The sequence below is a fragment of the Glaciibacter sp. 2TAF33 genome (assembly GCF_052114945.1).
Taxonomy (GTDB): domain Bacteria; phylum Actinomycetota; class Actinomycetes; order Actinomycetales; family Microbacteriaceae; genus Cryobacterium.
In genome coordinates, this window is the sequence record NZ_JBFRFS010000011.1 from 1 (window position 1) to 55,432 (window position 55,432).

Annotated in this window: 56 protein-coding genes, 1 tRNA gene and 1 other RNA gene (1 of these 58 cut by a window edge); 33 read left to right on the forward strand and 25 right to left on the reverse strand. The window is 67.7% G+C overall.

The window, feature by feature from the left end; translation table 11 throughout:
- Positions 1–941 (forward strand): GlxA family transcriptional regulator (locus AB4Y94_RS12595; protein ID WP_441728177.1); only part of this gene is annotated, 941 nt, incomplete at its 5' end.
- Here the strand turns inward: AB4Y94_RS12595 and AB4Y94_RS12600 are convergent.
- On the reverse strand, positions 938–1,348 hold the full coding sequence (locus AB4Y94_RS12600; RefSeq protein ID WP_441728178.1) for a VOC family protein: 411 nt from the start codon (positions 1,346–1,348) through the stop codon (positions 938–940). The two genes, AB4Y94_RS12595 and AB4Y94_RS12600, sit on opposite strands and share 4 nt — an antisense overlap.
- Positions 1,349–1,457: 109 nt before the next feature.
- Here AB4Y94_RS12600 and AB4Y94_RS12605 point away from each other — a divergent pair, with 109 nt between their 5' ends.
- Positions 1,458–1,688 carry a hypothetical protein gene (locus AB4Y94_RS12605; protein ID WP_441728179.1) on the forward strand — a complete coding sequence of 77 codons (231 nt, stop codon included), beginning with the start codon at positions 1,458–1,460 and terminating at the stop codon, positions 1,686–1,688.
- A gap of 216 nt (positions 1,689–1,904) precedes the next feature.
- Here AB4Y94_RS12605 and AB4Y94_RS12610 read toward each other — a convergent pair whose 3' ends face one another.
- On the reverse strand, positions 1,905–3,086 hold the full coding sequence (locus AB4Y94_RS12610) for an amidohydrolase (protein ID WP_441728180.1): 1,182 nt from the start codon (positions 3,084–3,086) through the stop codon (positions 1,905–1,907).
- Positions 3,087–3,249: 163 nt separating this feature from the next.
- Here AB4Y94_RS12610 and AB4Y94_RS12615 point away from each other — a divergent pair, with 163 nt between their 5' ends.
- Positions 3,250–4,185, forward strand: a complete 936-nt coding sequence (locus AB4Y94_RS12615) for a multidrug DMT transporter permease (protein WP_441728181.1) — start codon at positions 3,250–3,252, stop codon at positions 4,183–4,185.
- Positions 4,186–4,274: 89 nt separating this feature from the next.
- The gene (locus tag AB4Y94_RS12620; protein WP_441728182.1) at positions 4,275–5,351 is read left to right on the forward strand and encodes a sodium:calcium antiporter; all 1,077 of its coding nucleotides are present in this window, start codon (positions 4,275–4,277) and stop codon (positions 5,349–5,351) included.
- 57 nt (positions 5,352–5,408) lie between these two features.
- On the opposite strand, the gene AB4Y94_RS12625 is transcribed toward AB4Y94_RS12620, so the two are convergent.
- The gene (locus AB4Y94_RS12625; protein WP_441728183.1) at positions 5,409–6,128 is read right to left on the reverse strand and encodes a hypothetical protein; all 720 of its coding nucleotides are present in this window, start codon (positions 6,126–6,128) and stop codon (positions 5,409–5,411) included.
- A 137-nt stretch (positions 6,129–6,265) separates the two neighbouring features.
- Between AB4Y94_RS12625 and AB4Y94_RS12630 the strand changes: the two genes are divergently transcribed.
- The 3 genes from AB4Y94_RS12630 to AB4Y94_RS12640 are packed head-to-tail and all read left to right on the forward strand — an operon-like array spanning position 6,266 to position 7,255.
- Complete coding sequence (locus AB4Y94_RS12630) at positions 6,266–6,424, forward strand: hypothetical protein (protein WP_441728184.1); 159 nt, start codon at positions 6,266–6,268, stop codon at positions 6,422–6,424.
- Positions 6,425–6,452: 28 nt separating this feature from the next.
- A complete protein-coding gene (locus AB4Y94_RS12635) occupies positions 6,453–6,977 on the forward strand; it encodes an RNA polymerase sigma factor (RefSeq protein WP_441728185.1) in 525 nt (174 codons plus the stop codon).
- The gene (locus tag AB4Y94_RS12640) at positions 6,974–7,255 is read left to right on the forward strand and encodes a hypothetical protein (protein WP_441728186.1); all 282 of its coding nucleotides are present in this window, start codon (positions 6,974–6,976) and stop codon (positions 7,253–7,255) included. Before AB4Y94_RS12635 ends, AB4Y94_RS12640 begins: the two co-directional genes overlap by 4 nt.
- Positions 7,256–7,293: 38 nt before the next feature.
- Here AB4Y94_RS12640 and AB4Y94_RS12645 read toward each other — a convergent pair whose 3' ends face one another.
- The gene (locus AB4Y94_RS12645) at positions 7,294–7,611 is read right to left on the reverse strand and encodes a DUF7882 family protein (protein ID WP_441728187.1); all 318 of its coding nucleotides are present in this window, start codon (positions 7,609–7,611) and stop codon (positions 7,294–7,296) included.
- 199 nt (positions 7,612–7,810) lie between these two features.
- Here AB4Y94_RS12645 and AB4Y94_RS12650 point away from each other — a divergent pair, with 199 nt between their 5' ends.
- From AB4Y94_RS12650 to AB4Y94_RS12665, 4 genes are all read left to right on the forward strand, one after another.
- Positions 7,811–7,990: a hypothetical protein gene (locus AB4Y94_RS12650; RefSeq protein WP_441728188.1), complete on the forward strand. Its 180-nt coding sequence runs from the start codon at positions 7,811–7,813 to the stop codon at positions 7,988–7,990.
- 80 nt (positions 7,991–8,070) lie between these two features.
- The gene (gene msrA, locus AB4Y94_RS12655; RefSeq protein ID WP_441728344.1) at positions 8,071–8,592 is read left to right on the forward strand and encodes a peptide-methionine (S)-S-oxide reductase MsrA; all 522 of its coding nucleotides are present in this window, start codon (positions 8,071–8,073) and stop codon (positions 8,590–8,592) included.
- A 72-nt stretch (positions 8,593–8,664) separates the two neighbouring features.
- Positions 8,665–9,114, forward strand: coding sequence for a YbhB/YbcL family Raf kinase inhibitor-like protein (locus AB4Y94_RS12660; RefSeq protein ID WP_441728189.1), 450 nt, complete (start codon positions 8,665–8,667; stop codon positions 9,112–9,114).
- A 104-nt stretch (positions 9,115–9,218) separates the two neighbouring features.
- Positions 9,219–9,752, forward strand: a complete 534-nt coding sequence (locus tag AB4Y94_RS12665) for a COG4315 family predicted lipoprotein (RefSeq protein WP_441728190.1) — start codon at positions 9,219–9,221, stop codon at positions 9,750–9,752.
- A 7-nt stretch (positions 9,753–9,759) separates the two neighbouring features.
- On the opposite strand, the gene AB4Y94_RS12670 is transcribed toward AB4Y94_RS12665, so the two are convergent.
- Together AB4Y94_RS12670 and AB4Y94_RS12675 are read right to left on the reverse strand one after the other, a co-directional pair.
- Positions 9,760–10,125, reverse strand: coding sequence for an A1S_2505 family phage non-structural protein (locus AB4Y94_RS12670; protein ID WP_441728191.1), 366 nt, complete (start codon positions 10,123–10,125; stop codon positions 9,760–9,762).
- 8 nt (positions 10,126–10,133) lie between these two features.
- Entirely contained in the window at positions 10,134–10,277 is a 144-nt protein-coding gene (locus AB4Y94_RS12675) for a hypothetical protein (RefSeq protein ID WP_441728192.1), read from the reverse strand.
- A gap of 188 nt (positions 10,278–10,465) precedes the next feature.
- Here AB4Y94_RS12675 and AB4Y94_RS12680 point away from each other — a divergent pair, with 188 nt between their 5' ends.
- From AB4Y94_RS12680 to AB4Y94_RS12690, 3 genes are read left to right on the forward strand one after another with little or no spacing between them, the layout of a single operon-like run.
- Positions 10,466–12,430, forward strand: a complete 1,965-nt coding sequence (locus AB4Y94_RS12680; RefSeq protein WP_441728193.1) for a PKD domain-containing protein — start codon at positions 10,466–10,468, stop codon at positions 12,428–12,430.
- A gap of 9 nt (positions 12,431–12,439) precedes the next feature.
- Positions 12,440–13,084: a phosphoribosyltransferase gene (locus AB4Y94_RS12685; protein ID WP_441728194.1), complete on the forward strand. Its 645-nt coding sequence runs from the start codon at positions 12,440–12,442 to the stop codon at positions 13,082–13,084.
- 46 nt (positions 13,085–13,130) lie between these two features.
- Positions 13,131–14,987, forward strand: a complete 1,857-nt coding sequence (locus AB4Y94_RS12690) for a bifunctional 3'-5' exonuclease/DNA polymerase (protein WP_441728195.1) — start codon at positions 13,131–13,133, stop codon at positions 14,985–14,987.
- A 221-nt stretch (positions 14,988–15,208) separates the two neighbouring features.
- Here the strand turns inward: AB4Y94_RS12690 and AB4Y94_RS12695 are convergent, their stop codons facing one another.
- Positions 15,209–15,784: a PadR family transcriptional regulator gene (locus tag AB4Y94_RS12695; protein ID WP_441728196.1), complete on the reverse strand. Its 576-nt coding sequence runs from the start codon at positions 15,782–15,784 to the stop codon at positions 15,209–15,211.
- Positions 15,785–16,004: 220 nt separating this feature from the next.
- On the opposite strand from AB4Y94_RS12695, the gene AB4Y94_RS12700 reads away from it, so the two are divergent.
- Positions 16,005–16,541, forward strand: coding sequence for a DUF3145 domain-containing protein (locus AB4Y94_RS12700; RefSeq protein WP_441728197.1), 537 nt, complete (start codon positions 16,005–16,007; stop codon positions 16,539–16,541).
- A gap of 289 nt (positions 16,542–16,830) precedes the next feature.
- Here the strand turns inward: AB4Y94_RS12700 and AB4Y94_RS12705 are convergent, their stop codons facing one another.
- From AB4Y94_RS12705 to aceE, 6 genes are all read right to left on the reverse strand, one after another.
- A complete protein-coding gene (locus tag AB4Y94_RS12705; RefSeq protein ID WP_441728198.1) occupies positions 16,831–18,066 on the reverse strand; it encodes a beta-ketoacyl-[acyl-carrier-protein] synthase family protein in 1,236 nt (411 codons plus the stop codon).
- A 95-nt stretch (positions 18,067–18,161) separates the two neighbouring features.
- Positions 18,162–18,410, reverse strand: a complete 249-nt coding sequence (locus AB4Y94_RS12710) for an acyl carrier protein (protein ID WP_441728199.1) — start codon at positions 18,408–18,410, stop codon at positions 18,162–18,164.
- Positions 18,411–18,472: 62 nt separating this feature from the next.
- Positions 18,473–19,477: a beta-ketoacyl-ACP synthase III gene (locus tag AB4Y94_RS12715; RefSeq protein ID WP_441728200.1), complete on the reverse strand. Its 1,005-nt coding sequence runs from the start codon at positions 19,475–19,477 to the stop codon at positions 18,473–18,475.
- 13 nt (positions 19,478–19,490) lie between these two features.
- Positions 19,491–20,429 (reverse strand): ACP S-malonyltransferase, encoded by a 939-nt coding sequence (locus tag AB4Y94_RS12720; protein ID WP_441728201.1) that lies wholly within the window; start codon positions 20,427–20,429, stop codon positions 19,491–19,493.
- Between the two features lie 313 nt (positions 20,430–20,742).
- Positions 20,743–21,870, reverse strand: coding sequence for a PucR family transcriptional regulator (locus AB4Y94_RS12725; RefSeq protein ID WP_441728202.1), 1,128 nt, complete (start codon positions 21,868–21,870; stop codon positions 20,743–20,745).
- A gap of 102 nt (positions 21,871–21,972) precedes the next feature.
- Positions 21,973–24,699: a pyruvate dehydrogenase (acetyl-transferring), homodimeric type gene (gene aceE, locus AB4Y94_RS12730; protein ID WP_441728203.1), complete on the reverse strand. Its 2,727-nt coding sequence runs from the start codon at positions 24,697–24,699 to the stop codon at positions 21,973–21,975.
- 278 nt (positions 24,700–24,977) lie between these two features.
- Here aceE and AB4Y94_RS12735 point away from each other — a divergent pair, with 278 nt between their 5' ends.
- The 8 genes from AB4Y94_RS12735 (at position 24,978) to rnpB (ending at position 30,333) form a co-directional block, all read left to right on the forward strand.
- Positions 24,978–25,445, forward strand: a complete 468-nt coding sequence (locus AB4Y94_RS12735) for a peroxiredoxin (RefSeq protein WP_441728204.1) — start codon at positions 24,978–24,980, stop codon at positions 25,443–25,445.
- Positions 25,446–25,520: 75 nt separating this feature from the next.
- A tRNA-Val gene (locus AB4Y94_RS12740) sits at positions 25,521–25,596 on the forward strand.
- Between the two features lie 64 nt (positions 25,597–25,660).
- Positions 25,661–26,368, forward strand: coding sequence for a trimeric intracellular cation channel family protein (locus tag AB4Y94_RS12745; RefSeq protein WP_441728205.1), 708 nt, complete (start codon positions 25,661–25,663; stop codon positions 26,366–26,368).
- Between the two features lie 46 nt (positions 26,369–26,414).
- Positions 26,415–27,356 carry an acyltransferase family protein gene (locus AB4Y94_RS12750; RefSeq protein WP_441728206.1) on the forward strand — a complete coding sequence of 314 codons (942 nt, stop codon included), beginning with the start codon at positions 26,415–26,417 and terminating at the stop codon, positions 27,354–27,356.
- 55 nt (positions 27,357–27,411) lie between these two features.
- Entirely contained in the window at positions 27,412–28,299 is an 888-nt protein-coding gene (locus AB4Y94_RS12755) for a DMT family transporter (protein WP_441728207.1), read from the forward strand.
- Between the two features lie 9 nt (positions 28,300–28,308).
- Positions 28,309–29,127 (forward strand): Nif3-like dinuclear metal center hexameric protein, encoded by an 819-nt coding sequence (locus tag AB4Y94_RS12760; RefSeq protein WP_441728208.1) that lies wholly within the window; start codon positions 28,309–28,311, stop codon positions 29,125–29,127.
- 55 nt (positions 29,128–29,182) lie between these two features.
- Entirely contained in the window at positions 29,183–29,920 is a 738-nt protein-coding gene (locus tag AB4Y94_RS12765) for a zinc ribbon domain-containing protein (RefSeq protein ID WP_441728209.1), read from the forward strand.
- Between the two features lie 22 nt (positions 29,921–29,942).
- An RNA gene (rnpB, locus tag AB4Y94_RS12770) (RNase P RNA component class A) lies at positions 29,943–30,333 on the forward strand.
- 38 nt (positions 30,334–30,371) lie between these two features.
- Here rnpB and AB4Y94_RS12775 read toward each other — a convergent pair.
- A complete protein-coding gene (locus AB4Y94_RS12775; RefSeq protein ID WP_441728210.1) occupies positions 30,372–30,506 on the reverse strand; it encodes a hypothetical protein in 135 nt (44 codons plus the stop codon).
- Positions 30,507–30,628: 122 nt separating this feature from the next.
- On the opposite strand from AB4Y94_RS12775, the gene AB4Y94_RS12780 reads away from it, so the two are divergent.
- On the forward strand, positions 30,629–31,648 hold the full coding sequence (locus tag AB4Y94_RS12780) for a PHP domain-containing protein (RefSeq protein WP_441728211.1): 1,020 nt from the start codon (positions 30,629–30,631) through the stop codon (positions 31,646–31,648).
- A complete protein-coding gene (locus AB4Y94_RS12785) occupies positions 31,635–32,186 on the forward strand; it encodes a hypothetical protein (protein WP_441728212.1) in 552 nt (183 codons plus the stop codon). Before AB4Y94_RS12780 ends, AB4Y94_RS12785 begins: the two co-directional genes overlap by 14 nt.
- A gap of 57 nt (positions 32,187–32,243) precedes the next feature.
- On the opposite strand, the gene AB4Y94_RS12790 is transcribed toward AB4Y94_RS12785, so the two are convergent.
- The 3 genes from AB4Y94_RS12790 to map are packed head-to-tail and all read right to left on the reverse strand — an operon-like array spanning position 32,244 to position 35,453.
- Positions 32,244–33,782, reverse strand: coding sequence for a serine hydrolase domain-containing protein (locus AB4Y94_RS12790; protein WP_441728213.1), 1,539 nt, complete (start codon positions 33,780–33,782; stop codon positions 32,244–32,246).
- Between the two features lies 1 nt (position 33,783).
- On the reverse strand, positions 33,784–34,542 hold the full coding sequence (gene ppgK / locus AB4Y94_RS12795) for a polyphosphate--glucose phosphotransferase (RefSeq protein ID WP_441728214.1): 759 nt from the start codon (positions 34,540–34,542) through the stop codon (positions 33,784–33,786).
- A 44-nt stretch (positions 34,543–34,586) separates the two neighbouring features.
- Complete coding sequence (gene map / locus AB4Y94_RS12800) at positions 34,587–35,453, reverse strand: type I methionyl aminopeptidase (protein ID WP_441728215.1); 867 nt, start codon at positions 35,451–35,453, stop codon at positions 34,587–34,589.
- A gap of 12 nt (positions 35,454–35,465) precedes the next feature.
- Here map and AB4Y94_RS12805 point away from each other — a divergent pair, with 12 nt between their 5' ends.
- Positions 35,466–35,654, forward strand: a complete 189-nt coding sequence (locus tag AB4Y94_RS12805) for an SPOR domain-containing protein (protein ID WP_441728216.1) — start codon at positions 35,466–35,468, stop codon at positions 35,652–35,654.
- A 39-nt stretch (positions 35,655–35,693) separates the two neighbouring features.
- Here the strand turns inward: AB4Y94_RS12805 and panB are convergent, their stop codons facing one another.
- Positions 35,694–36,566, reverse strand: coding sequence for a 3-methyl-2-oxobutanoate hydroxymethyltransferase (gene panB / locus AB4Y94_RS12810; protein ID WP_441728217.1), 873 nt, complete (start codon positions 36,564–36,566; stop codon positions 35,694–35,696).
- Between the two features lie 101 nt (positions 36,567–36,667).
- Between panB and AB4Y94_RS12815 the strand changes: the two genes are divergently transcribed.
- The 5 genes from AB4Y94_RS12815 (at position 36,668) to AB4Y94_RS12835 (ending at position 46,038) form a co-directional block, all read left to right on the forward strand.
- Positions 36,668–38,005: a glutamine synthetase family protein gene (locus AB4Y94_RS12815; protein ID WP_441728218.1), complete on the forward strand. Its 1,338-nt coding sequence runs from the start codon at positions 36,668–36,670 to the stop codon at positions 38,003–38,005.
- Between the two features lie 61 nt (positions 38,006–38,066).
- Entirely contained in the window at positions 38,067–41,132 is a 3,066-nt protein-coding gene (locus AB4Y94_RS12820; protein WP_441728219.1) for a bifunctional [glutamine synthetase] adenylyltransferase/[glutamine synthetase]-adenylyl-L-tyrosine phosphorylase, read from the forward strand.
- Between the two features lie 448 nt (positions 41,133–41,580).
- Positions 41,581–43,158, forward strand: coding sequence for a glycosyltransferase family 2 protein (locus tag AB4Y94_RS12825; RefSeq protein ID WP_441728220.1), 1,578 nt, complete (start codon positions 41,581–41,583; stop codon positions 43,156–43,158).
- On the forward strand, positions 43,151–44,620 hold the full coding sequence (locus AB4Y94_RS12830; RefSeq protein ID WP_441728221.1) for a glycoside hydrolase family 26 protein: 1,470 nt from the start codon (positions 43,151–43,153) through the stop codon (positions 44,618–44,620). The genes AB4Y94_RS12825 and AB4Y94_RS12830 overlap by 8 nt, the downstream gene beginning before the upstream one ends.
- A 26-nt stretch (positions 44,621–44,646) precedes the next feature.
- Complete coding sequence (locus tag AB4Y94_RS12835) at positions 44,647–46,038, forward strand: UDP-glucose dehydrogenase family protein (RefSeq protein ID WP_441728222.1); 1,392 nt, start codon at positions 44,647–44,649, stop codon at positions 46,036–46,038.
- Positions 46,039–46,115: 77 nt separating this feature from the next.
- Here the strand turns inward: AB4Y94_RS12835 and glnA are convergent, their stop codons facing one another.
- Positions 46,116–47,540: a type I glutamate--ammonia ligase gene (gene glnA / locus AB4Y94_RS12840; RefSeq protein ID WP_441728223.1), complete on the reverse strand. Its 1,425-nt coding sequence runs from the start codon at positions 47,538–47,540 to the stop codon at positions 46,116–46,118.
- A 151-nt stretch (positions 47,541–47,691) separates the two neighbouring features.
- Between glnA and AB4Y94_RS12845 the strand changes: the two genes are divergently transcribed.
- On the forward strand, positions 47,692–48,120 hold the full coding sequence (locus AB4Y94_RS12845; protein WP_441728224.1) for an RDD family protein: 429 nt from the start codon (positions 47,692–47,694) through the stop codon (positions 48,118–48,120).
- A gap of 22 nt (positions 48,121–48,142) precedes the next feature.
- Here AB4Y94_RS12845 and AB4Y94_RS12850 read toward each other — a convergent pair whose 3' ends face one another.
- The 3 genes from AB4Y94_RS12850 to lipB all read right to left on the reverse strand — a co-directional run bounded on the left by AB4Y94_RS12850 (position 48,143) and on the right by lipB (position 50,545).
- Positions 48,143–48,853, reverse strand: a complete 711-nt coding sequence (locus AB4Y94_RS12850; RefSeq protein ID WP_441728225.1) for a DUF4191 domain-containing protein — start codon at positions 48,851–48,853, stop codon at positions 48,143–48,145.
- Positions 48,854–48,923: 70 nt separating this feature from the next.
- A complete protein-coding gene (gene lipA / locus AB4Y94_RS12855; RefSeq protein ID WP_441728226.1) occupies positions 48,924–49,913 on the reverse strand; it encodes a lipoyl synthase in 990 nt (329 codons plus the stop codon).
- Positions 49,910–50,545, reverse strand: coding sequence for a lipoyl(octanoyl) transferase LipB (gene lipB / locus AB4Y94_RS12860; protein ID WP_441728227.1), 636 nt, complete (start codon positions 50,543–50,545; stop codon positions 49,910–49,912). The genes lipA and lipB overlap by 4 nt, the downstream gene beginning before the upstream one ends.
- Positions 50,546–50,658: 113 nt before the next feature.
- Here lipB and AB4Y94_RS12865 point away from each other — a divergent pair, with 113 nt between their 5' ends.
- On the forward strand, positions 50,659–52,392 hold the full coding sequence (locus AB4Y94_RS12865; protein ID WP_441728228.1) for a protein kinase: 1,734 nt from the start codon (positions 50,659–50,661) through the stop codon (positions 52,390–52,392).
- Positions 52,393–52,415: 23 nt separating this feature from the next.
- Here the strand turns inward: AB4Y94_RS12865 and sucB are convergent, their stop codons facing one another.
- From sucB to AB4Y94_RS12880, 3 genes are all read right to left on the reverse strand, one after another.
- A complete protein-coding gene (gene sucB / locus AB4Y94_RS12870) occupies positions 52,416–53,834 on the reverse strand; it encodes a 2-oxoglutarate dehydrogenase, E2 component, dihydrolipoamide succinyltransferase (RefSeq protein WP_441728229.1) in 1,419 nt (472 codons plus the stop codon).
- Positions 53,835–53,902: 68 nt separating this feature from the next.
- Positions 53,903–55,276, reverse strand: a complete 1,374-nt coding sequence (gene lpdA / locus AB4Y94_RS12875) for a dihydrolipoyl dehydrogenase (RefSeq protein WP_441728230.1) — start codon at positions 55,274–55,276, stop codon at positions 53,903–53,905.
- Between the two features lie 131 nt (positions 55,277–55,407).
- Positions 55,408–55,432: the 3' end of a leucyl aminopeptidase gene (locus AB4Y94_RS12880; RefSeq protein WP_441728231.1), read on the reverse strand. The gene runs 1,463 nt beyond the window's last position; only the last 25 of its 1,488 coding nucleotides appear in the window; the start codon falls outside the window, past its right edge — the gene reads right to left on this strand; it ends in the stop codon at positions 55,408–55,410.

Here is a 55,432-nt window from a genome sequence, read left to right on the forward strand (position 1 = left end):
TCATCGTCGGATTTCCGTCCGCTCAGATCCTCGACATCACCGGGCCGCTCGAGGTCTTCTCGAGCGCCTCGCGCTTCCTGCCGATACCGCGATACGCGACCGAGGTCGTCAGCACCGACGGCGGTCCAGTGCTCTCGACCAGCGGACTCGAGTTCGCCTCCACGCCGATCGATGAGGTTGTCGGTCACGTCGACACGCTCGTGGTCTCCGGCGGCCGGGACATGGAATTGGCAGCCATGGACACGAAGCTCGTCGACAATATCCGTCGGCTGGCGGGCCAGTCACGACGTGTCACGTCGGTCTGCTCTGGGGCCTTCCTGCTGGCGGCCGCGGGACTCCTGGACGGCAGGCGGGCGACCACCCACTGGGCCGAGTGCGCCCTCTTGGAGCAGAGCTACCCGAATGTGACGGTCGAGCCCGACGCCATCTACGTCAACGACGGAAACGTCTGGACATCCGCCGGCGTCACAGCCGGAATCGACCTCGCCCTGGCGCTCGTCGCCGACGATCACGGCAGGACCGCGGCAGCGACAGTCGCGCGGCGCCTCGTGGTGTACCTGCGCCGCTCAGGGGGCCAGAACCAGTTCTCCGCGCTCCTGGCCGCGCAGTCGGCCAACCACGAACCGATCCGTGATCTTCTCGAGTGGCTGCCGGAGCACCTGACAGACGACCTTTCCATTCCTGTCATGGCGGCGCACACCCACCTGTCCGAGCGTCAATTCAGCCGTCTGTTCAAGACCGAAGTGGGTACAACCCCCGCCGAATATGTGGAGGCGGTGCGGATGGAGAATGCCTGCCGCCTGCTGGAGACGACGTCGAGTTCGATGGAGCAGATCTCTCGCGGCAGTGGGTTCGGCACCCCCGAAACAATGGACCGGGCCTTCCGACGTCGCCTCAACACCACTCCGACCGACCACCGCTACCATTTCGGCCCTGGCTAAACGGTTCCCTGCTGCACGAAGCGGATGGGGTTGCCGAACGGGTCTCGGATGCCCATGTCAGTACCGTAGAAGTGCTCCGTGGGTTCCTGCGTGAAATCGGTGACGCCGCGCTCGCGGAGCGTGTCGTACAACGCGCGCGCATCGTCGGTGATGAAGACCAGGCCGTTCAGGGCACCCTTGGTGATCAGCTCGCGGATTCGCTCTGCAGTCGCTTCATCGTGCAGCGGCGGACCGGGCTGTTCCAGTGAGATCTCGGTGGCTCCGCCAGGGACCCGGACGGTGAGCCAGCGATACTCGCCCTGCCGCACATCATTGCCCTTTTCAAGACCGAGCTTGTTGACGTAGAAGTCGAGAGCTTCATCCTTGTCCAGGACGTAGATGGAAGCGACATTCAGTCTGGTTATCATCGTGTTCTCCGGTTCCGTTCTCGCGATATTCCCGATCATCATATGCAGCCGTCCGTCATGCTCACAGTGTCCCAGCGTCACCGCCAGGCGGAATGGGTAAAATCGGAGTGTGAGCCCATCGCTTCCCCTGCTGTTGCCGCTCTTGGTCGGGCTGGTTCTCGTTGCGGTGGTCGTGTGGGTGTTGCAGGATGCGCGTTCACGTGAAAGGGAACACCGACCGGTCTCGGTGACGGTCGCCGGAGTCATGATTGAGCAGCCACAGGTCTGGGCCGCGTTATGCGTGCTGCTCTTCGCCGTGGTTTTCCCGCTCTACCTCGCTGCTCGCCGTGCTACCGGCTGAGTAATGAGACACGACGTACTGCATCGCGACGGCGAGCCTGCTTTCCGCGTACGCACGCCTCAACGGGACACGCATTCGCCGCCGCCGTCAACTGGTGGATAGTGGCTACTCGCCGTGCTGGTCGCGCATTGCCTGCCGTAGTCGGTCTGCGCCCGCATTGTCATACCGGCGCCGCGGGGAATAACCCGTGGCGTCGCCGCGCGGGTGGGGCCAGCCCTACCGTCGCAGCCACTCGCGCGACGCGGTGACCAGCGCCGCGACCCCGCGATCGAGCGTCGGCTGGATCTCCGGCGCGAAACGTGGCGAATGGTTTGACGGAATGTCGCGGTCGACGGTCCCCGCGTTCGCGGCCCTGAGGTACGTTTCCGGGTGGGCGCCGCCGAGTATCCAGTAGACCAGGGGAGCGTCAACGGCCGTCGCGAGAAGGCCGACGTCTTCGCTGCCGGAGACGGGTCCCGGGTCGATAACCGCCTCCGCGCCGAACGCCGAGCGGAATGCGCCCATCGTGCGCTCGGTGGCGACCCGATCGTTGACGGTCACTGGGAAGGACTCGGCGAATTCGATCATCGGCTCTGGCGCTCCCGACGCCGCGGACTCGGCGCGGGTGATCCGCTCGATCGCCGCGAGCATGCGCAACCGCACCTCGTCGCTGTAGGCGCGCATGCTGAGTCCGATCTCCGCATTCTCCGGGATGATGTTGTTTTTCGTGCCGGCAGCGAGTCGCCCGACGGTGACAACGGAGGTCTCCTGAGGTGCGATCTCGCGGGCGACGATCGTCTGCAACCGCCCCACGATGGCCGCCGCGATTACGATCGGATCGATCGTGGTCTCGGGGCGCGATCCGTGGCCACCGCGTCCATGCACCGTGATGTCGATGCTGTCGGCCGACGCGAAGGCCGCGCCGGAGTGGGCGCCGATCAGTCCGGCAGGGGCGGGCCCGACGTGCTGGCCGAGCACCACATCCGGCACCGGCACCTTCTCGAACAACCCGTCGTCAAGCATTGCCTGCGCTCCCCGGCCGACCTCCTCGGCCGGCTGGAACACGGCGACGACCGTGCCGCTCCAGTCTGCTCGAGTGGCGGCCAACTCCCGCGCCGCGCCGACCAGGCACGCGACGTGTACGTCGTGCCCGCACGCGTGCATGACACCGGGTGCGCTGCTCGCATACTCGAGGCCGGTGTCCTCCGTCACGGGCAGCGCGTCCATGTCAGCTCGCAGCAGCACCGTCGGCCCGTCGCCGTTGCGCAGCACCCCCGCAACCCCGGTGACCCCAATGCCCTCGATGACGTCAAAGCCCGCCGTGCGGAGTCCGACGGCGGCGATCCCGGCCGTGCGGGTCTCCTCGAAGGAGAGCTCCGGATTGGTGTGCAGGTCGCGATACAGGTCGTCGACGGTCATGGTCCCATCCTCCCGCGTTCACACCCCAACGCGATAGATCATCGGAAGACAGATCCATCACCCGGAGCGAGCCAAGATCTGGTCGGCCGCCTGGACGGCAGCAGCGCTCGTCGCTCTGAAAGCCCGAATGGCATTGGTATTCGCTCGCGAGTAGGTTGGCGACATGGTGAGCGGTTTCGTCACGTTGTCGCCGCTTCAGGCGCTTGGCATCCCCGTTGCGCTCCTGGGCTCTGTGTTCCTGGCGTTCGGCGCAGAGTTCCAGCATCGCGGCGTGAACAAAGTCGACGCCGCCAGCCGCAATAGCGCGAAAACCGGACTCGGTTTCGGGCAGTTGCTGGCCCTGGTCCGCCGTCCATCCTGGTTGGTCGGCACCCTGATGCTGGGTGTTGCAATTGTTCTGCAGCTCATCAGTTTGTTTCTTGCTCCATTGACTGTGGTGCAGCCGCTGGGCGCGCTGGCCCTCGTCATCACCGCCTTCCTCAACGCCCGGTCGACCGGCACGCGGCTCGAGAAGACGGCGATCCGCGCGATCCTGATGTGCGTCGGCGGGATTGGCGTGTTCGTCGGGGTGGCCGCCGTCACGACAACCTCAGTGCCGATCGGAACACAGCAATTGGTCATCGTTTTGATCATCCTGGGATGTGTGCTGGCACTGCTTGCGGTCGGTTTCTTCTCCCTTCGTAAGCGGTCGCCGACGGTCTTTTACATCATCGCCGGCGGTGTGATCTTCGGGTTCGTCGCGTCCCTCGCGAAGGTCGTCATCGACCGCGTGCAAACCATCATTCTTCACGGGTTCAAACTCGTGCCGGGGGACGGGCTCACGATCGTGGCAGTCGTCGCGATCATCGTCGCGGCGCTCTCCGGCTCGTACCTCGTGCAGACCGCGTACTCAAGCGGCCCGCCGGACCTCGTCGTCGCGGGCTTGACCGTCATCGACCCTATGGTCGGAGTCACCATCGGAATAGTCGTGCTCGGCGAAGCCACTGCCGCCCCCTGGTGGGCCGGCGTCGTGTTCGTTCTCGCGGGCGCGCTCGCTGTATTCGGGGTGTTCCAACTCTCCCGTCGAAAGCAGCCACAGCTGGCAGACCGGCGGAAATAGAGACGCCGGCGGGTGCCTTGGTGACGACTGCCGTCGCCTGCTGCCTTTGGTGCCGCTGACCATTCTTCATCCCGCGTAGTCATGGTTTCATGATCGGCATGGACTCGTTGCCCTTGTGGCTACTCATCGTCTTCTTCGGCGTCGGTGCTGCGGTGATCTGGTTCGCGGGCATCCAACTGTCGAAGACGACGGATACTCTGGACGACCGGCTGCACCTGGGGAGCGCGCTCGGGGGCCTCATCGTCTTGGCTGTGGCGACGAACCTGCCGGAGATCGCGATCACGATCAGCGCGGCTGCATCGGGTTCGATCGAGATCGCGGTGGGGAACATCCTCGGCGGTATCGCACTTCAGACCGTCGTCATCGTTATCCTCGACAGGTTCGGGAAACGTGGGAGGGGTGTCAAACCCATTACCTACCGGGCGGCGTCACTGACCTTGGTGCTCGAGGCGGTGGTGGTGGTCGCCGTCCTCGCTGTCGTCCTGGCTGGCAGCCAGCTTCCGTCGGGACTGTTATTTGCCCGCCTCACCCCGGATGTGGTCCTGATCGCTGTGATCTGGGTCGTGGGGCTCTTCCTGGTCCACCGGGCGGGAAGAGGGCTGCCCTGGCATGAGGACGGTAAAGCACCGGACACAATGACTGCGGGCGCCTCCGGGCACCGGACCCGCAAGCACGACGATGGAAAGAAGATGAGCACCGCGAAGGCGTCGATCATTTTCGCGGTATCTGCGCTGGCGACCCTTGCGGCCGGTGTCGTCCTCGAGCAGGCCGGCGATGCCGCTGCGAAACAGATCGGGCTCTCGGGCGTACTGTTCGGTGCGACACTCCTCGCCCTGGCAACGAGTCTGCCGGAGATATCTACGGGCCTCCAAGCCGTCAAGCAGGGTGACGACAACCTGGCGATCAGCGACATTTTCGGCGGGAACGCGTTCCTGCCCGTACTGTTCCTCCTCGCCACGGTTATCAGCGGCAAGGCTGTGCTGCCGCAGGCGAACGCGAGCGACATCCTCCTGACCGCCCTCGCGGCGTTGCTCACCATCGTGTATGCGGCGGGGCTGGTGTTCCGGCCTCCAAAGTCCATCGCTGGGATCGGGGTCGACTCCCTGGTCGTCGCGGTGCTGTACCTGCTCGGGGTGGGAGGCCTCGTCGCAATCACGCTGAACTAACTGGGGGTTTGACGCTGACAGTGATCATCCGTCATGTCGCCGGGCGGCGCCGGTGCGTCACCGGAATTGCTTCGGGAATTGCTGGATCAGGCCGGCGCTGAGCATGTCGCTCATCTCCTGCATGTGCTGCTCGGCGATGCCGTAATCGGCGATGGCCGTGCTGTAGTCGCCGGCCAGCGCATCGCTTGCGTACGCGATGGTCTGGGTGATGTGCGTACGCATCATGCTCTCCATGTCGGCCTTCTTCCAGTGCGGGTTCGCCGACGCCAGGAAATCACCTATCGTGCTGGCGTTCGCGTACCAGGCAGAGACCGCGGTGTCCAGGGCAGCGCTGTCGCCTGCCTTGGCGGCTGTCAGCACCGGGACTGAGTCGTTGATGTGCTCCTTCAGGAGGGCGGTGAGCTGTTGCGCGGCCTGGGTGCCGTAGAACGGCTTGAACGCGTTGCCGATGTCGACCTGGTTCTGCAGGATGCGATCGAGGGTGGGGGTCAGCGCCGGTGATTCCTGGGCGAATGCGATGACCGTTGCATACGTCCACTCCATGTGTTGCGCCCACAGGTTGGCCATTGTGGTGTACAGCGCGATCTGCTTCAAGGTGACCTTCGCGCCGTGCTGTGACATGTCCATGGTGCTGACTTCGGCAGACCCCGTTCCCGTGGCCACTGCCTCACCGACGGTCGTGCTGCATCCGACGAGGCCGGCAGCGCCCAACAGGCCGATGACGGAGAGCGCCACAGCCGTTGTGGCCGCCTGCGGATGGGCGTTCATTCGGTTCATGATCGTGTACCTTTCTTGGGTGAAGTCTGGATTTCCTGTCTCGAGGAATGAGTGACTCGGCGGCAGCGAGTCTTACCGGACCCGACGAGATTCGAGGTTCCGGGTAAGAATCGCCTCGGCGCTGACACAAACTCTTCATGGCGAACGGTGCAGGGGCCCTGCTCGAAGAGGAGGATCCAATCGACGACCGCGACATCGAGGTCGCCTCCCCATTCGAGGAGCCGCTCACGGTCTCGAGCCCATCAGAGGACTACGACTGGCTCGGCGGGCTGACGGCCAGGGGGGGCGGCACGTGACGATGCGATCCGGCAGCTTCACCTGCTCATGGTGCGCGCTGCCCGGTTCCAGTTCAGCCGGATGGGCGAGGCGTCGCGCCTGGGGCAGGCGCGCGCCGACGAGATCGTGCAGTCCAGCGCTGACGAGGCTGTGGTCGCGGTCCTCGCCCGACTCTCGAGCTTCGAGGGACGAAGCAGGTTCACAACCTGGGCGTTCAAATTCGCGATCCTGATTACCGCGACGGCCGTGCGCCGCGAGGTGTGGTTACAAACCACCGTCGACCTGTCGTCGATTCCGGAACCGGTCTCACGGCTGGGGGACCCTCCCTCCCACGTTGAGGCTGCGGCCCTGTCGGAGGCCCTGCGACGCTGCATCGCCGAGTGCCTGACTGCTCACCAGCAGCGTGTACTCATCGCGGTCGCTGTCGAGGGCGTCCCGATCGATGTGGTCGCCGACCGGCTGCACACCACTCCCAATACCGTGTACAAGGCGCTGCATGACGCCCGCAGGCGATTGCGAGAGGCCCTGATCGTACAGGGCTACATCCAGACTGACAAGGAGGTGGACCGATGAACTCCCGCGACGCGTGGACCGGCGCGGTCCTCGCCCAGGCGTTCGGCCCGTTCGAGCCGTGGCTCTCCTGCGACGAGTGCTTCGCCCGGTCGGATTCGGTCGTGGATGACCTCCTCGACCACAACGTGCCCCTGCCCGCGGGTTTCCGAGCTCACCTGGCCGGGTGCGCGGCCTGCCGCGACGAGATGGCATCGCTGACCGAGTTGGCAGCGGTCGACCGCGGCATGGACCCCACCGATGCGAGGGAGCGGCTGAGCGCCCACATCCATCGCACCTAGGACGCGATTGCCGCCGGCCGCCCTTCCGCCCGGTCGGTTCAGTCCAGCTCTTCTGGAAGCAGGGGCACGTCGTCGGCCATGATCATGAGGCCGCCGCCCTTGTTGGCTGCGTCGGCGAGTTTCTCCGCCCACGCCATGTTCATCTTCGGGAGACGGCCTCCCGAATACTCCATGTGGATCGGCACCCCGTTGTCGATCCAGACCGCGCGCCGGCCCTCACCCGCCGAAGCCGGTGCTTTCCAGGCCATGAAGAAGTTCTCACCGCGCCGCAGCTTGATTCCGATGATCAGCTGGAGATGGGCGAGCAGGCGGTCATCCATGTCGAATGACTGGTTTCCGTAATGAAGTTTCCCCATCTCATTCCTCCTGTAAAAGCCATGCCGCGGGCGCACCATCCCGTGGGGCCGCGGGTCGCCGCTACAGAGCGCCAAACGTCGACCAACAATTGCGCCGACGACATTGCCTCCGGCTCGGCCCTGCCGGTGCATGACGGGAGATGGATTGACCATCAGCGCCACGGGGGCGGAGACTGTGTTCACAGAGAGAGGGAAGCCGATGAACGACAAGCGAAACGGCTCGTTCGAGTACCCTGACGAAGCCGGGTATCCCGACGGAACCGGAACGTTGGACGAAGGCACGGCCGGGGCCGGCGAAGAAGAAGACGCGGGTCAAGCGCGACCCGAGGAGGCCGACGGGGCCGCTGGTGGCGGCGAGGGCGATTCCCAGGGTTGGTGACTCACAGCATCCGTTCAGGTTCGACGGAACAGTTTGCACCCGTGCCCGGTTCTACATCGCGAAGCACGAAACTTTGGAGGATCACAGTGTCAATTGAAAAGGCAATTCTTGCGGGCGGTTGTTTCTGGGGTGCGCAGCAGCTGCTTCGCCGGCGTCCCGGTGTGATCGAGACCAGGGTGGGCTACTCCGGTGGCGAAACGCCCAATGCGACCTACCGGCACCACGGCAACCACGCCGAAGCCGTCGAGATCACGTTCGACCCCGAGCAGATCTCCTACCGCGACCTGCTCGAGTTCTTCTTCCAAATCCACGACCCGTCCACCAGGGACCGTCAGGGCAATGACGTCGGAGCCAGCTACCGGTCGGCAATCTTCTATCTGAGCGACGAACAGAAGCGGGTGGCCGAGGACACGATCGCCGACGTTGACGCGTCGGGGCTGTGGCCGGGGAAGGTCGTCACAGAGGTCACCCCCGCCGGCCCGTTCTGGGAGGCTGAGGAGGAACACCAGGACTACCTGGAGAAGTACCCCAACGGCTACACCTGCCACTACGTGCGGCCGGGCTGGAAGCTGCCGAGCCGGCACCAGGAAGTCGCAAGCTGAGCCAGCCGTTTCAACGACGTAGGGTGGGCGGGAACCCTTCCGGCCCACCCTTCGTGGTTCTAGGCTGACCCCATGGAGTTTCATTCGGCATCGTTCGGCGACAACCAGGAGATTCCGCAGAAGTACGGGAAGAAGTCCCAGAACGTGTCGCCCCAACTGTCGTGGACGGATGCCCCGGCCGGCACCCGGTCATTTGCCGTCAGCGTCACAGACAACCATCCGGTGGCGCGGGGTTACCTGCACTGGCTGTTGGCAGGGATCGACGGCAACAGCTCTGAGCTTGCGGAGGGCGCGTCGGCGAGCGGATTGCCGGCGCCAGCGCGGGAGTTGGAGCCTTACGCCGGGCCTTTCCCGCCGGCCGGAACCCACGAGTACGAGTTCGCTCTGTACGCGCTCGATCTCGACGCCTCCGACGCCCTCGACCTGCCGGCCGGCACCTCACTCGAACACTTCCTCCGGGGGGCGGCGGGGCACGTCCTGGACACGGCGGTCCTCCGCGGCACGTTCACCAAGGCGCGGTGAGGGCCGGTGTCGTCGTGCATTGCCCTGCACTGAACGATTCCGGCAGCCATCTCGTGTTCATGAGGGGCGTTTAGTCCGACCCACACCGGAGAAGGAGAGACCTCATGAACAGGAAAATCACCATCGCGCTGGCCACCGCCGCGCTCGGCGTGCTGGCCTTGGCCGGCTGCTCGCAGAGCGGCGGGTCCGGCTTGCCGGGATATGGCGGCGGATCGTCCAGCACCCCGGCGCCGAGCACCTCGGAGCCGAGCCCGTCGGCATCCGGTTCGCCATCCGCGTCGGGCGAGACCGAGCTGCAGACCGAAGACAGCGCACTGGGCACGATTATCGTCGACGGCGCCGGGATGACGGTGTACGTGTTCGACAAGGACACGGCCGGCAACGGCAAGAGTGTGTGCGAGGGTGACTGCCTCGTCGCGTGGCCGGCCGTCGTCGCCGGAACGGAGCAGACCAAGGTTGACGGGATCACCGGCAGTGTGGGAACCATCACCCGCACCGACGGAACCAAGCAGGTGACCCTGAACGGCTGGCCGCTCTACTACTACAAGGGTGATGCGGCCAAAGGCGACGTCACCGGCCAGGGTGTCGGAAGCGTCTGGTGGGTAGTCGGCGCTGACGGGAACAAGATCACCGGTTAGGCCGCAGCTACCGGCCGTCGAGCAGGGCGCGGAATTCGTCGGGAAGAACCGCGTTGGCCGGGCGGCCGGCGAACAGGGGCGCCACCTCCGCCGGGGTGTAGCCGGCGATCCCGCAGCCCACCTTGGTCACCAGGAACGTGAGGTCCCGGTGCTCGCGGGCGAACTCGAGGAAATTCCGCACCTCGTCCCGCATCACCTCAATGCCGCTCATGGTGTCGATCGCATAGGTCTGGCCGTGCAGGCCATGCCCTTCGCCCCACACCGCGCCGAATTTCTCGTACGCGGTGCGGGCCGCACCGGCGCCATGCACACCACTCGCATTCGAACCGAACACGAAAATCTCGCCGGGCCTCAAATCGCTGATCGTGGGCACGTCAACGACTACTCGTCCGGTGCCCCGCCCGAGGCGGTGTCTTCCTCGGTCTCGGGGTTGTGATGCTCCTGACCGGACGATGCCTGGCCAGTGTTCGGATCCTCAGGCGCCTGTGCGGCCCGGTCCGGCTTCCCGTCTGCATGCTCACTCATCGTGTACTCCCTCGCCTCTGGCGTGTACTGGTTCGATCACGGCTTCATTTCGACGCTAGCCCGATTCGGGTGAGCGGCAAGGGGAGACGCGCGAGTGCCCCGCCGGCGCGCAGGTATTGAATAGTCCTCATGTCTAGTTGTGAAGCGGATTCTGTCGGGACTACTCTGCTCCTGCAAAGGAGCAACTCATGCGCCCAGGAAAATCGTTCGCAGCGGGCATGGCCGGTGCCCTGCTCGTGCTGTCGGGATTTGTGGCATCAGGCCAGGCCGTGCCAGGCCGGACGGGGCTGACCGGCCCCGCGGCATCCGTTGTCAAGCTCGCGGCAACGCCGGATTCGGTGCACTTCACCGCATCCGGCGACTTCGCCGCGACCAGCAGCACCACCGCGGTCCTGAGCCAGATCGCCGGTTCCGGCTCAGACCTCCACCTCGCCGTCGGAGACTTCTCCTACGGCGCGCCCGGTGGCGAACAGGCCTGGTGCGACTTCGTCACGCAGAAGGTGGGAGTCGGCTTCCCCTTCGAACTGGTGTCGGGGAATCACGAGAGCAACGGGACCAACGGCGCGATCAACGACTTTTCCGCCTGCATGCCCAACCAGCTGCCCGGTGTTGCTGGAACCTATGGCCGCCAGTATTACGTCGACGTGCCCCAGCAGCAGCCTCTGGTTCGGTTCATCATGATCTCGCCCGGCCTCACCTTCCCGGACGGGGTGTGGTCGTACGCGGCGGGAACGCCGCGGTACCAGTGGACGTCAGCAGCCATCGACGATGCTCGGGCGGCCGGGGTTCCCTGGGTCGTCGTCGGCATGCACAAGCCGTGCCTGTCAGTGGGCATCTACAGTTGTGATTCGGGCGCAGACCTCGCGAACCTGCTGGTGAACAAGCGCGTCGACCTCGTCGTCAGCGGCCACGAGCACCTCTACGCACGGTCCAAGCAGCTGGCGCTCGGGGGATCGTGTGCCGCGCTGGTTCCCGGCAGCTACAACGCGGGCTGTGTACGCGACGGCGACAGCGACCTGGGCAAAGGCGCGGGGACGGTGTTCGCGATCGCGGGGACCGGGGGCCAGGTGCTCAGGGACGTCAACACTTCAGATCCGGAGGCGCCGTACTTCGCCTCGTACTCCGGCTCGAACCTGAACCCGGCGAACGGCAACCTGGACGTGCGAGCCACGCCGACCGCGTTGAACGCCCGGTTCACTCCGGTCGCCGGCGGAAGCTTCACCGACGCGTTCACCATCACGACCGGAGCTGCGTCCAACCAGCCGCCGTCCGCCGAGTTCACGCCGACCTGCACAGGACTGTCATGCACCTTCGACGCCTCGGCGTCAGCGGATGCCGACGGCTCCATCACGGGCTATGCCTGGACCTTCGGTGACGGGGCCAGCGGGACGGGCATGACCGCGACCCACCCCTACGCCGGGGCCGGCACCTACCCGGTTGTGCTCACGGTGACTGACAACGCCGGCGCAACCGGCACCGCGACGCATTCCGCCGTCGCCACTGATCCCACCACCCCGACGACGCTGGCGACCGACACGTTCACGCGCACCGTCACCAACGGGTTGGGCGCCGCAGAGGTCGGAGGTGCGTGGACGACCACTGGATCGGCGTCGCAATACTCGGTCAACGGGGCCGCGCGCATCCGCTTCGCGACGGCCGGCGTCACCAACAACGCCTACCTCACCGGTGTGTCGTCAACGGCCACCGATCTCACGCTGGCCTTCGCCGTCGACAAGATGCCCACCGGCAGCGGGACCTATGTGACCGTGTCCAGTCGGAGGATCGTCGGCGTCGGAGGTTACCAGGCGAAGGTCGTGCTGCGTTCGAGCGGAACCGCGACCCTGGCACTGACCCAGACCGTCGGGTCAGAGGTGGTCATCTCCCCGGCGATCGTCGTGCCGGGTGTCAGCGTGGCAGCCGGCAACCAGCTGCGCCTGCGACTGCAAACGGTCGGCGTCAACCCGACCCTGGTGCAGGCGAAGGTGTGGACGGCTGGCACCGCAGAACCCTCCGGCTGGCAGCGCACCGTCTCCGACTCCACGGCGGGCATGCAGGCGGCCGGGAGCATCGGGGCGAGCGTCTACGTGTCGAGCACGTCGACAAACCTGCCGGTGGTGGCCAGCATCGACGATCTCGCAGCCGTCGCTCGTTGAGGGCGGCCCGTGTTCACAGATCGAACGGATGCCGGCCGCCGGCTGGCTGCCCGGCTCGGGGATATGGGCCTGGAATCGCCGATCATCTACGCCCTGCCCCGCGGCGGCGTGCCGGTCGCCGTTGAAGTGGCGCGGGAGCTGCGTGCGCCACTCGATCTGTTGATCGTGCGGAAGATCGGTGCGCCGGGATACCCGGAGGTGGCGATGGGAGCCGTCGTCGACGGCGACGACCCGCAGCTGATCCTGAACGACGACGTCTTTGCCGCGTCCGGGAGCGACGCCGAGGGCCTCGAGCGGGCGCGCCAGGCGGAACTCACGGAGATCGAGCGCCGCCGAAGCCGCTATCTCGGCGACCGGCGTCCGCTGGACCCGGCCGGCCGTACGGTCGTCGTGATCGACGACGGTGTCGCCACCGGCGCAACGGCGAAGGCCGCCCTCGCCAGCCTGGAGCGGATGCGGGCCGGGCACACCGTGCTTGCGGTGCCCGTCGCTCCCGCCGAGACGCTCAGCGAGATGCGCACGGTGGCCGACGACGTCGTGGTCCTCGAAACGCCGCTCGACTTCTGGGCCATCGGCCAGTTCTACCGCGACTTCCACCAACTCACCGACGCAGAGACCGTGCGCCTGCTGGAGAGGGCCTGGGCTGCGGACTAGCATCGGCGCGGCAGGCCCTGTCAGCGGCGCACGAGAGAATGGACGCGTGCATATCCTGGTGAGCCGAACGGGCGGCGGGGCGGTTCTGGTGACCCCGCTCCAGGACGCCGCCAACGCCGGCCGACGGGTGACAGCGGCCCCGGAGCCAGGACCTGCGCGCACCCTCTCGCATCCGCAGTTCCACGCGTTTGTGGCCGAGGCCGAACAGGGGGCGCCTCGATGGGTCTGGGATGACACCTCCCGCTGGTATCCAGCGTTGCTTGCCTCCGGCATCCGGGTGAAACGCTGCCACGACCTGCGCCTGTGCCACAATATTCTGCGGAACTCGTCGCTCACCACCTCAAGCGAGCTCGCCCAGGCGGCGCCGAACCACTGGGATGCCGCGGCGGCGATCGATGCGAGCGCAGCCGACGCGGGTGCGACGCTGTTCGACCTGGGGTTCGAGCTCGGCGCCGAACCGGGCGGCAGCCCCGTCGGGGACTCCGTCGGGGACGACGATCCGAGCGAATCGGCGACGTCCGTGGACAGCGACGCCGGCATCGGCGCCGAATTCCGTCGCCAGCAGGACGCGGTGGCGGCATCCGCTGAACCCGGGCGACTGCGGCTGTTGCTCGCGGCGGAGTCTGCCGGGGCGCTCATCGCGGCCGAGATGCAGTACGCCGGACTGCCCTGGCGCACCGAGATCCACGACCGGCTGCTGACCCGGGAGCTCGGGCCGAGGGTGGCGTACGGCACCCGGCCGCGACGGCTCGAGGAGCTGGCTGGGCAGATCCGCGCTGCCCTTGCCGACCCGAACCTGAACCCGGACTCGCTGCAGGACCTGCTCAGGTCGCTGCAGCGCGCCGGGCTGGGCGCGGCGTCGACCCGCGCCGGGGAACTGAAGAAGCTCGAGCATCCGGTGATCGCGCCGCTGCTTGAGTACAAGAAGCTGTACCGGCTGCTCAGCGCCAACGGGTGGTACTGGATGGACACCTGGATCGTCGACGGCCGGTTCCACCCCGACTACGTGCCGGGCGGCGTCGTCACCGGTCGCTGGGCGACGCGCGGCGGGGGAGCGTTGCAGCTGCCCAAGCAGGTGCGCGGCGCCGTCGTGGCCGATGACGGGTGGAAGCTTGTGGTGGCCGACGCGTCCCAGCTGGAGCCCCGGATCCTCGCGGCGTTGTCCGCGGACACGGCCATGGCGGCCGCAGGGCGCGGCAGCGACCTGTATGCCGGGATCGTGGCCAGCGGGGTCGTCGAGACGCGCGACCACGCCAAGGTCGCCATGCTCGGCGCGATGTACGGGGCCACGACGGGGGAGAGCGGCAGGCTGTTGCCGCGGTTGGCCAGGGCTTACCCGCGCGCACTCGGGCTCACCGAGACCGCCGCGCGCGCCGGCGAGCGCGGCGAGAGCGTCACCACCCGGCTCGGCCGGTCGTCGCCGCGCCCCGGTGCGGCATGGCAGGCGACCCAGGCGCAGGCCTACGACCCCTCAGCCACGGCCGCCGACGAACGGCGCGCCCGCAGCCAGGCCCGCGACTGGGGCCGGTTCACCCGCAACTTCGTTGTGCAGGGCAGCGCCGCCGAGTGGGCACTGTGCTGGATGGCGGAGATCCGCAAAGCGCTCTGGGCCTTACCTGCAGCGGATGCGCCGGGCGCCGCCGGTGCAGCCGGCTCGGCCGGCTCGGCTGGCTCGGCCGGCTCCAACGATCCAGACCGGTGCAGCCCGTTCGCCGCCGCTGCCCACCTCGTCTTCTTCCTCCACGATGAAGTGATCGTCCACGCCCCCGCCGCGCAGGCGGACCAGGTTGCCCGCATCATCACCGACTCCGCCGCCGCCGCCGGTCGCCTGCTGTTCGGCGACTTCCCGGTGGACTTCCTGCTCACCGTGGCTGTCGTCGACAGCTACGCCGACGCCACGTAGGCGCGTCGCCCCGGCGGCATCCGCTCACGCTGCGGTTCTCCGCTCACGCTGCGGAAACCTGCACGCGCGGAGGGCAGGCCCGCAGCGCGAGGTCGAATCCGCAGCGCGAGGTCGAATCCGCAGGCGCGAAGGGGTGGTGCGGCGCCGTCGTGCCGCGGCCCCGGCGTGCTCGGGGCGCGGCCCCGGCGTGGCGCAGCCGTGGTGTGGACAGCCGCGAACGGCTAAGCGGCGGCGGCGGCCGGACGGCGCCCGCGGCGGGGCCGCTCGGCGCTGAAGTCACGCGCAAAGGAGTCGGGGTCGGCGGCGAGAGCGGCCTCCGCCTCGACGAGCCAGGCCAGGGCGGCTGAAGCGAGCGAATGATCGGCCAGTGCCGCAAGACGCTCCTGCCCGGAGCGGGGCTCGTCGCCCACGGCGGCCCGCCAGCGCTCACGGTAGGCCGCGACAACGGCCAGGGCGTCCACGGCAGGAAGCGACGACGCGATCAGCACCCGGTTGACCAGGTCGCTCCATTCCTCGCCCGGTGCGCTCTCGGTGGAATGCAACCAGGCTTGGGCCTCGTCGCGTCCGTCGCCGGTGAGGCGGTACAGGGGGAGGGCGTCCTCGGTGGTCCCGGCCGACTCGACCGCGCCCTGGCGCACCAGCCGGTCCAGGGTGCCGTAGATCTGGCCGACGTTCACGTTCCGCCGGCTGGCCGTGCGGGACTGGAGTTCACCGTGCAGCTGGAATCCGTAGGCGGGTCCCATGGTGAGAATGGCCAGCAGGCTGCTGCGAACCGACACCGTACCTCCAACACTCAAGCGGTAAATCTATACCGCATATACACAATATGCGGCGCTGCGGTCCGACCCGCCGAATGACACGGTTGTGATTTCCCATCCCGGTGGGGCATAATGGCGCTAACGACCGGGAGGTCCCACAATTTCATAGTCTCGCTGCTCGTCGCGGTTCGGTTCATCGCCGTTCAGTTCGTTCAGAGGTCGTTGGGGAAGACGCACCTCAGAGAAACGGAGAACAACGATGGCGGCAACAACGGTGCCCAGCGCATCGACCCGTCAGGCGCCTACTGCACGGGGAGTGCTTTACGTGCACTCTTCGCCACGGGCGCTGTGTCCCCACGTCGAGTGGGCGGCAGGTCGCGCCTTGGGCCAGGCTGTGAACTTCGACTGGACCGAGCAACCCGTGCTCAAAGGGTCGCAGCGCGCCGAGTTCTACTGGGAAGGTGACCGCGGGACCGGGGCGGCGATCGCGTCAGCCCTCCGCGGCTGGGAACACCTGCGCTTTGAGGTGACCGAAGACGCCGGGCTGGGAACGGATGGCGGCCGGTGGCTGCACACTCCCGACCTGGGCATCTTCTACGCCCAGACCGACACGGCTGGCAATATCGTGGTCCCGGAGGATCGCATCCGCTACGCGATCGAGGTGGCCGGGGCGAACGCGGTTGAACTGCACCGCGAGTTGAGGCTCGCGCTGGGCCAGGCCTGGGACGATGAGCTCGAACCGTTCCGGCACGCCAGTGACCTCAACTCCGTCGTCTGGCTCCACAAAGTGGGCTGATCGCCACCCAAAACGTGCGGTCCACAACGTGGCGCCAGATGCGCTGGTCGGTGACATTCCCGAACGACGCGTACGCGAAACAGTGTGGAACGCATCAACAGGGCAGACCCCGACCGGTTCACGCCGGTCGGGGTCTTCGTGCACCCGCGCCCTCCGCTCCCGGTCGCGCTCCCGGCCGCGCTCCCCGGTCGCGCGTGCGGCCAAATGGCCGCCTGGCGCTGAGGCGAGGCGGCACTTTGCCCGCACGCGCGTGACGCGGGGAGGGGGCGCGGCGGTGAATGCGGGAGGGTCAGACGCTCCGGAACGCCACCACGGCGTTGTGGCCGCCGAAGCCGAACGAGTTGCTGATTGCCAACAGGTCACCGGTCGGCAGCGCACGGGGCGATGTGACGACGTCCAGCGGAATCTCCGGGTCCTGTTCGGTCAGGTTGATCGTCGGCGGGGCGATCCGCTCTGACAGCGCCTTGACCGTGAAGAACGCCTCGATCGCCCCGGCCCCGCCGAGCAGGTGTCCGGTGGACGCCTTGGTGGCCGACACCGGGATGCCGTCGAGCAGGTCGCCGAACACGCGGCGCAATGCGTTGTACTCGGCGATGTCGCCCACCGGCGTGCTGGTGGCGTGCGCGTTGATGTGGGAGACGTCGGAGATGGAGCCGCCCGCGTTCCGGATCGCTTCCAGCATCGCCCGGGCAGCGGCAGAACCCTCGGGGTCGGGGGCGGTGATGTGGTACGCGTCGCTGGTCACCGATCCGCCGAGCAGCTCGGCGTAGATGTGGGCGCCACGTGCCTTGGCGTGCTCTTCGGTCTCGATCACGAGCGCGGCCGCGCCTTCCCCGAGCACGAAGCCATCGCGGGTGATGTCGTACGGGCGCGACGCCGTTGCCGGGTCGTCGTTGCGCTTGGAGAGCGCCTGCATCGCGGCGAAGGACGCGATCGGCAGTGGGTGGATGGCCGCTTCCGAGCCGCCGGCGATGACGACGTCGGCGAGTCCCTGTTGGAGCCGGTCGTACGCATTGGCGATCGATTCGGTGCTCGAGGCGCACGCGGAGACAACGGTGCGGATGCCCGCGCGGGCGTGGAGGTCCATCCCGATGGCCGCAGCGGGCCCGTTCGGCATCAACATCGGCACGGTCATCGGCAGCACGCGTCGGGGACCGCGCTCGCGCAGGGTGTCCCAGGCGTCGAGCAGCGTCCAGACGCCGCCGATGCCGGTGGCCCAGTCGACGGCGAGGCGACCGGGGTCGACGCCGGGAGAACCGGCATCCGCCCAGGCCTCGCGTCCCGCGATCAACGCGAACTGGCTGGAGGGGTCGAGGCGCTTGGTCTCGTGGCGCTCCAGCACCGTGGTCGGCGAGACTCGTGCCTGGGCGGCGAACGTGACGGGCAGGTGGGTCTCTTGGACCCAGGGCTGCTCGAGGGTTGTGGCCCCTGACTCGCCCGCGAGCAGCGCAGACCAGGTGTCGGCGGCCGTGCCGCCGAGGGGGGAGGTGGCACCGATCCCGGTGATAACGATCTTCTTGGTCATAACGTCAACTCTCCGTGGAAGCGAGGTTCATGCAGGGACGGGCAGGCCGGTCGACGAGTGTCGGCGGCCTGCCCGTCCGTGGGGCTAGTTCGCGACTAGTCCTGGGCCTTGACGATGAACGCGACGGCGTCGCCGACGGTCTTGAGGTTCTTGACCTCTTCGTCGGGGATCTTCACGTCGAACTTCTCTTCTGCGTTGACGACGATGGTCATCATCGAGATGGAGTCGATGTCCAGGTCGTCGGTGAACGACTTGTCCAGCTCAACCGTGTCGGTTGCGATGCCGGTCTCGTCGTTGATGAGCTCGGCCAGGCCGGCAAGAACTTCTTCGGTGGACAATGCCATTGTTTTCTCCTTGGGGGGTGTCTCGTTTGACCGAGACTCAGTTTAGGGGGACGGCGGGTGAACTAGGGGAGTACGACGACCTGCGCGCCGAATACCAGTCCGGCTCCGAAGCCGATCTGGAGCGCGAGTCCGCCGCTGAGTTCCGGGTTCTCTTCGAGCAACCGGTGGGTGGCGAGCGGGATCGAGGCGGCCGAGGTGTTGCCGGTGGTCGCGATATCCCGCGCGATGGCAACGGATGCCGGCAGCTTGAGCTGTTTCGCGAATTCGTCGATGATGCGCATGTTGGCCTGGTGCGGGATGAAGGCGGCGAGCTGGTCGCTTGTGATTCCGGCGGCGTCGAGGGCCTGCTTGGCGACCTTGGCCATTTCCCAGACGGCCCAGCGGAAGACGGTCTGCCCCTGCTGGCGGAGGGTGGGCCACGGTGCGTCGCCGCGACGGTACTCCTGCAGGGTGTGGTCCATTGCCACGGCGTCGGCCCTGGACCCGTCGGAGCCCCAGACCGTGCTGGAGATCCCGGGGAATTCGCTCGGGCCGATCACCACGGCGCCCGCTCCGTCGCCGAGGAGGAAGGAGATGGAGCGGTCGGCGGGATCCACGACGTCGGAGAGCTTCTCGGCACCGATGACCAGTGCGAAATGGGCGACGCCCGTGCGGATCAGGGCGTCGGCCTGCGCGATCGCGTAGGTGTAGCCGGCACACGCGGCGTTCATGTCGTAGGCCGCGGCCGGGTTGGCGCCGACCCGGTCGGCGACCACGGCTGCCATCGACGGCGTCTGCTGGGTGTTGCTGATGGTGGCGATGATCACGGCGTCGATGAGCTCGGGGGCGATGCCGCTGCGCTCGATCGCTTCACGGGCGGCATCCGTTGCCAGGTCGACGGCCTGGATCTCCTGGCTGGCACGGGTGCGGGTGATGATGCCGGTTCGCTGCTGGATCCACTCGTCCGACGAGTTGATCGGCCCGACCAGATCGGAGTTGGGCACGCTGAGGTCACCGCGGGCGGCGCCGACCGACAGGATGCGGGTGTACTGCGGGCCGTGCGACTGCTGCAGGGTTGGCTTGGTCATTCGTCTCTTTCGATTACGCCGACGGGGCGGCGGCGAAATCGGACTCGATGAGTTCGATCGCGGCGTGAAGGTCATCAGGGGTCTTGATCGCGACGCTCGGCACGCCGCGGAGCGCGCGCTTGGCCAGGCCGACGAGTGCGCCAGCGGGGGCGACCTCGATGATCCCGGTGACTCCGGCGTCGGCGAAGGCTGCCATGCACAGGTCCCAGCGAACAGGCGAGGAGACCTGGCCGACCAAGAGGTCGAGGAAGCGTGCACCGGCCGTGACGGTGCCGCCGTCGCGGTTGCTCCAGATCGGCAGGTCGGGGTCTGCTGGCGTGAGCGAGGCAGCGGCCTGCGTCAGGCGCTCGACGGCGGGCGTCATATACCGGGTGTGGAATGCACCGGCGACCTGCAACGGGATGACGCGGGCTTTGGCCGGCGGGTTCGCGGCGAGGGCGGCGAGGCCATCCAGGGCCCCGGCAACCACGATCTGGCCACCGCCGTTGAAGTTGGCGGGGGAGAGGCCGAGCTGGTCGAGTTGCGCCAGGAGCTCCGACTCGTCTGCGCCGATGACGGCGCTCATCCCGGTGGCTTCCAGGCCGGCCGCTGCGGCCATGGCGCTGCCACGCTCCGTCACGAAGCGGATGGCGTCGGTGCTGCTCAGGATTCCGGCGCCGGCCGCGGCGGTGATTTCTCCGACCGAATGCCCAGCGATGCCGGCGATCTTCTCCCGCCGCCCGTCGGCGAGGAGGGCCTTCAGCGTCAGGATGCCGGCGGCGACGATCAGCGGCTGGGCGACGGCGGTGTCACGGATGGTGTCTGCGTCGCTGACGGTGCCGTGCGCGACCAGGTCGATGCCGGAGGCGTCGGAGAGTGCCTGCAGCTCACGCGCGTACTCAGGGTTCTCCAGCCAGGGGGAGAGGAACCCGGGGGTTTGCGAGCCCTGACCGGGGCAGACGACGACGATCATTGTTCTAGTTTCCCAAGGTCAGCGCGCGGGCGAGTGTGGAGGACGTACCAAGAATCAGCGGATGCCTTGTGTGGTTTCCACAGGCCGGCGTCAGGGGATCTGGGGCGGTTCGGATCGCAGCCGGCGATCACGCCCGTCATGATCGGACCCCGAAAGTCATCGGGAAACGGTAGTGGGTGGCGTATTGCGGTGTGCGGGTCGGACGCCGCTGCGCGTGGCGAACTCAGCCCGCGGAGCGGCGTTCGATGCGCGTGGCCCGGCAGCCGATCCCGCGTCAGCCAACACGGCTGCCAAACCCCGGAAGCCGCCGGCGTCACCGGCGCCGGGTGGAGCCGTCGTGATCGCTGATCGACCCGATGATCAGCGCGGATTGAAGGATGAGCGCTTCCCGCGCGCCGGTGGCGTCGTAGCCGATGACCTCGGAGACCCGTTTCAACCGGTACCGCACCGTGTTCGGGTGCACGAACAACTCCCGCGCGGTGGCCTCCAGTGACCGTCCGTTATCGAGGTAGCACCACAGGGTTGCCAGCAACTCGGTCGAGTGGGCCTGGAGGGGCCGGTACACCCGGTGGATCAGGGTGGCGCGGGCGAGTGGGTCGCCGGCGAGTGCGCGTTCCGGCAGCAAGTCGTCGGCCTGCACGGGACGCGGCGCGTTCCGCCAGGAGCGGGCGACCGCGAAACCGGCCAGCGCGGCCTTGGCGCTCTTCGACGCGTCAACCAGGTTCGGCACCTCGTGGCCGAGGACCAGGTGGCCGGGCCCGAAGCTCGGCTCCAGTTGGTTGGCGATCTCCATGAAGCTGAGCATCGACGACGCGCCGACGGTGTCTTCGGCGTCTGGGCTGATCGGATGCGCGCGGCCGATGACCAGCACCAGCCGGTTTCCCTGCACCCCGATCAGCACGTCGGCGGCCATATGCCGGGCTGAGCGGCGCAGCTGGTCGACGTCGAGCATCTTCGGTGTGGTTCCGACCAGGACGCAGACCTCACCGTGGCCGTGCCAACCCAGCGCCGCGATCCGGCTCGGCAGCTCGTCGTCATATTCCCCGGAGAGAATGGAGTCGACCACGAGTGCTTCGAGACGGGCGTCCCACAGCCCGCGGGCCTCGGCGGCCCGGGCGTAGACATCCGCTGCCCCGAACGCGATTTCGCGTGAGTAGAGCAGGATCGCCTCGCGGAGGGCCTCGCCGCCGTCCTTGACGCGCTCTTCGACGACCTCCACCACGACCCGGATCAGCTGCAGCGTTTGCTGGAGGCTTACCGAGCGGAGCAACTCCCGGGGTGCGGCGCCGAAGACGTCAGCGGCGATCCACGGCGTCGACTTCGGGTCGTCGAACCAGGAGATGAACGAGGTGATGCCGGCCTGCGCCACCATGCCGACGGCCGACCGCCGCCCCGGTGGCATTTCGCCGTACCAGGGCAGCGTGTCCTCGAGACGCTTCATAGTCGCCGTGGACAGCTCACCCGAGATCGTTCGAAGCCAGGTGAGCGTCTGCTCTTTCGTTCTCTCCGCTTTCGGAGACCGGGGCGCCGGTGCCACCTGGTGTTAGCTCTCGCCCCCGGCAGAGCCGGTGGTTCCAGCCGTCACGTCGAACAGGCGGTACTTCTCGATCGCCTGGCCGACCAGGCCCCGGTCGACCTCGCCGCGGCGGGCGAGCTGCTCAAGGGCACGCACGACCATCGACGGTCCGTCGATCTTGAAGTAGCGGCGGGCGGCGGGCCGGGTGTCTGAGAATCCGAAGTCGTCGGCGCCGAGCGTCGCGTAGTCGCCGGGCACGAACTGGCGGATCTGGTCCGGCACGGCGTGCATGTAGTCCGTGGTGGCCACGAACGGTCCCTCGGCTCCGGCGAGTTTCTGCGTCACGTACGGGGTGATGGGCTCCTCGTCTGGGTGGAGGAAGTTGTGCTCGTCCGCGGCTATGCCGTCGCGTCGGAGTTCCGCCCACGAGGTGACGGACCAGACATCCGCTGACACGCCCCAGTCGTTGGCGAGCAGCGTCTGCGCTTCCAGTGCCCAGGGGACGGCAACGCCGGAGGCCAGCAGCTGCGCCTTCGGCCCGCTCGTCTCGGACTTCTTGAGCAGGTAGATGCCGCGGATGATCCCGTCGACATCGACACCGTCCGGCTCGGCCGGCTGCACCATCGGCTCGTTGTACACCGTGACGTAGTACATGACATTGGGCTGCTTGTGCTCTCCGCCGTACATGCGCTCGAGCCCTGAGCGCACGATGTGCCCGATCTCATAGCCGTAAGCCGGGTCGTAGGAGACGACCGCAGGGTTGGTCGACGCGAGCAACGGCGAGTGGCCGTCGGCGTGCTGGAGGCCTTCACCGGTCAGCGTGGTGCGGCCGGCGGTCGCGCCGATCATGAAACCGCGGGCCATCTGGTCACCGGCAGCCCACATGGCGTCGCCGGTGCGCTGGAAGCCGAACATCGAGTAGAAGACGTAGATCGGGATCAGCGCTTCGCCCTGGGTGGAGTATGAGGTTCCCACATTGGTGAACGCGGCCATGGCGCCGGCCTCGTTGATGCCGACGTGCAGGATCTGGCCTTGCGGGCTCTCCTTGTAGGACAGCAGCAGTTCCCGGTCCACCGAGGTGTAGTGCTGACCGTTCGGGTTGTAGATCTTCGCGGTCGGGAAGAACGCATCGATGCCGAAGGTGCGGGCTTCGTCGGGGATGATCGGGACGACGCGGTTGCCGAAGTCCTTGGCGCGCAGCAGGTCCTTCAGCAGCCGAACGAATGCCATGGTGGTGGCGATCTCCTGGGTGCCTGAGCCCTTCTTCGAGACCGCATAGGTCGCGTCGTCGGGCAGGTTGACCTGGGTGTACTTGCTGCGGCGCTCGGGGATGTAGCCGCCGAGCGCGCGGCGGCGCTCATGCAGGTACTGGATCGCCGGGTCGGAGTCACCGGGGGTGTAGTACGGCGGCAGGTACGGGTTCTCTTCAAGCTGCGCGTCGGTGATCGGCACATGCATGCTGTCCCGGAACGTCTTCAGGTTGTCGAGGGTCATCTTCTTCATCTGGTGGGTCGCATTGCGCCCCTCGAAGCTCGGCCCCAGGCCGTAGCCCTTGACGGTCTTCGCGATGATGACGGTGGGCTGGCCCTTGTGCTCGGTGGCCGCCTTGAATGCGGCGTACACCTTGCGGTAGTCGTGCCCACCGCGCTTGAGGTTCCAGACCTGCTCGTCGGTGTAGTTCTCGACCAGCTTGAGTGCGCGCGGGTCGCGGCCGAAGAAGTTCTCGCGCACGTAGGCGCCGCTCTCCGCCTTGTAGGTCTGGTAGTCGCCATCGGGGGTGACGTTCATCAGGTTGAGCAGGGCCCCATCGGTGTCGCGGGCGAGCAGGTCGTCCCACTCCCGGCCCCACACCACCTTGATGACGTTCCAGCCGGCGCCTCGGAAGAAGCTCTCCAGTTCCTGGATGATCTTGCCGTTTCCGCGCACCGGTCCGTCGAGGCGCTGCAGGTTGGCGTTGATCACGAAGGTCAGGTTGTCCAGGCCCTCGTTGGCGGCGACCTGGAGCTGGCCGCGGCTTTCCACCTCGTCCATCTCGCCGTCGCCGAGGAACGCCCACACGTGCTGGTCGCCGGCGTCCTTGATCCCGCGGTTGGTGACGTACTTGTTCAGCTGGGCCTGGTAGATCGCGTTGATCGGACCGAGGCCCATCGACACGGTCGGGAACTGCCAGAAGTCCGGCATCAGCCGCGGGTGCGGGTACGACGACAGGCCGTTCGGGGCGTGCGACTTCTCCTGGCGGAACCCGTCGAGCTGGTCCGTGCTGAGACGGCCCTCGAGGAAGGCCCTGGCGTAGGTGCCGGGGGAGGCGTGGCCCTGGATGAAGACCTGGTCGCCGCCGCTCGGGTGGTCCTGGCCGCGGAAGAAGTGGTTGAAGCCGACCTCGTAGAGGGCAGCGGATGACGCGTAGGTCGCGATGTGCCCACCGACGGCGATGCCGGGGCGCTGCGCGCGGTGCACCAGGATCGCTGCGTTCCATCGAATCCAGGCGCGGTAGCGGCGTTCGACGTCCTCGTCACCGGGGAACTCGGGTTCGTTCTCCGCAGCGATGGTGTTGATGTAGTCGGTGGTCGGAACCATCGGCACGCCGACGTGCAGCTCCTTCGAGCGCTTCAGCAGGCTGAGCATGATCTCGCGGGCACGCTGGTGGCCGTGTTCGGCGACGAGGGCGTCGAGCGATTCCGCCCATTCGGCGGTCTCCTGCGGGTCGGCGTCCGTGTATTCCATCGAGTACGGGTCCTGGTCGTTGACAGTCACACTCGACCTCTTTCTGTTTTCAGGCCATGCAGCAAGGCAGATCCTGCCTGGGTAGTCGTGCCGGGTTGGGGAGCGGGTCGGGTTGCGACCGAGCGCACCACGCCAGCCTACTGATTCTAGGTCGCCCGCGGGCACGCCCGGAAATACGCCGCGTGACCAGCGGATGCCGTCGCATCCGCTTCGCGTGACCTGGGCATTGTTGGTTGACCCAGTCGACAGGGCTAGGCTGTGTCACCGTGTTCAGCCGCGCAGCCGCGCGGTGCGGAAAGGAAGCTCCCATGGCTCTGGAAAACGACACCCAGGCACCTGATTTCGAACTCGTCAACCAGTTCGGCCAACCGATCCAACTGAGCCGGTACCGGGGCGAGAAATCGGTGGCACTGGTGTTCTTCCCACTCGCCTTCTCCGGGATCTGCAGCAACGAGCTCTGCGAACTGCGCGACAACCTGGCGTTGTTCGAGGGCAGCCAGGTCGAACTGATCGGCATCTCGGTCGATTCCAAGCACACCCTCCGGGCCTGGGGTGACCAGGAGGGCTATGGTTTCAACCTCCTCGCTGACTTCTGGCCGCATGGCGGAGTGGCCAAGGAGTACGGCGTGTTCCTGGAGGACAAGGGTTTCGCCAATCGCGCGACGTTCCTGATCGACCCGAGCGGCATCATCCGGGCCAGCTTCATCACCGCCCCCGGTGAGGCCCGCCAGATTGCCGCGTACCGGGCGGCGCTGGAGGAACTGCAGCCGGCCTAGCCGGTGGCCGAGCCTGTCGAGACTTCGCTATGATGGGTGACACCGATTCCGCCCGCGATTCAGCACGGGTCGTCGGGGCCTTTAGCTCAGTTGGTAGAGCGCCACGTTTACACCGTGGATGTCATCGGTTCGAGCCCGGTAGGGCCCACCATCGGATGTTGTCCGCCCCGTTCGCACCGTCCTAGCCGGAGTCGCGCCCGGCACGGAGGAGACGGATGGATCAGACCGAGGTCACCCTGAGCACCGCCTTCAGCATCATCGACCTGGCGGGGGTGCTGACCAACGCCATCCTCGGGGGTCTCGCCGCCCGCGCCGCCCGCCTCGACATCGTGGGCTTCATCATTCTCGCCATCCTCTCCGGGCTGGGCGGCGGCATGATCCGCGACACGTTGCTGCAGCGCGGAACGCCGGTGGCGTTGGAGGAGCCCCTCTACCTGATCGTCGCGATCGCGGGGGCTGTCATCGCATTCTTCATTCCGTTCCGGCGGCGCATGTCCCACGGCGTCCTGATCCTGCTCGACTCGTTCTCGTTGGGGTGTTGGGCCGCCGTCGGCGCCCAGAAGGCACTGGCGGCCGGTCTCGGGTGGCTGCCCGCGATTGTCCTCGGAATGATCACGGCCATCGGCGGAGGAATGGTGCGGGACGTGATGTTGATGAAGATCCCGACCGTCTTCGGCGGCAACACGCTGTACGCGACGAGTGCCTTCGTCGCGAGCGTGGCGACGGTCATCCTGAGCCTGATGGGTTTCCCGCTGATCGGATCGCTGGTCGCGATCCTCACCGGGGCGGCGGTGTCCCTGCTCGCCCGCCGCTTCGGATGGCGGCTCCCCACCGGCGACCAGTCACCGCGGATGACTCGCTGGTGGAGTGGGCTGGGGCGCAGGTTCAAACACGCACGGGGAGCGGATCACGACACGCCCTGAAAGCGGAAGCCCGCCGGGCGTCCACCGCTCAATCGCACTCGACCTGGTGCGGATCGTGGCCATGCTCGCCATCATCGCCGGCCACGTCTGGGTGACGGCACACCCGTTGCGGGAGCTGCTGTACAGCTGGCACGTGCCGGTGTTCTTCGTGCTGACCGGCTACCTGTGGAAGCAGCGGTCGTTCCGCACCGAGGTGCATCGTCGAACCAGGAGCCTCCTGGTTCCGTACCTGGCCTGGCTCGTGCTGCTCTGCTCTGGCGCGGTCGTCGCCGAGGTGATGTCCGACGACGTTCGCCCTGAACGGATTCTGAAGTCGCTGTGGGGCGGCCAGGAGGCCGCCGGCGCCCCGTTCTGGCCGATCTGGTTCGTCACGGCTCTCTTCGCCGCAGCACTGGTCTATGTGTGGCTCTCCCGCCTTCCCCTCGCGTTGCAGTGGCTGGGCGCTGGAATTCTCCTGGTCGCCGCCGTCTACGTCGAGGGACAACCCGCGCAATACCTGCCGCTGAGCCTGGGGCTCGCCTTGCCCGGCGTGGTCTTCATCGTGGTCGGGGTCACCCTGCGGCGGTTCCGGCATCGCATCACCCACCCGGTGGCGGTCGCGGTGGGGTTCCTGGGCGTCGGGTTCACGGCCGCGGGGCTCGGCCTGACCGAGCCGGTCGACTTGAAGCAGCTCGACCTCGGCACGGTGGGGTTCAGCCCGATGGTCGCGAGTCTCATCTCCGCAGGGCTGATCCTCCTCGCCCAGGGGCTCCTCGATCGCCGGGAGTGGACGGGAACGTTCGTGACGCGGGCGGCCCAAGCGTCCCTCGTCGTCCTGTTCCTGCACACCGCGATCATCGTCACGCTCGACGCCTGGGGAGTGCCGAAACCGGTGAACTTCGTGCTCACGGTGCTCCTCGCGTGGGGCGTCGGGCTGCTCCTGCTCCGGGTGCCGAGCGCCTGGGTGCTCACCGGCGTGACGCCGGAACGCATCCGCTCGGCCGGCTGAGTGCACCGGGGAGGCCGCCCGGCAGCGGCCTCCCGCCCGGCTACGGTGGTGCAGGATGATACCGATACTGATCGCCTCCCTGCTCTGGGGGACCACGGGAACCGCTGCGCACTTCCTTCCCGCGAACGTCAGCCCGCTGGCTACCGGCGCCGCCACGATGGCGATCGGCGGCGCGCTGTTGTTCGCCGTGTCCGCCCGCGGCGCCACCCGGGTGATCAACGACCCCTCCGTGCGGTGGTGGCTGACGGCGAGTGTGGCCGGTGTCGTCGTCTACCCGCTCGCGTTCTACAGCTCGATGCACCTCGCCGGCGTGGCGATCGGCACGGTCGTGTCGCTGGGGTCTGCGCCGGTGTTCGCGGCGGTCATCGAGTACCTGGCCGAGCGTCGCGCGGTCAGCCGGCGCTGGGCCCTGTGCACCCTGGTGGCCCTCGTGGGAATGGCCCTGCTGGTCGCCGGACGTCCCGGGGCAGCGGATGCGGCATCCGCTGCCCCGACCGGTGAGCTGCTCGGCCTCGTGGCCGGTTTCAGCTACGCGTTGTACACGGACGCGTCGCGGCGCGTCTTGGCCGCCGGCCACAGCTCAGGGTCGGCGATGGGGGGCTTGTTCGGGCTCGGTGCCGTGTTCCTGCTGCCGGTGCTGCTCTGGAGCGGCGCACCGCTGCTGCAGTCCGCCGGCAGTGCTGCCATCACGCTGTACCTCGCGATCGGCCCGATGTTCGTCGCCTACCTGTTGTTCGGGGCCGGGCTCCGCCGCGTGCGCACCAGCGCCGCCACCACAGCGACCCTGCTGGAGCCGCTGGTGGCCACGGTGCTGGCCATCATTGTCGTCGGCGAGCGGCTCGACCCCATCGGCTGGGCCGGCCTCGCGCTGGTGCTGCTCGGCGTCGCACTGCTGGTTTCCCCTCGCCGGGTTTCCCCTCGCGCCGGTCGGCGGGGCCGATAGGCTGGAGCGGTGTCCTACTCACTCGCTGACGTCACCGCAGTCGTCCACGAACTCTGGCCGCTCTCCGGGGCTGAGGCGTGGGATGCCCCCGGCCTGATCAGCGGTGACCCGGCAAGCCCGGTCGATTCGATCCTCCTGGCGGTGGACGCCGTGTTCGACACCGTCGAGGAGGCCGTCGAGGGAAACGCAGACCTGCTGCTGGTGCACCATCCGTTGCTGCTGCGCGGCGTGACCAGCGTCGCCGAAGACGGCTACAAGGGCGCGTTGCTGGCCCGGCTGATCCGCGCCGACTGTGCGTTGCTGGCGGCCCACACCAACGCCGACGTGGTCGCCGACGGTGTCTCCGACATCCTGGCCGCACTCCTCGGGCTGGTGGACGTGCGACCGATCACCGCGGGGGTCGCTCCCGGCACCGGGATCGGGCGTGTCGGCCGGCTCGAGGAGCCCGTTCCACTCGGTCATCTCGCTCGCAGCGTCGCCGACCTCCTGCCGCCGACCGCCTCCGGGGTGCGCGTGGCCGGCGACTACGCCGGCATGGTCGAGACCGTCGCACTGTGCGGCGGAGCGGGCGATTCGCTGCTCCGCGACCCGGCCGTGGTTGCCTCCGACGTGTACATCACCGCAGACCTCCGGCATCATCCGGTCTCCGAGGCGCGCGAGCAGGCGCGGCTGGGCGGGGGACCAGCCCTGATGGACGTGTCACACTGGGCGAGTGAATGGTTGTGGCTCGAAACGGCAGCCGTGGAGCTGCGCCGGGCGTTGCCCGGCATCCGCGTCAGTGTGAGCGACATCCGCACCGACCCGTGGGACTTCGTCGTCATGCAGTGACCGCTGCGGCGGCTCCACTTCGTTCAAACTCAATACTCGTGAAGGTCAGGAAAACGTGAAGGCATCCCCCGTAGAGCAGAAGGAGCTTCTCCGGCTCCAGGCCATCGACACCAAGGTGCAGCAGCTGGACCACCAGGCGAAGTCCCTGGCCCAGCACGCGGAGATCGCCGCCTTGAATGCCCAGGTGCACGCCGCCAGGCAGGCCATCGCCGCGCAGAGCGGTGAACGCGACGATGTGCGCACCGAACTTCGCCGCATCGAATCGGATGTCGACGTCGTCGAAAAGCGCATCGCCCGCGACACGGATCGGCTGCAGCACACGTCGTCGGTGAAAGACGTGCAGGCGTTGGAGACCGAGCTGGTTGCGCTGCGCAAACGCCTGGGCGATCTCGAGGAGATCGAACTCGCCGTGATGGAGCGTCTCGAAGAACGTGAAGCCGCGGTGGCAGAAGCGCAGGCCACGCGGGACGCGCTGCTCGTACAGGTCGGCGAAGGCGAGGTCGCCCGCGACGCACAGCTGGTCGAACTGGACCGGCTGCTCGGCGACCTGCGCCGCGACCGGGAGGCGATCGGGTCATCCGTCACGCCCGAGCTCATCGCCCTGTACGAGAAGAGGCGCGTGGCCGGTCACGGTAACGCGGCGGCGCTGCTGCGGGCCCGCACCTGCAGCGGCTGCACCATGACGCTGACCGGGAGCGACCTGGCCGTCGTGCGGGAGGCTCCCGCCGATGACGTGGTGTTCTGCCCGGATTGCGGCGCCATCCTGGTTCGCACGGAAGAGTCGGGAATCTAGCCTGTAGGCTGAACCCTCGGAATGGGTCGGCAAGACGGTCGCGTCATCCGTTGGTCCCCGTGGCCGACGGATGCCGAGGAACGTCCGGGCTCCACAGAGCAGGACGGTGGGTAACACCCACCCGGGGCAACCCGCGAGACAGTGCCACAGAAAGTAGACCGCCCCCGGCTCACGTCGGGGGTAAGGGTGAAACGGTGGTGTAAGAGACCACCAGAGGCCAGGGTGACCTGGTCGGCTCGGTAAACCTCGTCCGGAGCAAGGTCAGACAGGAAACGCCAAGGCTGCTCGCCGAGTTTCCGGGTAGACCGCTAGAGGGCTGCGGCAACGTAGTCCCGAGATAGATGGCCGTCGACGGTGCGCAGGTTTCGGCCGGCGCGCCTGGACAGAACCCGGCGTAACAGCCGGCCCATTCCCTTTCCACTCCGGTCTGCGTGCCGCAATCAGCCTCTCCTCATGTGCGCTTCATGTGCGCGACCGGGTCGGCGTCGTTCACCGTCTGGTGTTTCGTCCGCTTCTCCGCGCGCTTCTCCTTGATGGACTTGCCGGCCTTCTTATTGTGCTGCCGGTGCGGTGACTTGTCAGGCATGTCGTGCTCCCTACCTCCAGAACCGTTCTGGCCCACTGACACCAGAACCCACCTCAGAAATTACGCTCTTCCTGGCCTGAATGAAACCGTCGCCCGACGCGTTCTGGCGGCAGGATGGGTTCATGAACGCTGTCGACGCACTCAACGAGATCGCCTTCTGGCTGGAACGCGACCTCGCCCCCGTTTTCAAGGTGCAGGCTTTCAGGCGAGCGGCGGAAGTGATCGGCGACCTGGAACAGTCCGAGGTGCAGGCCAGGGCCGCTGACGGCCGGCTGAAAAGCATGAAGGGCATCGGCAATCGGACCTTCGAGGTGATCAGCGAGGCCGTCGCGGGGACGGTGCCGGCCTACCTCGAGGGGCTTCGGGAACGGGGTGCCCAGCCGCTCGCCAGCGGCGGGGAGCGGTTGCGCACCGCCCTGCGCGGCGACCTGCACAGCCACAGCGACTGGTCGGACGGCGGCTCGTCGATTGCGGCGATGGCCGACGCCGCCCACTGGCTGGGCCGTGAGTACCTTGCACTGACCGACCACTCGCCGAACCTGACCATCGCCAGCGGCCTCAGCGCCGAACGGCTCACTGAACAGCTGGAGGTGGTGGCCGGGCTGGGCGGCCGGTGGGACGGCTTCACCCTGCTTCGCGGCATCGAGGTGGATATCCTCGAGACCGGTGAACTCGACCAGACCCCGCATATGCTCGCCCAATTGGACATCGTCGTGGCCAGCGTGCATTCGAAGCTTCGCTCCGACCGCGACGTCATGACCAGACGGATGCTTGGTGGTATCGGCAACCCGTACACCAACGTGCTCGGGCACTGCACCGGCCGTTTGGTCCAGGGCTCGCGCGGAACCCGGCCGCAGTCGGAGTTCGACGCCGAGCGAGTGTTCGCGGCGTGCGCAGAGCAGGACGTCGCCGTGGAGATCAACTCCCGGCCGGAACGGCAGGACCCGCCAGACGAGCTGATCGAGTTGGCGCTGGCCGCCGGATGCCTGTTCAGCATCGACAGCGACGCGCACGCCCCAGGCCAGCTCGATTTCCTCTCCTACGGTGCGGAGCGGGCGGACAGCTGCGGCGTCCCCGCCGACAGGATCGTCACCACATGGCCGTTGGAGCGCCTCTTGGAATGGTCGAATGCCGGACGCTGAGCCCGGCGCCGGGTCGGACGGCCCAGATTTCGACGCGCTCATCGAGGGAATCCACGCCGTGATGGCCAGGGCCGTGCAGCAGCTCAGGGCGGCCGGCGCCCGCGATGAAGCGCTGGCGCGATTCGTGCCGTCGCGCCGGATCCTCTTCGTCGAGAAGCGGCCTGCGATGCATCCGCTCGGTCGGGTCTGGCGGCTCGGCGTGTTCCTGCTCGGGCCAGACGGAACCCTGTATCAGACCGGTTCGATCACCCGGGCTTCCGACCCGAAGTACCGTGGTTTCCAGTCGGTTTCGGCCGAGGTCCGCCGCGAGCATCGGGCGGCGGCGTTCCGCGGACCGTTCGCCAGGGACGAGACCGTCAACTTCGACGCGACAGTGATACGCCTGGAGGCGGGCAGCCTGGGCGCGGCCGGACCGCTGCACCTGGACGGCGGCCGGGCCCTGGTGCGCTGGAGCGCGGGAAGCGACGCGACGGTGGAATTCGAACCGTATCTGACGGAGCGGGTGAACCTGCTGGTGCGGCCGCCGGAGGGCACCTGAAGGCGCGGGGCGGCGTCAGTCGGCGTCAGTCGGCGTCACGGCGACGTCACAGCGGCGTCACGGCCGGTCGGCCGTCACCCGGTCGGCGGACACGATGAGGGACTGCACCTGCGGGGGAGCGTGCGGCGTGAGCTGGATCTCGACCCGCAGCCGGCCCGCCCGTCCCGGTACAAACCACACCAGGTGTGCGGGGCCGGTCGATTCTTCGTCCGCTGCCAGGACCGCGCCGGCCGGGGAGGGCAACGGCGGGACCGCCGGTACCGGGAGCAGGCCGCCGATTTCCGCCGCGGCACGTTCGATCGCGGCTCGGCGTCGTTCCCAGGAATCGTCCAGGGCCACGTTCATCGCGAACAGGTCGAGTGACGCTCGGTCGGCATCCGCTTCGGCGTCCGGGGCGGTGAGCCGGTCCCCGCCGGCGCGGTGCGCCTCCGCCGCTGCCCGGTGGATAAGCCCTGTCACCCGCTGCTGCGCCTCCCTGGTGGCCGCCCACAGGGTCGCCGCCGCCGGCGGGCGGGCGCCGGCCAGCAGCTGGAAGGCTTCCGCTGCCGGCACGGACACCCGGGAGTAGGTCGCATTCTCGAACGCGATGATGCCGTAGCCCGCCGACGCCGACCAGCGCATATGCGCCGAATAGCCGGGGTACCCGCCAGAGTGAGAGATCACGCTCTCGTCGGAGGACGTCGGCTCGACGAACAGCCCGAGGCCGTAGCCGAGCGGATGCGTCGCCCCTGCCGCGTAGCGCTGGAGCTGCTGCATCTCACGACGGGACGCAGAGGAGAGGGGGTCCGGCGCGGCCCTGTCGCTTTCGTCGTTCCTGTCGTCACCGGGCGCGAACGCCTCGGCCAGCCAGCCCGCCCACCGGCTGAGATCGGTGACGGTGCTGAACAGTCCGCCGATCGGCGAGAACGCGCCGGGACCAGACAGGGGCAACGGCTGCCACGACCCATCGATCCAGCGCTGGCCGACGGCCAACTCGGCCCCGTCGGCAACGGAGGAGTCGAACCCTGTGCCGGTGAGACCGAGCGGTTCCAGGAAGAGGTCACGGATGACGTCGCGGTACGGGGCGCCCGCGGCCACGTCGATGATGCGGCCGAGAAGGGCATAGCCGAGGTTGGAATAGGCGAACCGGGTGCCGGGGACCGACTCGAAGCCCAGTCCGGACTCGACCAACTCGTCGAGTTGTCCGGCGGTGATGCTCTCCTGCCGATCCGCCCATGGGTCGTCCGTCGGGAACCCGGCCGACATGGTCAGGAGCATCCTGACGGTCGGGACCGGGGCATCCGCTGTCGGCAACCGCACCGACCCGAAGCCCGGCATGAACCGGGTGAGCGGGTCGTCGAGGCTGAGCCGCCCCGCGTCGCGCAGGGAGAGCACCGCGGCGGCCGTGAAACTCTTGGTGCAGGAGGCGATGCGGTAAGCGGTGTCGCGGTGCGGGCTCGCGCCGGAGGGCAGCGCGCCGGTCGAACCGAAATGCGCCAGTCCGTCACGGTCGAAGATGCCCCAGGCGGCGGATGGCGCGGCCCCGCGGCCGTGGTGCGCCCCGAAGACGCGACCCACCGCGTCGACGACCGCCGGGTCGAACGGTGACGGCGCCATGTCAGCCGGGGAACTTCACCGCGAGGGCGGCGGCGCCGAGGATGCCGGCGTTGTTGCGGTGGACCGCCGGAACGATCCGGGTACGGAGGTCGAGGAGCGGGAGGAAGTCGGCGTGGTTCTTCGACACACCGCCGCCGACGACGAAGAGGTCGGGGGAGAAGAGTGCCTCGAGCGTGGTGTAGTACTTCTGCAGGCGCCGCGCCCACTTCTCCCAGGAGAGGTCTTCCCGTTCCTTCGCCGAGTACGCCGCCTTCGTTTCGTAGTCGTGCCCGTCGATCTCGAGGTGTCCGAGTTCGGTGTTGGGCACCAGGACGCCGTCGTTGAGCAGGGCGGAGCCGATTCCGGTGCCCAGGGTGGTGAGGAGCACGACTCCGGGTTCACCCTTGGCGGCGCCGAACTGCGATTCGGCGTACCCGGCGGCATCCGCGTCGTTGACGAAATGGATGCGACGGGACAGTCCCTTCTCGAACAGATCCTCGGCGGCCAGGCCGATCCAGTCTTCCGAGACGTTCGCTGCGGACATGGTGTGCCCGTTCTTGACCACCGCCGGGAAACACACGCCGATGGGCAGGTCTGTGGCGCCGGCCGACACCGTCTCCAGCAGTTTTCGGGTCGTCTCGACGATGTCTTTGGGCCGGCCGCCCTTCGGCGTGGCGAGCTTGACCCGGTCGGAGAGGAGCTCTCCGGTGGCCAGATCGACCACGGCCCCCTTGATTCCGGTTCCGCCGATGTCGATGCCGATTGCCGTGGTCTCGCTCATGCCTTCAACTTACCGCGTGGCCGGGGGCGTCGCCCCTCAGCGGACTACGGCAGCGTGAGCACGTCGGCCCCGCGCTCCGTGACGACCAAGGTGTGCTCGAACTGGGCGGTGATGCTCTTGTCCTTTGTGGTCACGGTCCAGTCATCCGCCCACATATCCCATTCGTGACTGCCGAGCGTGAGCATCGGTTCGATGGTGAACACCATGCCGACCTCCATCACGGTGTCGTACGCGGGGGCCGAGTCGTAGTGGGGGATGATGAGCCCGGAATGGAACGCTTCGCCCACACCGTGCCCGGTGAAGTCGCGCACCACGCCATAGCCGAACCGCTTCGCATAGGACTCGATGGCCCGTCCGATCACGTTGACCTGCCTGCCGGGGGCGACCGCCTTGATCCCGCGGGCCAGTGACTCCCGCGTGCGATCGACCAGCAGGGTGACCTCCTCGCTCGCCTCGCCCACGATGAAGGTGACATTGCTGTCGCCGTGCACGCCGTTCTTGAACGCGGTGATGTCGATGTTGACGATGTCGCCGTCCTCGAGCACCGTGTCGTCGGGGATGCCGTGGCAGATCACTTCGTTCACCGAACTGCACAACGACTTCGGGTAGCCCCGGTAGCCCAGCGTGGAGGGGTAGGCGTCGTGTTCGACCAGGAAGCGATGACCGACCGAGTCGAGTTCCTCCGTGGTCACCCCCGGGCGGACAGCCTGCCCGACGGCCTCGATCGCCTGGGCGGCGATCCGGCCCGCCTCGCGGATCAGCCGGATTTTCTCCGCCGGGTACACATCCGAGCCCGAGAAACGGGTCGGGCCCTTCTTGCCGACGTACTCCGGGCGCGGGATGCCCGACGGGACGGAACGGAGCGGCGTGACCGTTCCAGGGACGAGGTGACCGGCGGGATCCTTAGGCATAGGATCAAGCTTATGGCCGAGGATAAAGAGCACCAGTTCTGGTACAACATGCACACCGGCGGCGTTGAGCAGGGTTTCCAGTCACCCTCTGTCGACCGGGTCGGACCGTTCGCCACCTACGAGGAGGCGACCCACGCCCTGGAAAAGCTGCGGGAGAACAGCGCCAAGTGGGCTGAAGAAGACGCGGCAGAGAACCGCTAGGACCACCCAGCGGCGCGATGCCGGGCCGGCGCGGTCCGGTTACTCGTAACTGTGCTCCGGTGCCGGGTAGACGCCGGCGTCGACGTCGTCCTTGAACTGGCGCACAGCATCCGTCAGCACTTTGCGCACATTCGCGTACTGGCGCACGAACTTGGGCACCCGGCCTTCGGTCATTCCAGCGAAGTCGGTCCACACCAGCAGCTGGCCGCTCACGTCAGGCCCGGCGCCCACGCCGATGGTCGGGATGTCGAGCGCGGCCGTAACCTCTGCGGCCACCGTCGCCGGAACCATCTCGAGCACCACAGCGAACGCACCGGCCTCCTGCACGGCGAGGGCGTCCTTGATCAACCGCTCGGCCGCCTCGCCCCGGCCCTGGATGATGTGGCCGCCGAGGCCGTGCTCGCTTTGCGGGGTGAAGCCGATGTGCGCCATCACCGGGATGCCGCTGGTCACGATGCGCCGGATCTGCTTGAAGCTGCGTTCACCGCCCTCGAGTTTGACGGCGTGCGCCCGTGACTCCTTCATGAAGCGCACCGCGGTGTGGAGCGCCTCCTCGGTTCCGCCCTCGTACGACCCGAACGGCATGTCCGCGATGACCAGTGCCCGCTTGACCGCGCCGGCGACAGCGCGCGTGAGCGGGATCAACTCGTCGACGGTGACGGGGAGCGTCGTCTCGTAGCCGAACACGTTGTTGCCGGCCGAGTCGCCGACCAGGAGGAAGTCGATCCCGGCCTGGTCGAAGATCTGCGCCGTGAGCATGTCGTAACTGGTCAGCCCGGTGATCGCGATGCCCTGTTCCTTCGCGGTCTGGAAGTGCCTGGTCCGCACGCGCTTCGGGCCGTCCGGCGCCGGCCGGTACGGGTGCGCCTCTGTGCCCGCTTCGGATGGGATCTGGCTGCTCTGTTCTGGCATGCCCCCAGTGTAGCCAGAGCGTCATTCCCGCCACGGACGGTGGTGTTCACGCCAGGGGTGGCCGTAGCCAGTAGCCTAGGAGGGATCAGGAAAGGGCTTGAATGGATAAGCAGCGCGACTTCGTTCTTCGTACGATCGAGGAGCGGGGGATCAAGTTCATTCGGCTATGGTTCACGGACGTCGTCGGCACGCTGAAATCCGTCGCCATCGCCCCGGCAGAGGTCGAGGGTGCGTTCGCCGAAGGGCTGGGTTTCGACGGCTCCGCCATCGAAGGGCTGACCCGCTCATTTGAAGCGGATGTCCTCGCGCACCCGGACCCCACCACCTTCCAGATCCTGCCGTGGCGCGGTGAGGTCGACCCGACCGCTCGCATGTTCTGCGACATCACCACACCAGACGGGCAGCCGGCCGTCGCTGATCCCCGCAACGTGCTCAAGCGCACCCTGGAGAAGGCTGCCGACCGCGGATTCACGTTCTACACGCATCCGGAGATCGAGTTCTACCTGCTCAAGTCGTCCAAACTCGGCAAGAAGGGTCCGATTCCGGTCGACTCCGCCGGGTACTTCGACAACGTCCCCGGCGGTACCGCCCATGACTTCCGTCGTCGATCCGTGCGGATGCTCGAGGACCTCGGGATCTCCGTGGAGTTCAGCCACCACGAGGGCGGACCCGGCCAGAACGAGATCGACCTGCGCTATGCGGACGCGCTCACCACGGCCGACAACATCATGACCTTCCGCACCGTGATCAAGGAAGTCGCCATCGAGCAGGGCGTCTATGCGACGTTCATGCCGAAGCCGATGTCCGAACACCCCGGCTCCGGCATGCACACCCACATGTCGCTGTTCGAGGGCGACACCAACGCGTTCTACGAAGCCGGCGCGCAGTACCAGCTGTCGAAGACCGGTCGGCAGTTCATCGCGGGGCTGCTCAAGCATGCGCCGGAGATCACCGCGGTCACCAACCAGTTCGTCAACTCCTACAMACGACTCTGGGGCGGTGACGAGGCGCCGAGCTTCGTCTGCTGGGGTCACAACAACCGCTCCGCACTGGTCAGGGTGCCGCTGTACAAGCCGAACAAGGGCCAGAGTTCGCGCGTCGAATACCGTGCCATCGACTCGGCCGCGAACCCGTACCTCGCGTACTCGCTGATGCTCGCCGCCGGCCTGAAGGGCATCGAAGAGGGCTACGAGCTGCCGCCGGAGGCCGAGGACAACGTGTGGAGCCTCAGCGACACCGAGCGCCGCGCCCTCGGCTACAACTCGTTGCCGGCCAGCCTCGACCACGCCATCGAATACATGGAACGGTCGGAGTTGGTGGCGGAGACACTCGGCGAACAGGTGTTCAACTTCGTCCTGCTCAATAAGCGCCAGGAGTGGAAGGACTACCGCTCCCAGGTCACCCCGTTCGAACTGAACAAGAACCTGGAGATGCTCTAACCGCTCACACCCGCACACGGCCGGCCGAATCGGCCGGCCGCCCCCACCATGGCCAGGACAGATGGCACGAGAATCCACCGAAGCACTGACGCTCACCGAGCTCGCACGAATCGGGTTCGCCGCCTTGGGCGTGGTTCGTGAGCGCCTCGCCGAGGTGACGGAGCTCGGCGGCCCGGCGCCGGGGGAGTTGCTCCCGCTGCTGGCCAGGACCGCGGATCCGGATGCCGCGTTGGCGGCGCTCGTGGAGATGCTGCGCTCCGCACCGGCCGAGATCGGTGCATTGCTGGCGCGGGACGAGTCGGCGCTGCGGTTCCTCCGGGTTGCCGGCGCCTCCACCGGGCTCACCGAGTTCTTCCTCCGGCACCCCGGCGAACTGGGAGTGCTGGAGCAGACCCGGGATGCGCTGCCGACCGCCGCTGACGTCCGGGCCGACCTGCTTGACTCCGTCGGTGCGGTCGACGGCTTCTCGACCCTCGTCGCCGACCCGGCGTGGGTGGCGCTCCGGGTGCGCTACCGCCGGAGGCTCGCCGAGATAGCCGCCTTCGACCTGGAGCAGCTCGACCCGGTCTCCGGGGTGGACGCCGTCGCCGGGAGCCTGGCCGACCTCGCTGCGGCGGCCCTGGACGCGTCCCTCGCCGTGGCCAGGACCATGACGTCCGGCACGGTCGCCGCCCATGGCGTCTTCCCCATCGAGCAGGTGCGGTCGACCCGCCTGGCCATCATCGGGATGGGCAAGGCCGGCGCCAGTGAACTCAACTACCTGAGCGACGTCGACGTGATCTTCGTCGCCGAGGCGAGCCAGGGCGGCGGGCACGGCGAGGCGGAACCCACTATGGACACCGCCCGCGCGGTCGACATCGCCACCCGGTTGGCGATCCTGCTCAAACGCGGTCTCAACGAACCGGCGATCGAACCGGAGCTGTGGGAGGTCGACGCCAACCTCCGCCCGGAAGGCAAGGACGGCGCCCTGGTGCGCACCCTCGAGTCCCACCTGGCCTATTACGAGCGCTGGGCGAAGAGCTGGGAGTTCCAGGCGCTGTTGAAGGCACGCCCGCTGGCCGGCGACCTGGAACTCGGTCGGCGCTACGTCAACGGCATCGCACCGAAGGTATGGAGCAGCGCCAGTCGCGAGAACTTCGTCGAATCGGTGCAGCGGATGCGTGAGCGCGTCACCGCGAACATCCCCGACGACGAGGTCGACATCCAGCTCAAGCTGGGTCCTGGGGGCCTCCGCGACATCGAATTCACCGTGCAGCTGCTGCAGCTGGTGCACGGGCAGACGGACGCGGCTGTGCGCCAGGCCGGCACCCTCCCTGCGCTGGAGGCCCTGGCCGACACCGGCTACATCGGCCGCGTGGAGGCGGCGGAGTTCGCCACCGACTACCGCATCCTGCGGCTGATGGAACACCGCCTGCAGCTGGCGAAGCTGCGGCGCACCCACCTGGTGCCGCGCGATGAGAACGAACTGCGCGTGCTGGCCAGGTCCACCGGGCTCGCCCCTGGCGCAGCCGGCCTCACCAAGCGCTGGGAAGAGATCAAGCGCCGGGTGCGCGGACTGCACGAGCGGTTGTTCTACCGCCCCCTGCTCTCCGCTGTCGCCGCGCTGCCGGCCGGCGGCCTCGGCCTCACCAGCGCCCAGGCCGAAGCGCGACTGGCCGCGATCGGATTCCAGAACACCAAGGGTGCCCTCGCGCACATCGGGGCGCTCACCGGAGGCGTCTCCCGCCGTGCCTCGATCCAGCGCCACCTCCTGCCGGTGATGCTGCAATGGTTCTCCGAGGGGACGGACCCGGACTACGGCCTCCTCGCCTTCCGCCGCCTGAGCGACGCCCTCGGCACCACGTACTGGTTCCTGCGCATGCTGAGGGACTCCTCCGGGGCCGCAGAGCGGCTCACCCGGGTGCTCTCCGGTTCCCGGTTCGTCGGCGAGCTGCTGGAGAAGATCCCCGAAGCGGTCGCCTGGCTCGAAGACGAAGACGACCTGCGACCGCGACCGCGTGCCTCGCTCCAGGATGAGGCCCGCGCGGTCCTGGGCCGACACGGAACCGCCGATGCCGCCGCCGGTGTCCTGCGCACCATGCGTCGGCGTGAGGTATTGCGCCTGGCGTTCGCCTCCATGCTCGGCGAGATCACCATCCACGAGTTGGCCACCGGCCTCAGCGATGTCACCGGCACCCACATCAGGGCGGTGATCGCCGCGATACGGGGCTCCTCGCTGGAAATCCCGGATGGCACGCCAGCCCCTGACGGCATTGAGTTCGCGGTCATCGGGATGGGACGCTTCGGAGGAGCGGAACTCGGGTTCGGGTCCGACGCCGATGTCATGTACGTGTTCCGGCCGGCTGACCTCGAGGGCGAGGAAGCGCACACCCGGGCCAAGTTCATCGTGCGGGAACTGGCCCGGCTCACCGAGGACAACACCCTGCCCCTCGACCTCGACATCGGCCTGCGTCCGGAGGGCAAGAACGGCGTCGTCGTGCGCTCACTCGACTCGTACGAGGCGTACTACCGGCGCTGGTCGCTGACCTGGGAAGCGCAGGCCCTGCTGCGCGCCAGGGGGGTCGCCGGGGACCAGTCCCTGCTCGAGGACTTCGAAGCCGTCGCCGACGCGGTGCGGTATCCGCCGTCGATCAGCGAGCAGGACGTGCGCGAGGTGAAGCGGATCAAGGCCAGGGTTGAGAACGAGCGGCTCCCGCAGGGCGCTGACCCGAACCGGCACCTCAAACTGGGCCGCGGCTCGCTCAGCGACGTGGAATGGTTCGTGCAACTCCTGCAGCTGCAGCACGCTGCGCGGATCCCTGCCCTCCGGACCACGTCAACCCTCGCCGCGCTCTACGAGGCCGCAGCGGCCGGCCTCGTCGATGAAGCGGATGCCGACACCCTGCGTGCCGCATGGGTGTTCGCCTCCCGCGCCCGGTCCGCGATCACACTGTGGACCAACAGGACGTCAGATGTGCTGCCCACCGATCGCGCCCAGCTCGAAGGCGTCGCCCGGGTGATGGAATACCCGCCGGGGTCGGCGAACACGCTGGACCAGGACTACCTCGCCCTCACCCGGCGGGCGCGGGCGGTGTTCGAGCGCCGGTTCTACGGCACCCCCGACCGGCCGGGGTCCTCCGTCGGCTGACCCGCGCGGGCGCCCTCAGCGCTGAACGGAAGGTTACGGACCGGTTAAATCCGAAAAACTTTCACTGTCGAAAACCGGGACGAAGCCACCCCCGTACGGGGTACTGAGCATCCCTCATTCGGGGGTGGCTGCGCGGCGGTGTCGGTGTCCCGGGTGATCGCACCGGCGCGCCGGAAGTATAACGTGACCGGGGGTTTCGCCGACATCTCCCCGCGTGGCCGGCGCCGCGGCATCCGTGGTCGCAGGGGTGCGCAAGGCGACCCCGATGCGCGCTCCGGCGACGCCGCGTGTCCGCATGATGGGGGACACGATTGGACCCCTCTGGGGGTAGACGATGCGTTTGCTTAATCCGCGCAGAGGTGCCCATAATCGAGCGACCCGATTTGTCTCGGATCCCCAGCGCTGCGGATTCCACACCCAACGTTTCACCCAGAGCTGGAGTACCGCCGTGTTCATTTTCATCCTGCAGATCCGGCACATGATCGACGGCCACCCCGAGCTCTACATGTTCTCGCTGTACTCGGCGTTGATCTGGGTGCTGTGGCTGATCAAGGTCATCCTGTCGTCGCGGTACAAGCCATTCACCGGCACGTACTCGGGCACCACCAGCGTCGTCGTCCCGGTCGTCGACGAACCGCTCGACCTGTTCCGCGATGTGCTGGGTCGTATGGTGGAGCAGCAGCCCGGCGAAATCATCGTCGTGATCAACGGGGCACCCAACCCCGACCTGGTGGGCGTCTGCGAGGAATTCGCGCCGCTGGTGCGCTGGGTGCACACCCCGATCCCCGGCAAGCGCAACGCTGTGATGATCGGCACCCGCATGTCAAACGGCGACATCACCGTGCTCGTGGACTCCGACACGGTGTGGACGGACAACACGCTCTCCGAGCTGGTGAAGCCGTTCGCCGACGAGCGCGTCGGCGGCGCCACCACCCGCCAGCGGATCCTGGAACCCGAGCGCAGCTGGATCACCCGCTGGGCCGACTGGCTCGAGAACTCCCGCGCTCTCTACTCGATGCCCGCGCAGAGCGTCATCGGTCAGATCGGCTGTCTGCCCGGCCGCACCATCGCCTTCCGCCGTTCCATCCTGATGCGGGTGATGGACAAGTTCATGACCGAGAAGTTCATGGGCGTGTTCCTCGAGGTGTCCGACGACCGGACGCTGACCAACCTCACCCTCAAGGAGGGTTATCGCACCGTGTACCAGCACACCAGCCTGGTGTACACGGATGCCCCGCTACAGGTGAAGAAGCTGTGGAAGCAGCAGCTGCGCTGGGCCCGCGGGAGCCAGTACAACACCCTCCGGATGCTGCCGTGGATGCTCAGCCACGCCCCCCTGCTCGCATTCTTCTTCGTGATGGACATCGTGCTGCCGTTCCTGCTGGCGGGCGTCATCGGAGGCTGGGCGTACCGCGCGCTCACCGGCCAGGGCTACAACTTCTACCAGGGGTTCCTGGACACCTACGGCATCAACACCGGCATTTTCGCCGTCGTCGCGCTCATGGTCGCCTCCTCCGTCATCAGCATGGCGATCCGCCAGATCCGCCACCTCGCCGAGAAGCCCAGCGACTTCCTTCGGCTCCCGGTCTTCATCCTGGTGTCGACCTTCTTCCTGATGCCGATCCGCCTGATCGGGTTCTTCCGGATGGGGCACGCCAGCGGCTGGGGGACACGGGCCGGTGCCTACGCCGGCGGCGACGCCGAAGTCGACACCACCGCCGACGCCCTGGTGGCCGCGAGTGCCGCCGGCCGGCCGTCGCCGCTCGCCGCGTCCGGCGGCGCCGACAGCGCCCTGCACCATGCCACGGCCAGCGCCGTGCTCGCGGCCGCACCGACGAGCGCGACTGCGACGGCGGTCCTCGACCGGGACGAGACCCGCCCCGAGTTTACGGCCGACCGTCCCGACACCGCGGCCGTGATGTCCAAGCGCGCACGTCCCGCGCGTCGCCGGCTGAACCCCAAGGCCGCATACCCATACCTGATCGGCATCGCCATCTTCGTCCTGGAAGGATTCCTCATTGTCTGAACCCACCTGGTGGCTGAGAAACAAGTCCCACTCCCGTAAGACCGGTGCGGCTGTCGTCGCACTCGGACTGGTCCTGGCGACGCTGTCCTACATCGTCTGGTCGTCCCCCGCCAACCCGGTGGGCCAGGCGGTCGGCTCGGCCGTGAAGGCGAGTGAGGCCCTGAACCCGCTCTACGCGTCCAACGCGAGCCTCAAAGCGCAGCTCACCGCGGCGACGTCGAAACTGATCGCCCGCTCCAGCGAACTGTCCAAGCAGAAGCAACTCCTGGTGACGCAGCAGGCGTCCACCGCGAAGCAGCTCGCGGAGCTGCAGCAGCGCGCGATCATCGCTGAACAGCAAGTGGCCAGCGCGAAGGCGGCGGTGAGCGCCGCGGAGGCCGCGGTCAAGAACGCCGGCGGAAAAGCCGGCACCAGCGCCCGCCAGTCGGGGACGTCCTCGACGGCCGCGTCGATCACGGCGCCGCCGCTGGAGCAGTTGCTGAACCCCGCGTCCCGCTACTACGGCATGTACACCGAGCAAGCACCGTTCAACTGGGCCACCCTGGACGCCACGGCCGCCCAGGTCGGCGTGGCGCCGAACCTCACCGGGTACTTCAGCGGCTGGGACGAGAACTTCCGCGCGAACGCCGTCACCCGGTCCTGGGCGAAGGGCACCATGCCGGTGATGACCTGGGAGTCCCGGCCGATCAAGGCGGGCAACGACGTGATCGACGAGCCGGACTACACGCTGCCGAAGATCCTCGGCGACCCCGCCGCCGGAACGCCCGGAGCGTTCGACGACTACCTGCACCAGTACGCCAAGGACATCGTCGCGACCGGCTTGCCGCTCGGCATCCGCTTCAACCATGAGATGAACAGCATCTGGTACCCGTGGTCAGAGACCGACGGCAAGGGTGCGTCGATCAACGGAAACAACCGGGGCGACTACGTCAAGGTCTGGAAGCACGTCCACGACATCTTCGAGGCCGAGGGCGCGAACTCGCTGGTGGCATGGATCTGGGCGCCGAACATCGTGAACAACCTGCCCGCCACCCACAAGACCCCGGAATACCTGGCCTCGTTGTACCCCGGTGACGAGTATGTGGACTGGGTCGGACTCTCCGGCTACCTGCGTCCGCCATACAAGCCGGACAACAACTTCACCTTCGACTACACCTTCGGGCAGAGCCTGGACCAGCTGCGCGCGTTGACGAGCAAGCCGATCATGCTCGCCGAGATCGGCGCATCCGAGACCGAGGGGCACAAGGCCGCGTGGATCAGCAGCTTCTTCGACGCGATGGCCAAGCCGGAGAACTCCGACATCATCGGCTTCGCCTGGTTCAACCTTGCCGTCACCAGTTACGTCGAGGGGGAGCGCGCCACCAATGACTGGCGAATCAACTCGCGGGCAGACACCCTGTCTGCGTTCATCACCGGCCTGACCAGGCCCGAGGCGAACTTCACCCTGGTGCCCGCGCCATGACCCACATTCCAACCACGGAGGAACACATGACCCCAGCAATCGATTCGCCGCAGGCGCTGCCGCGCATCAGTGTCATCGGCACCGGCTACCTCGGCGCAACCCACGCCGCGGCGATGGCGGAGATGGGCTTCGATGTCGTCGGCGTCGACACCGACCAGAAGAAGGTCGAAGCACTCAGCCAGGGGATCGTGCCGTTCTACGAGCCCGGCCTTCCCGAGATGCTGCTCCGGCACGTGGAGAGCGGCCGGCTCCGGTTCACCACCGACATCGCGGATGCGACGGCGTTCGCCGACGTGCACTTCATCTGCGTGGGGACACCGCAGCAGTCCACCAGCTTCGCCGCGAACCTCAGCTATGTCGAGGACGCGACCCGCCAGGTGGCCCTGAACCTCACCCACGACGGACTCATCGTGGGCAAGTCGACGGTCCCGGTCGGTACCGCGGCTCGGCTGCGCGAGATCGTCGCCGCGAGCGTGCCGGAGGGCCTCGGCGCCGAGCTGGTCTGGAACCCCGAGTTCCTCCGCGAAGGCAAAGCGGTCCAGGACACGCTCTCACCCGACCGCCTGGTCCTCGGCGGCACCTCGGCAGCGGCGGAAGCGCTGCTGCGGGTCGTCTACGCGCAGCCGATTGCGGAGGGTACCCCGGTTCTGGTCGTCGACCTGCCGACCGCCGAGCTGGTCAAGGTGAGCGCGAACGCGTTCCTCGCCACCAAGATCTCTTTCATCAACGCCATCTCCGAGGTGTGCACAGCGGTCGGAGCGGATGTCGCGCTGCTGGCTGACGCCCTCGGCTACGACACCCGCATCGGCCGCCAGTTCCTGAACGCGGGTCTCGGGTTCGGCGGCGGATGCCTGCCCAAGGACATTCGCGCGCTCATGCACCGTGCGAACGAACTGGGCGCCCACTCCGCCTCCGACCTCCTGCAGGAGGTGGACGAGATCAACATGCGCCAGCGCCAGCGCGTGATCGACCTCACCCTCGAGGCCTGTGACGGGTCGGTACTCAACCGTCGGATCGGCGTGCTCGGCTCGGCGTTCAAGCCGGACACCGACGACGTGCGGGACTCGCCGGCGCTCAACGTCGCCGCGGCCCTCCAACTCAGAGGCGCCCAGGTGGTCGTCTACGACCCGGAGGCTCGTGAGAGCGCCGCTCGGATCTTCCCCACCCTGGGCTACGCCGACACCGCAGAAGACGCGGTGACCGGTGCACACGCGGTTCTCGTGCTCACCGAGTGGCCGGAGTTCGTGCATATCGACCCAGAGGTGCTGGGCCGACTGGTTCGTACGCGCACCGTCATCGACGGGCGCAACTGCCTCGACGGCGACCGCTGGGCGCTGGCCGGATGGAACGTCCGCTCGATCGGACGGCGTGCCGTGTCCGGTGCTGCCGTGCGGGAGAGCACGCTCGCCCTCGGCTGACGCTGCACCGCACGACGCGAAAGAGGACCGCACCGGCGAAGGGTGCGGTCCTCTTCTCGTGTATGACCGGCTCCGGCTCAGACGCCGTAGTACAGCTCGAACTCGAACGGGTGCGGGCGCTGGGCCAGCGGCTTGATCTCGTGCTCGCGCTTGAAGTCAATCCAGGTCTCGATGAGTTCCCGGGTGAAGACGTTGCCGGCGAGCAGGAAGTCGTGGTCGGCTTCGAGTGCGTCCAGGGCTGCCTCGAGGGACGCCGGCAGCTGCGGGATGCTCTTCGCCTCCTCGGGCGGAAGCTCGTACAGGTCCTTGTCGACCGGCTCGTGGGGCTCAATGCGGTTCTTGATACCGTCGAGACCGGCCATCAGCTGGGCGGCGAAGCCGAGGTACGGGTTGCCCGATGCGTCGGGCACCCGGAATTCGATGCGCTTGGCCTTGGGGTTGGTGCCGGTGATCGGGATGCGGATGCACGCCGAACGGTTGCCGGCCGAGTAGACGAGGTTCACCGGCGCTTCGAAGCCGGGAACCAGGCGACGGAAGGAGTTGATGCTCGGGTTCGTGAACGCCAGGACCGCCGGTGCGTGCTTGAGGAGCCCGCCGATGTACCAGCGGGCCATGTCGGAGAGTCCGCCGTAGCCGGCTTCGTCGTAGAACAGCGGCTTGCCGTCTGCCCACAGCGACTGGTGGGTGTGCATGCCGGATCCGTTGTCGCCGAAGAGCGGCTTGGGCATGAATGTCGCCGTCTTGCCCCACTCGTTGGCGGTGTTCTTGACGATGTACTTGAACTTCAGGATGTCGTCGGCGGAGTGCACCAGCGTGTCGAAGCGGTAGTTGATCTCGCCCTGGCCGCCGGTGCCGACCTCGTGGTGGCTGCGTTCGAGGATGAGCCCGGCGTCGATCAGCTTGAGGCAGATGTCGTCGCGGAGGTCGGCGTGCTGGTCGACCGGGCTGACCGGGAAATAGCCGCCCTTGAACGGCGTCTTGTTGGCGAGATTTCCGCCCTCTTCGCGCTTGCCCGAGTTCCAGGCGCCCTCGCTCGAGTCGACCGAGTAGAAGCTGGAGTGCTGGTTGACCTCGTAGCGTACGTCGTCGAAGATGTAGAACTCGGCCTCGGGGGCGAAGAACGCGGTGTCGGCGATGCCGGTCGAGGCGAGGTACTTCTCAGCCTTCTTGGCCACCTGACGGGGATCCTTGGCGTAGATTTCGCCGTTCCGCGGGTTGTAGATGTCGAACAGCATGATCAGGGTGCGCTCGGTGCGGAACGCATCGATGTACGCCGTGGTGACGTCGGGGATGAGCTGCATGTCTGACTCGTGGATCGAGGCGAAGCCGCGGATCGAGGAGCCGTCGAAGAGCTGGCCGACGGTGAAGAACTCTTCGTCGACGGTTGAGGCCGGAATGTTGAAGTGCTGCTGCACACCCGGGAGATCGGTGAAGCGGATGTCAAGGAATTTGACGTCGGTGTCCTTGATGAATTTGAGCACTTCTGAGGAATCGCGGAACATGCGGGATTAACTCCAAACGGCGTGGATCTAGATGGATCTGGGGCGGGTCGCCGGACGCGGCCACGACCGAGGCTATCCCCGGGTCATTACTGCCCAGTGACACCCATGTTTCAGGAATGTTACGCGCACTGTCGCTGGTTAGACTGCTTGGGTGCCAAATCCGACCCCGAATGCCACCGCTTCCGGCCAGCCAGCCCCGAGCCGGTACCCCGGTGAACGGCTCGGGTTTCCCGAGCACGGGCGGATGTCCGTCGGTCGTCCCGGGCGCCGCATCATTGCCCTCGCGATCGACTGGGCTCTGGCGTACGCACTCGCGGCGCTGTTCTACCGGAGCGACGGACTCGCCATCACCCTTATCTTCATGGCGATGCAGGTGCTGTTCATCCCGACCATCGGCGGCAGCATCGGGCACCGGGTGGTGGGGCTGCGTGTCGTCGCGGTTCGCGGCGGGTGGATCGGGGTATGGCGGCCGGTCGTGCGCACCCTGCTGCTGGCCCTGGTGATTCCCGCCGGGATCTGGGACTCTGACCAACGCGGCTTCCACGACAAGATCGCCGGAACCGTGCTGCTCCGGATCTAGCGAGCCGCCGGGGCGACGCCTCTCACTTGCCGCGTTGCGGGCGTGCCTTCATCGGGTCGACGCCCTTCGGAATCGGCATCTTGGTGGCGATCGACGTCAGCCGGTTGTTCACGGCGACGACCTCGGCCTTGGTCAGCGTGGTCTTCAGCTTGGTGAGGCGGCGCGCCAGCTTGTGCAGCGGCACGGCGTCGGCGTCAGGGCCCACCGAGATCACGGTGATCGCCACGTTGCCGCCGACCTTGGTGACCTTGCGGCGCTCCTCGTCGACCATCCGGGCGGTCCGGGTCTTGGGGCCCTCGCTGATGAGGACGACCCCGCCGCGTCCGACCGCGCGGTACACCGCATCCTGGGTCTTGCCGTTGACGGCGACGGGCATCTCGCTTCCCACCCAGCCGCGCTTGAGCGAACTCCGCAGCACCGCGCCGACCGCGCCGGGCTGCCCCTCGATCTGTGAGTACGCGGCCTTCTCGGCACGCCGGCCGAGGATGATCAGCATGGCCAGGATGCCACCGAGCACACCGGCGATCACCCAGAGGGTGATCGTCAATCCGTTGCCCGGGTTGAAGATGAGACCCAGCGCGAGCCCGAGGGCCACCGGGACCAGGAAGCCGAGGACCATGAACAGGACGATATTCGAGTCGTACCGCCGGGTCATCTGGAACACCTGCCACATTTGCTTCAGGCGGCCGGGTTCCTTCGGTTTGCGGGGCGTCTTTTCCTTGCTGCGTGCCATGTTCTAAGACTACCGAGTGTGCCGAATGCTTCGTGACCGGTTCCCGGTCGTCGCTTCGCCGGGGCCCGGCTCAGCGGGCGGCCCGCGCGAACCCGCCCGCCGCATCCGCGAGGTGACGGAGGGGTTCTGGAACATCGCGTCCCGTGGCGAGCATCGAGCTCGCCCAGAGCCGCCCGGCGCGGTACGACGAACGCACCAGCGGGCCGGAAAGCACACCGAGGAACCCGATCGCCTCGGCTTCCTCGCTCAGTTCGACGAACTCCTCCGGTCGAACCCACCTGGCCACCGGAAGATGCCGCGGACTCGGCCGCAGGTACTGCGTGATCGTGATGATGTCGGTGCCGGCGTCGTGCAGGTCCTGGAGCGCCTGGATGACCTCGGCGCGTTCCTCGCCCATGCCGAGGATGAGGTTGGACTTGGTGATCAGGCCCGCCGCCCGGCCCTGGCTGAGTACGCCGAGGGAGCGTTCGTAGGTGAAGGCGGGGCGGATCCGCTTGAAGATCCGCGGAACGGTCTCGACGTTGTGGGCGAACACTTCGGGACGGGCGGAGAAGACTTCTCCGAGGTGGGCCGGGTTGCCGGAGAAGTCCGGCACCAGGATCTCCACGCCGGTGCCGGGGCTCTGTCGGTGGATCTCGCGGATGGTCTCCGCGTACAACCAGGAACCCTCGTCCGGCAGGTCGTCCCTGGCGACGCCGGTCACCGTCGCGTAGCGGAGGTTCATCGCGACAACCGACTGGGCCACCCGGAACGGTTCGCCCCGGTCGTAGTCGGCCGGTTTCCCGGTGTCGATCTGGCAGAAATCGCACCGCCTGGTGCACTGCGAACCGCCGATGAGGAAGGTGGCCTCCCGGTCCTCCCAGCACTCGAAGATGTTGGGGCAGCCGGCTTCCTGGCAGACCGTGTGCAGGTTCTCGCTCTTCACGAGCTGTTGCAGTGCGCGGTACTCCGGTCCCATCCGGGCCTTCGTCTTGATCCACTCGGGCTTCTTTTCGATCGGCGTCTCCGCGTTGCGGATCTCGAGCCGAAGCATCCTTCGCCCTTCGGGCGCGGCGTTCATGCGGAAACCAGCTCGTCGGCCAGGAACCGGGAGCGGATGGGGCCGACCAGCTCTCCGGTGTCGACGGTACGGCCGAGCACCCCGGACATGGTGGTGACGCCCGCGTCCCTGATGCCGCAGGCGATGATGCGGTTGTACGGTTCGAGCGAGTTGCTGCAGTTCAAAGCGAACCCGTGCATGGTGACGCCTTCGGCGACGCGGATGCCGATGGCCGCGATCTTGTCCTCTTCCCCGGGTTCCCCGACCCAGACCCCGGAGCGGCCGTCCACGCGACGGCCGGTGATGCCGAAGTCATCGAGTACATCGATGAGGATACCCTCGAGCCGGCGCACGTAGCCGACGACGTCGACGGGTTCGGGCAGCCGGAGGATCGGATACCCCACCAGCTGCCCCGGGCCGTGCCAGGTGATCTTCCCGCCGCGGTCCACGTCGATGACGGGGGTGCCATCGGTGGGGCGTTCTTCCGGCTCCGTGCGCTTTCCCGCCGTGTACACGGCGGGATGCTCCAGGAGGATGACGGTGTCCGGACGCTCACGGGAGACGACGGAACGATGGACGGCGCGCTGGAGCTCAAGGCCCTCGAAATACGGCACGGAGTTGGCGCTTAGCCCCGCGACGACAAAGTCGAGCATCGGGCCAGTCTAGGGGTACCCGCGGTTCTCCACAGGACGCTCTGTTGTCGGTTTTGTCCACCGATCACTCCGGCGGGCGGATTCCGACGCCGGCGCGGGCGGAGCATGGGTGGGTGAGCGATCCGATGGCGCCGTACCCTCCGTCGTTGGGCCGGGCAGCGGGCACGGAAGCGGGCACGGCAGCGGGCACGGCAGCGGGCCCGTCGATGGTGGCCGGGTACCGGGTGGTGCGCAGGCTCGGTACCGGCAGCCGGTCGATCGTGTACCTCGGGCATGCCGGAGCGGGTTCGAGCCCGGACGGTGCTGCCGCCGGAGGCGCGGTGGCTCTCAAGGTGTTCGACCCGAACAGCCGTGATCGTTCCGTCGAGCAGACGGTGGCCGCACTGAGCGCGTTGACCAGGGCCCACGCCGGTCGGCTGCCCGCCCTGCTCGACCTGGCCACCCTGCCCGACGGGCGAGTGGTCCTCGTGCTGGAGCGGATGGGCGGCGGCAGCCTGGCCGAGCTGTTGCGGACCAGGCAATGGATCGAGCCCGGTGAGGCGGTCACGATTCTCGCCCCGGTCACGGCCGCGCTGGGCGCCGTCCACGCCATCGGATTCGCCCACCGCACGCTCAGCCAGTCGAGCGTGCTGTTCGATGAGTCCGGCCGGCCGGTGCTGTGCGGCCTCGGTGGATTGTTCGAGCTGCCACCGTTCGGCGCGGCAGGCGGCGCGACAGCCAGCGGCGGGCCGGATGGCGAGGGCACGCGATTGGACGGCGTTCGCGATGACTATGCCCGGCTGACCGTGCTGATGCGGAGTGTCTTCGACCACCTGGATCCGGGTTCCGGGGTGTCCCGCCGGGCTGAGCCGCTGGCCGCCTGGTTCGAGATGGCCGCCGCGACGATTCCGTTCCAGCCCGCTTTGGCGGAACTGGAACGGCGATTGTTCGAATGGGCGCCCGCCCGGCCGGTGCGTTTCACGGCTGACCCGGGGGCCGGCGACGGAGATGGTGCCGGCGCGGTGGCGCAGCGCATCGGCCCGCTGGGGCGGCTGCGGCTGTCCGGGGCCGGTGCGGTCCCTCTCGGCGCGAGTTCGGCCGCGGTGGCAGACACCGGCGTGCGCCACCCGGTGGAACTCCGCGAAACGGATGGGCGGGCAGCCGCCGGCACACGGCGCCGCCGACGCGGGCGCGAGCGAGTGAGAACCAAGCGGCGGCCGGGCGTTCTCCATCTTCCGCCGGACGTCGCCTCGGTGGCCGCAACGGTGCTCGACCGGAATCCCGCTGCGGCATTGGGGGCTTGGGTGCGGCGACGGATGGGGGACCGGGTGCGCGCCCGGCGCAAGCCGCTGGTGGTCGCCGCTTGCCTCGGCTCGGCGGTGGTGGTGCTCGCCCTTACCCTCATCCCCGCGGCCCCGCCGTCTGATGCACCGACCCAGGCCCCGGACGGCACCCGGTCACAGGCGGATGCGTCCCGTGCGGCTGATGCCAGGCCGGGTGTTCGGATTTCGGCCGGCGAGCGGGCCGCGATCGCAGGCGACGACCCGGTGCTGGCCGCGCTTGCGTTGCTCCGGGTGCGCGCGCACTGCCTGGTAGCGGCATCCGCCATCTGCCTCGACGGCGCTGACCAGGAGGGCTCTGTCGCCCTGGCCGCCGACGGCTATGCGGTGCGGATGGTCCAGCAGGGGTCTCCGCCGGCGGCCGCCCCGGCCTGGGACACGTATGCCGCCAGCCTGGCCGAACGCACCGGCGACTCGGCGCTCGTGATACTGACCCCCGGGCAGAACGACCCGCAACGCGAACCGGCCTCGCTCCTTGTGGTCAAGGGCGAGGCCGGCTGGCGTCTGCGTGAGATCTTCGAGCGCTGAGCCGGTGAGATCACGCCGTGTTGTTACAAACCGAGGTTGGCTTCGAATGCTCCGGCCTCGAGGCGCTGCTTCATCGTGCTGAGGAAGCGCGCGGCGTCCGCACCGTCGATGATGCGGTGGTCGTACGACAGCGCCAGGAACAGCACCGAACGGATCGCGATCGAGTCCAGGCCGTCGGTCGTCACGACGACCGGCTTCTTGTAGACGATGCCGGTACCGAGGATCGCGCTCTGCGGCAGGAACACCACGGGAGTGTCGAACAGGGCGCCGCGTGACCCGGTGTTGGTCAGGGTGAACGTGCCACCGGAGAGCTCGTCTGGCTTGAGCTTGTTGTCGCGGGTGCGCTCCGCGAGGTCGGCGATCTGCGCGGCGAAGCCGGCGATGTCGAGCTCGGCGGCGTTCCGCACCACCGGCGTCAGCAGTCCACGCTCGGTGTCGACGGCGATGCTGATGTTCTCCTGCGCCGGGTAGACGATCTGGTCGCCATCGATGGTGGCGTTGACGATCGGGTATGCCTGCAGCGCCTCAGCCGCAGCCAATGCGAAGAACGGCAGGAACGACAGTTTGTTGCCGGTCTTGGCCTGGAAGTCTGCCTTCACCTTGTCGCGCAGCATCGCCACGCGGGTGACGTCAACCTCGACGACAGTGGTCAGCTGGGCTGACGACTGCATCGATTCGACGGCGCGCTGGGCGACCACCTTGCGGAGGCGCGACATCGGCACGGTGGTGCCGCGGAGCGGGGACACCTGGACGGCGGGCGCCTCGGCGGCTGCGCCGCCGGACTTCGCCGATGTGATGTCCTGCTTGCGGATACGGCCGCCGACGCCGGTACCGGTGATCGTGGACAGGTCCACGCCGGCCTCGTTTGCGAGCTTCCGCACAATCGGGGTGACATAGCCGGACGTTCCGGCGTGGGAGCCGCGGGCCGGCGCTGCCGGTGCGGATGCTGCCGGTGCGGGGGCCGCGGCGGGCGCGGGAGCTTCTGCCGGTGCGGGTGCCGCGGCGGGCGCGGGGGCTTCTGCGGGTGCGGGTGCCGCGGCTGCCGGAGCCGGCTCGACCGGAGCGGGCGCCGGGGGAGCAGCCGGAGCGGTTGCTTCGTCAGCCGCGGCCGGAGCCTCGGTTGACGGAACCTCTGCGGTGGGTGCCTCGGCGGCGGGAGCCTCGGCGGCCGGGGCCTCGGCGGCGGGAGCTTCAGCAGCGCCCGAACCGTCACCGATGGTGACGAGGGCCGTGCCCACCTCCACCGTCTCGTCCTCTTGCACGAGGATCGCTTCGATCACGCCGGCAACGGGAGACGGAATCTCGGTGTCAACCTTGTCGGTCGATACCTCGAGCAGGGGTTCGTCGACCTCGACGCGGTCGCCCACGTTCTTCAGCCAGCGGGTAACCGTGCCCTCTGTGACACTCTCGCCGAGTGCCGGGAGGCTGACGGATTCGCTCATGCGTTTGTCTCCTTCAAAACCATTTGTCTGTCCTTAGCTTACTGAGAGTCTGTGCTGTCGCTGCCGGGCTACAGCGCGTGCAGTGGCTTGCCGGCCAGCGCGAGGAACGCCTCACCGAGTGCCTCGTTCTGCGTCGGGTGAGCGTGGATGAACGGGGTGATGTCCTCCGGGTACGCCTCCCAGTTCACGACGAGCTGGCCTTCGCCGATGAGCTCGCCGACGCGTGCGCCGATCATGTGCACACCGACCACGGGGCCATCGTTGACGCGGACGACCTTCACCGATCCGGTGGTGCCCAGGATCGCGCTCTTGCCGTTGCCGCCGAGGCTGTAGTCGTAGCTGGAGACCTGGTCGGCGCCGAACTTCTCGGCAGCCTTCGCCTCGGTGTAGCCGACGGATGCGACCTCGGGGTCACAGTAGGTGACCTTCGGGATGTTGACGTCCTCGACGATGATCGGGTTCAGCCCGGCGATCTCCTCGGCGACGAAGATGCCCTGCTGGAATCCGCGGTGGGCCAGCTGCAGGCCGGGAACGATGTCGCCGACGGCGTACACGCCGGGGAGGTTGGTCGCAAGGCGCTCGTCGGTGATGACGAAGCCACGGTCCATGGTGACGCCGGCTTCCTCGAAGCCGAGCCCGGCGGTCGACGGGCCACGGCCGACGGCGACGAGCAGCAGCTCGGCCTCGACGGTCTTGCCGTTCTCGAGGGTGACCACAACCCCACTGTCGTCCTGGGTGACGCCCTGGAATCGAACCCCGAGCGAGTACTCGATGCCGCGCTTGCGGAACGCGCGCTCGAGTTGCTTGGAGATGGACTCTTCCTCGTTCGGAACGAGGTGGGGGAGCGCTTCGATGATCGTGACGTCGGCGCCGTACGACTTCCAGACGCTGGCGAACTCGACGCCGATCACGCCGCCGCCGAGCACGGCGACCTTCTTCGGCACGAAGTCGAGTTCCAGTGCCTGCTCACTGGTGATGACGCGGCCGCCGATTTCGAGTCCCGGCAGCGACCGGGAGTAAGACCCGGTGGCCAGCACGATGTTCTTGCCGACGATGGTGTCCTCGCCGACCTGCACGGTGTTCGGGGAGACCAGGCGGCCTTCACCCTCGATGACCGTGATGCCGCGAGCCTTGATCAGGCCCTGGAGTCCCTTGTACTTGCTCGCGACGATGCCCTCGCGGTAGGCGGTGACCGCCTGGATGTCGATGCCGTTGAACGTCGTGTCGACGCCGTACTTCGCCGACTCACGGCTGAAGTCGGCGACCTCGGCGGAGTGAAGCAGCGCCTTGGTCGGGATGCAGCCGCGGTGCAGGCAGGTGCCGCCGAGCTTCCCCTTTTCGATGAGTCCCACGGTGAATCCGAGCTGGACCGCGCGCAATGCTGCCGCGTATCCACCGCTTCCTCCACCGAGAACGACAATGTCAAAATTCTGCTCCGACACCCAGTTACTCCCTTGTGCATCACGAATGTGCATCACGAATTGTGCCGTGGTCCGCCCGGCAATGATGCGGGCCGGGATGGACGGGCCAGGGCAGGTTACAACGGCAAGCTTTTCTTGCCCCTATGACTGTACTACGGGCGCGAAATCTCCTCGGCC

What these genes read in the sequence shown, in the direction of transcription:
- AB4Y94_RS12600 (WP_441728178.1), bottom strand. Translation starts at nt 1,348, where the DNA reads ATGATAACCAGACTGAATGTCGCTTCCATCTACGTCCTGGACAAGGAT.
- AB4Y94_RS12610 (WP_441728180.1), bottom strand. Translation starts at nt 3,086, where the DNA reads ATGACCGTCGACGACCTGTATCGCGACCTGCACACCAATCCGGAGCTC.
- AB4Y94_RS12615 (WP_441728181.1), top strand. Translation starts at nt 3,250, where the DNA reads ATGGTGAGCGGTTTCGTCACGTTGTCGCCGCTTCAGGCGCTTGGCATC.
- AB4Y94_RS12620 (WP_441728182.1), top strand. Translation starts at nt 4,275, where the DNA reads ATGATCGGCATGGACTCGTTGCCCTTGTGGCTACTCATCGTCTTCTTC.
- AB4Y94_RS12625 (WP_441728183.1), bottom strand. Translation starts at nt 6,128, where the DNA reads ATGAACCGAATGAACGCCCATCCGCAGGCGGCCACAACGGCTGTGGCG.
- AB4Y94_RS12630 (WP_441728184.1), top strand. Translation starts at nt 6,266, where the DNA reads ATGGCGAACGGTGCAGGGGCCCTGCTCGAAGAGGAGGATCCAATCGAC.
- AB4Y94_RS12635 (WP_441728185.1), top strand. Translation starts at nt 6,453, where the DNA reads ATGGTGCGCGCTGCCCGGTTCCAGTTCAGCCGGATGGGCGAGGCGTCG.
- AB4Y94_RS12640 (WP_441728186.1), top strand. Translation starts at nt 6,974, where the DNA reads ATGAACTCCCGCGACGCGTGGACCGGCGCGGTCCTCGCCCAGGCGTTC.
- AB4Y94_RS12645 (WP_441728187.1), bottom strand. Translation starts at nt 7,611, where the DNA reads ATGGGGAAACTTCATTACGGAAACCAGTCATTCGACATGGATGACCGC.
- AB4Y94_RS12650 (WP_441728188.1), top strand. Translation starts at nt 7,811, where the DNA reads ATGAACGACAAGCGAAACGGCTCGTTCGAGTACCCTGACGAAGCCGGG.
- AB4Y94_RS12660 (WP_441728189.1), top strand. Translation starts at nt 8,665, where the DNA reads ATGGAGTTTCATTCGGCATCGTTCGGCGACAACCAGGAGATTCCGCAG.
- AB4Y94_RS12665 (WP_441728190.1), top strand. Translation starts at nt 9,219, where the DNA reads ATGAACAGGAAAATCACCATCGCGCTGGCCACCGCCGCGCTCGGCGTG.
- AB4Y94_RS12675 (WP_441728192.1), bottom strand. Translation starts at nt 10,277, where the DNA reads ATGAGTGAGCATGCAGACGGGAAGCCGGACCGGGCCGCACAGGCGCCT.
- AB4Y94_RS12680 (WP_441728193.1), top strand. Translation starts at nt 10,466, where the DNA reads ATGCGCCCAGGAAAATCGTTCGCAGCGGGCATGGCCGGTGCCCTGCTC.
- AB4Y94_RS12700 (WP_441728197.1), top strand. Translation starts at nt 16,005, where the DNA reads ATGGCGGCAACAACGGTGCCCAGCGCATCGACCCGTCAGGCGCCTACT.
- AB4Y94_RS12705 (WP_441728198.1), bottom strand. Translation starts at nt 18,066, where the DNA reads ATGACCAAGAAGATCGTTATCACCGGGATCGGTGCCACCTCCCCCCTC.
- AB4Y94_RS12710 (WP_441728199.1), bottom strand. Translation starts at nt 18,410, where the DNA reads ATGGCATTGTCCACCGAAGAAGTTCTTGCCGGCCTGGCCGAGCTCATC.
- AB4Y94_RS12715 (WP_441728200.1), bottom strand. Translation starts at nt 19,477, where the DNA reads ATGACCAAGCCAACCCTGCAGCAGTCGCACGGCCCGCAGTACACCCGC.
- AB4Y94_RS12720 (WP_441728201.1), bottom strand. Translation starts at nt 20,429, where the DNA reads ATGATCGTCGTCGTCTGCCCCGGTCAGGGCTCGCAAACCCCCGGGTTC.
- AB4Y94_RS12725 (WP_441728202.1), bottom strand. Translation starts at nt 21,870, where the DNA reads ATGAAGCGTCTCGAGGACACGCTGCCCTGGTACGGCGAAATGCCACCG.
- AB4Y94_RS12735 (WP_441728204.1), top strand. Translation starts at nt 24,978, where the DNA reads ATGGCTCTGGAAAACGACACCCAGGCACCTGATTTCGAACTCGTCAAC.
- AB4Y94_RS12745 (WP_441728205.1), top strand. Translation starts at nt 25,661, where the DNA reads ATGGATCAGACCGAGGTCACCCTGAGCACCGCCTTCAGCATCATCGAC.
- AB4Y94_RS12755 (WP_441728207.1), top strand. Translation starts at nt 27,412, where the DNA reads ATGATACCGATACTGATCGCCTCCCTGCTCTGGGGGACCACGGGAACC.
- AB4Y94_RS12775 (WP_441728210.1), bottom strand. Translation starts at nt 30,506, where the DNA reads ATGCCTGACAAGTCACCGCACCGGCAGCACAATAAGAAGGCCGGCAAG.
- AB4Y94_RS12780 (WP_441728211.1), top strand. Translation starts at nt 30,629, where the DNA reads ATGAACGCTGTCGACGCACTCAACGAGATCGCCTTCTGGCTGGAACGC.
- AB4Y94_RS12785 (WP_441728212.1), top strand. Translation starts at nt 31,635, where the DNA reads ATGCCGGACGCTGAGCCCGGCGCCGGGTCGGACGGCCCAGATTTCGAC.
- AB4Y94_RS12790 (WP_441728213.1), bottom strand. Translation starts at nt 33,782, where the DNA reads ATGGCGCCGTCACCGTTCGACCCGGCGGTCGTCGACGCGGTGGGTCGC.
- ppgK (WP_441728214.1), bottom strand. Translation starts at nt 34,542, where the DNA reads ATGAGCGAGACCACGGCAATCGGCATCGACATCGGCGGAACCGGAATC.
- map (WP_441728215.1), bottom strand. Translation starts at nt 35,453, where the DNA reads ATGCCTAAGGATCCCGCCGGTCACCTCGTCCCTGGAACGGTCACGCCG.
- AB4Y94_RS12805 (WP_441728216.1), top strand. Translation starts at nt 35,466, where the DNA reads ATGGCCGAGGATAAAGAGCACCAGTTCTGGTACAACATGCACACCGGC.
- panB (WP_441728217.1), bottom strand. Translation starts at nt 36,566, where the DNA reads ATGCCAGAACAGAGCAGCCAGATCCCATCCGAAGCGGGCACAGAGGCG.
- AB4Y94_RS12820 (WP_441728219.1), top strand. Translation starts at nt 38,067, where the DNA reads ATGGCACGAGAATCCACCGAAGCACTGACGCTCACCGAGCTCGCACGA.
- AB4Y94_RS12835 (WP_441728222.1), top strand. Translation starts at nt 44,647, where the DNA reads ATGACCCCAGCAATCGATTCGCCGCAGGCGCTGCCGCGCATCAGTGTC.
- glnA (WP_441728223.1), bottom strand. Translation starts at nt 47,540, where the DNA reads ATGTTCCGCGATTCCTCAGAAGTGCTCAAATTCATCAAGGACACCGAC.
- AB4Y94_RS12850 (WP_441728225.1), bottom strand. Translation starts at nt 48,853, where the DNA reads ATGGCACGCAGCAAGGAAAAGACGCCCCGCAAACCGAAGGAACCCGGC.
- lipA (WP_441728226.1), bottom strand. Translation starts at nt 49,913, where the DNA reads ATGAACGCCGCGCCCGAAGGGCGAAGGATGCTTCGGCTCGAGATCCGC.
- lipB (WP_441728227.1), bottom strand. Translation starts at nt 50,545, where the DNA reads ATGCTCGACTTTGTCGTCGCGGGGCTAAGCGCCAACTCCGTGCCGTAT.
- sucB (WP_441728229.1), bottom strand. Translation starts at nt 53,834, where the DNA reads ATGAGCGAATCCGTCAGCCTCCCGGCACTCGGCGAGAGTGTCACAGAG.